45 protein-coding genes and 1 pseudogene (1 of these 46 running past the window's edge) are annotated in these 49,897 nt (G+C 69.4%); 30 read left to right on the top strand and 16 right to left on the bottom strand.

The window, feature by feature from the left end; translation table 11 throughout:
• The first annotated feature begins 122 nt into the window (after positions 1-122).
• The 10 genes from NC7_RS17165 (at position 123) to NC7_RS17120 (ending at position 12,707) form a co-directional block, all read left to right on the top strand.
• Positions 123-2,801, top strand: coding sequence for a valine--tRNA ligase (locus tag NC7_RS17165; protein ID WP_067984271.1), 2,679 nt, complete (start codon positions 123-125; stop codon positions 2,799-2,801).
• A 104-nt stretch (positions 2,802-2,905) separates the two neighbouring features.
• Positions 2,906-4,276, top strand: a complete 1,371-nt coding sequence (gene folC, locus NC7_RS17160; protein WP_157102049.1) for a bifunctional tetrahydrofolate synthase/dihydrofolate synthase — start codon at positions 2,906-2,908, stop codon at positions 4,274-4,276.
• Positions 4,273-4,671: a DUF4233 domain-containing protein gene (locus NC7_RS17155; RefSeq protein ID WP_067984266.1), complete on the top strand. Its 399-nt coding sequence runs from the start codon at positions 4,273-4,275 to the stop codon at positions 4,669-4,671. The genes folC and NC7_RS17155 overlap by 4 nt, the downstream gene beginning before the upstream one ends.
• Positions 4,672-4,717: 46 nt before the next feature.
• On the top strand, positions 4,718-5,134 hold the full coding sequence (gene ndk, locus NC7_RS17150; RefSeq protein WP_067486226.1) for a nucleoside-diphosphate kinase: 417 nt from the start codon (positions 4,718-4,720) through the stop codon (positions 5,132-5,134).
• A 496-nt stretch (positions 5,135-5,630) separates the two neighbouring features.
• Complete coding sequence (locus NC7_RS17145) at positions 5,631-8,744, top strand: translation initiation factor IF-2 N-terminal domain-containing protein (protein ID WP_067984264.1); 3,114 nt, start codon at positions 5,631-5,633, stop codon at positions 8,742-8,744.
• A 231-nt stretch (positions 8,745-8,975) separates the two neighbouring features.
• A complete protein-coding gene (gene rplU / locus NC7_RS17140; RefSeq protein ID WP_067486230.1) occupies positions 8,976-9,287 on the top strand; it encodes a 50S ribosomal protein L21 in 312 nt (103 codons plus the stop codon).
• Positions 9,288-9,308: 21 nt separating this feature from the next.
• Positions 9,309-9,575 (top strand): 50S ribosomal protein L27, encoded by a 267-nt coding sequence (gene rpmA / locus NC7_RS17135; RefSeq protein WP_067486232.1) that lies wholly within the window; start codon positions 9,309-9,311, stop codon positions 9,573-9,575.
• Positions 9,576-9,693: 118 nt separating this feature from the next.
• Positions 9,694-11,157: a GTPase ObgE gene (gene obgE, locus NC7_RS17130; protein WP_067984262.1), complete on the top strand. Its 1,464-nt coding sequence runs from the start codon at positions 9,694-9,696 to the stop codon at positions 11,155-11,157.
• A gap of 111 nt (positions 11,158-11,268) precedes the next feature.
• A complete protein-coding gene (gene proB, locus NC7_RS17125; protein ID WP_157102046.1) occupies positions 11,269-12,384 on the top strand; it encodes a glutamate 5-kinase in 1,116 nt (371 codons plus the stop codon).
• On the top strand, positions 12,381-12,707 hold the full coding sequence (locus NC7_RS17120) for a MafI2 family immunity protein (RefSeq protein WP_157102045.1): 327 nt from the start codon (positions 12,381-12,383) through the stop codon (positions 12,705-12,707). The genes proB and NC7_RS17120 overlap by 4 nt, the downstream gene beginning before the upstream one ends.
• 573 nt (positions 12,708-13,280) lie before the next feature.
• Here the strand turns inward: NC7_RS17120 and NC7_RS17115 are convergent.
• The 10 genes from NC7_RS17115 to NC7_RS17070 all read right to left on the bottom strand — a co-directional run bounded on the left by NC7_RS17115 (position 13,281) and on the right by NC7_RS17070 (position 23,951).
• Entirely contained in the window at positions 13,281-14,507 is a 1,227-nt protein-coding gene (locus NC7_RS17115) for a hypothetical protein (protein ID WP_067984258.1), read from the bottom strand.
• Positions 14,507-14,878: a hypothetical protein gene (locus tag NC7_RS17110; protein ID WP_067984256.1), complete on the bottom strand. Its 372-nt coding sequence runs from the start codon at positions 14,876-14,878 to the stop codon at positions 14,507-14,509. Before NC7_RS17110 ends, NC7_RS17115 begins: the two co-directional genes overlap by 1 nt.
• A 36-nt stretch (positions 14,879-14,914) precedes the next feature.
• Complete coding sequence (locus NC7_RS17105) at positions 14,915-15,649, bottom strand: ESX secretion-associated protein EspG (protein ID WP_067984254.1); 735 nt, start codon at positions 15,647-15,649, stop codon at positions 14,915-14,917.
• A 262-nt stretch (positions 15,650-15,911) separates the two neighbouring features.
• Complete coding sequence (locus NC7_RS17100) at positions 15,912-16,862, bottom strand: D-isomer specific 2-hydroxyacid dehydrogenase family protein (RefSeq protein WP_067984251.1); 951 nt, start codon at positions 16,860-16,862, stop codon at positions 15,912-15,914.
• A gap of 75 nt (positions 16,863-16,937) precedes the next feature.
• Entirely contained in the window at positions 16,938-17,897 is a 960-nt protein-coding gene (gene ligD, locus NC7_RS17095; RefSeq protein ID WP_067984250.1) for a non-homologous end-joining DNA ligase, read from the bottom strand.
• Between the two features lie 63 nt (positions 17,898-17,960).
• Positions 17,961-18,350 (bottom strand): hypothetical protein, encoded by a 390-nt coding sequence (locus tag NC7_RS17090; protein ID WP_236573546.1) that lies wholly within the window; start codon positions 18,348-18,350, stop codon positions 17,961-17,963.
• Positions 18,351-18,412: 62 nt separating this feature from the next.
• A complete protein-coding gene (locus NC7_RS17085; RefSeq protein ID WP_067984246.1) occupies positions 18,413-19,504 on the bottom strand; it encodes a methyltransferase in 1,092 nt (363 codons plus the stop codon).
• A gap of 76 nt (positions 19,505-19,580) precedes the next feature.
• Positions 19,581-21,704 (bottom strand): RecQ family ATP-dependent DNA helicase, encoded by a 2,124-nt coding sequence (locus tag NC7_RS17080; RefSeq protein WP_067984243.1) that lies wholly within the window; start codon positions 21,702-21,704, stop codon positions 19,581-19,583.
• 61 nt (positions 21,705-21,765) lie between these two features.
• Complete coding sequence (locus tag NC7_RS17075; protein WP_067984241.1) at positions 21,766-22,980, bottom strand: RtcB family protein; 1,215 nt, start codon at positions 22,978-22,980, stop codon at positions 21,766-21,768.
• 92 nt (positions 22,981-23,072) lie between these two features.
• A complete protein-coding gene (locus NC7_RS17070) occupies positions 23,073-23,951 on the bottom strand; it encodes a ribokinase (protein WP_067984239.1) in 879 nt (292 codons plus the stop codon).
• A gap of 198 nt (positions 23,952-24,149) precedes the next feature.
• On the opposite strand from NC7_RS17070, the gene NC7_RS17065 reads away from it, so the two are divergent.
• The 12 genes from NC7_RS17065 (at position 24,150) to lexA (ending at position 34,844) form a co-directional block, all read left to right on the top strand.
• A complete protein-coding gene (locus NC7_RS17065) occupies positions 24,150-25,415 on the top strand; it encodes a glutamate-5-semialdehyde dehydrogenase (RefSeq protein ID WP_067984236.1) in 1,266 nt (421 codons plus the stop codon).
• Positions 25,412-26,290 carry an AAA family ATPase gene (locus tag NC7_RS17060; RefSeq protein ID WP_157102044.1) on the top strand — a complete coding sequence of 293 codons (879 nt, stop codon included), beginning with the start codon at positions 25,412-25,414 and terminating at the stop codon, positions 26,288-26,290. The genes NC7_RS17065 and NC7_RS17060 overlap by 4 nt, the downstream gene beginning before the upstream one ends.
• 2 nt (positions 26,291-26,292) lie before the next feature.
• Positions 26,293-27,684, top strand: a complete 1,392-nt coding sequence (locus NC7_RS17055; RefSeq protein WP_067984233.1) for a vWA domain-containing protein — start codon at positions 26,293-26,295, stop codon at positions 27,682-27,684.
• 14 nt (positions 27,685-27,698) lie between these two features.
• Positions 27,699-28,034 (top strand): MmcQ/YjbR family DNA-binding protein, encoded by a 336-nt coding sequence (locus tag NC7_RS17050; protein ID WP_067984231.1) that lies wholly within the window; start codon positions 27,699-27,701, stop codon positions 28,032-28,034.
• A gap of 161 nt (positions 28,035-28,195) precedes the next feature.
• Complete coding sequence (locus NC7_RS17045; protein WP_157102043.1) at positions 28,196-29,329, top strand: hypothetical protein; 1,134 nt, start codon at positions 28,196-28,198, stop codon at positions 29,327-29,329.
• Positions 29,330-29,340: 11 nt separating this feature from the next.
• Complete coding sequence (nadD, locus tag NC7_RS17040; protein ID WP_067984227.1) at positions 29,341-29,985, top strand: nicotinate-nucleotide adenylyltransferase; 645 nt, start codon at positions 29,341-29,343, stop codon at positions 29,983-29,985.
• Positions 29,982-30,398 (top strand): ribosome silencing factor, encoded by a 417-nt coding sequence (rsfS, locus tag NC7_RS17035; RefSeq protein ID WP_067984225.1) that lies wholly within the window; start codon positions 29,982-29,984, stop codon positions 30,396-30,398. Before nadD ends, rsfS begins: the two co-directional genes overlap by 4 nt.
• A complete protein-coding gene (locus NC7_RS17030; protein ID WP_067984223.1) occupies positions 30,395-31,054 on the top strand; it encodes a histidine phosphatase family protein in 660 nt (219 codons plus the stop codon). The genes rsfS and NC7_RS17030 overlap by 4 nt, the downstream gene beginning before the upstream one ends.
• 982 nt (positions 31,055-32,036) lie before the next feature.
• Complete coding sequence (gene octT / locus NC7_RS30545) at positions 32,037-32,759, top strand: diglucosylglycerate octanoyltransferase (RefSeq protein ID WP_067984301.1); 723 nt, start codon at positions 32,037-32,039, stop codon at positions 32,757-32,759.
• Between the two features lie 3 nt (positions 32,760-32,762).
• A complete protein-coding gene (locus NC7_RS17020; RefSeq protein WP_067984221.1) occupies positions 32,763-33,605 on the top strand; it encodes a DegV family protein in 843 nt (280 codons plus the stop codon).
• A 63-nt stretch (positions 33,606-33,668) separates the two neighbouring features.
• Positions 33,669-34,157, top strand: a complete 489-nt coding sequence (locus NC7_RS17015; protein ID WP_067984219.1) for a GNAT family N-acetyltransferase — start codon at positions 33,669-33,671, stop codon at positions 34,155-34,157.
• 78 nt (positions 34,158-34,235) lie between these two features.
• The gene (gene lexA, locus NC7_RS17010) at positions 34,236-34,844 is read left to right on the top strand and encodes a transcriptional repressor LexA (RefSeq protein ID WP_444979999.1); all 609 of its coding nucleotides are present in this window, start codon (positions 34,236-34,238) and stop codon (positions 34,842-34,844) included.
• Between the two features lie 8 nt (positions 34,845-34,852).
• Here lexA and NC7_RS17005 read toward each other — a convergent pair whose 3' ends face one another.
• Positions 34,853-35,815, bottom strand: coding sequence for a DUF2332 domain-containing protein (locus tag NC7_RS17005; RefSeq protein WP_067984217.1), 963 nt, complete (start codon positions 35,813-35,815; stop codon positions 34,853-34,855).
• A gap of 179 nt (positions 35,816-35,994) precedes the next feature.
• Between NC7_RS17005 and NC7_RS17000 the strand changes: the two genes are divergently transcribed.
• From NC7_RS17000 to holA, 3 genes and pseudogenes are all read left to right on the top strand, one after another.
• Positions 35,995-37,011 (top strand): ComEA family DNA-binding protein, encoded by a 1,017-nt coding sequence (locus NC7_RS17000; RefSeq protein WP_067984215.1) that lies wholly within the window; start codon positions 35,995-35,997, stop codon positions 37,009-37,011.
• A 70-nt stretch (positions 37,012-37,081) separates the two neighbouring features.
• Positions 37,082-39,550 (top strand): annotated as a pseudogene (locus tag NC7_RS16995) (DNA internalization-related competence protein ComEC/Rec2); the annotation flags it as partial.
• 115 nt (positions 39,551-39,665) lie between these two features.
• Positions 39,666-40,634 (top strand): DNA polymerase III subunit delta, encoded by a 969-nt coding sequence (gene holA / locus NC7_RS16990; protein WP_067984213.1) that lies wholly within the window; start codon positions 39,666-39,668, stop codon positions 40,632-40,634.
• Positions 40,635-40,637: 3 nt separating this feature from the next.
• Here the strand turns inward: holA and NC7_RS16985 are convergent, their stop codons facing one another.
• Together NC7_RS16985 and rpsT are read right to left on the bottom strand one after the other, a co-directional pair.
• Complete coding sequence (locus tag NC7_RS16985) at positions 40,638-40,883, bottom strand: hypothetical protein (protein WP_067984211.1); 246 nt, start codon at positions 40,881-40,883, stop codon at positions 40,638-40,640.
• Between the two features lie 91 nt (positions 40,884-40,974).
• Positions 40,975-41,235: a 30S ribosomal protein S20 gene (gene rpsT / locus NC7_RS16980; protein ID WP_067984209.1), complete on the bottom strand. Its 261-nt coding sequence runs from the start codon at positions 41,233-41,235 to the stop codon at positions 40,975-40,977.
• A gap of 397 nt (positions 41,236-41,632) precedes the next feature.
• On the opposite strand from rpsT, the gene NC7_RS16975 reads away from it, so the two are divergent.
• The 4 genes from NC7_RS16975 to NC7_RS16960 all read left to right on the top strand — a co-directional run bounded on the left by NC7_RS16975 (position 41,633) and on the right by NC7_RS16960 (position 45,825).
• Complete coding sequence (locus NC7_RS16975; protein WP_236573578.1) at positions 41,633-43,162, top strand: circularly permuted type 2 ATP-grasp protein; 1,530 nt, start codon at positions 41,633-41,635, stop codon at positions 43,160-43,162.
• Positions 43,163-43,166: 4 nt separating this feature from the next.
• On the top strand, positions 43,167-44,144 hold the full coding sequence (locus NC7_RS16970) for an alpha-E domain-containing protein (protein WP_067984206.1): 978 nt from the start codon (positions 43,167-43,169) through the stop codon (positions 44,142-44,144).
• 8 nt (positions 44,145-44,152) lie between these two features.
• Complete coding sequence (locus tag NC7_RS16965; RefSeq protein ID WP_067984295.1) at positions 44,153-44,983, top strand: transglutaminase family protein; 831 nt, start codon at positions 44,153-44,155, stop codon at positions 44,981-44,983.
• A gap of 65 nt (positions 44,984-45,048) precedes the next feature.
• A complete protein-coding gene (locus NC7_RS16960) occupies positions 45,049-45,825 on the top strand; it encodes an aquaporin (protein ID WP_067984292.1) in 777 nt (258 codons plus the stop codon).
• Between the two features lie 51 nt (positions 45,826-45,876).
• Here NC7_RS16960 and NC7_RS16955 read toward each other — a convergent pair whose 3' ends face one another.
• Complete coding sequence (locus NC7_RS16955) at positions 45,877-46,431, bottom strand: type II toxin-antitoxin system PemK/MazF family toxin (protein WP_067984204.1); 555 nt, start codon at positions 46,429-46,431, stop codon at positions 45,877-45,879.
• A 70-nt stretch (positions 46,432-46,501) separates the two neighbouring features.
• On the opposite strand from NC7_RS16955, the gene lepA reads away from it, so the two are divergent.
• Positions 46,502-48,385, top strand: coding sequence for a translation elongation factor 4 (gene lepA / locus NC7_RS16950; RefSeq protein ID WP_067984202.1), 1,884 nt, complete (start codon positions 46,502-46,504; stop codon positions 48,383-48,385).
• A 1-nt stretch (position 48,386) separates the two neighbouring features.
• Here lepA and NC7_RS16945 read toward each other — a convergent pair whose 3' ends face one another.
• Complete coding sequence (locus tag NC7_RS16945; protein ID WP_067984200.1) at positions 48,387-49,676, bottom strand: sensor histidine kinase; 1,290 nt, start codon at positions 49,674-49,676, stop codon at positions 48,387-48,389.
• Positions 49,673-49,897, bottom strand: the end of a protein-coding gene (locus NC7_RS16940) for a response regulator transcription factor (RefSeq protein ID WP_067984198.1). The gene runs 468 nt beyond the window's last position; only the last 225 of its 693 coding nucleotides appear in the window; the start codon falls outside the window, past its right edge — the gene reads right to left on this strand; the stop codon is at positions 49,673-49,675. The genes NC7_RS16945 and NC7_RS16940 overlap by 4 nt, the downstream gene beginning before the upstream one ends.

Here is a 49,897-nt window from a genome sequence, read left to right as displayed (position 1 = left end):
ATGTGGTCATGGCGAACTTTGGTGGTGCCGGGTGGCTGGGAATGCCGTGAAGGTGCGGCTGGGCTGGGTTGCGGTGGTGAGGCGGGGGAAAGGCGGTTGTCTGTTGGCCTTAGGATTGGGGCGTGACCAGCGCAGCCCCAGACAACTCGCGTAATCGTGCCGATGCCCTGCCCAAGAGCTGGAATCCCAGTGAGGTAGAGGCCGAGCTGTACGAGGGCTGGGTAGCCGCCGGGTACTTCACCGCCGATGCCACCTCGGGCAAGCCTTCGTACTCCATCGTGCTGCCGCCGCCGAACGTCACCGGGACCCTGCACATGGGTCACGCGCTCGACCACACCCTCATGGACCTGCTCACCCGCCGCAAGCGGATGCAGGGGTACGAGGTGCTGTGGCTGCCGGGCATGGACCACGCGGGTATCGCGACCCAGACCGTGGTGGAGAAGCAGCTCGCCGTCGACGGCAAGACCAAAGAGGACTTCGGTCGCGAGCTGTTCATCGACAAGGTGTGGGACTGGAAGCGTGAGTCGGGCGGCCAGATCCAGGGGCAGATGCGCCGCCTTGGTGACGGTGTCGACTGGAGTCGCGACCGGTTCACCATGGACGACGGGCTCTCGCGCGCCGTGCAGACCATCTTCAAACGGCTCTACGACGCGGGCCTGATCTACCGCGCCGAGCGCCTGGTGAACTGGTCGCCCGTGCTGCAGACCGGCATCTCCGATCTCGAGGTCGACCACAAGGAGGTCGACGGCGAGCTCGTGAGCATGCGCTTCGGCTCCCTGAACGACGACGAACCGCACGTCGTGGTGGCCACCACCCGCGTGGAGACGATGCTCGGCGACACCGCCGTTGCCGTCCACCCGGACGACGAGCGGTACAAGGCACTGATCGGCACCACGCTGTACCACCCGATCACCGGTCGGCAGATCCCGATCGTGGCCGACGACTACGTCGACCCGGAGTTCGGATCCGGCGCGGTGAAGATCACCCCGGCCCACGACCCCAACGACTTCGAACTCGGCCTGCGCCACGGCCTGCCGATGCCGACGATCATGGACAAGGCGGGCCGGATCGCCGACACCGGAACCGAATTCGACGGGATGGACCGGTTCGAGGCGCGGGTGAAGATCCGTGAACGCCTCGAGGCCGAGGGGCGCATCGTCGGGCGCAAGTTCCCCTACAAGCATCAGGTCGGCCACTCGGAGCGCTCCGGCGAGCCGATCGAGCCGCGCCTGTCGATGCAGTGGTGGGTCAAGGTCGACACCCTCGCCGAGGCCGCCGGTGACGCGGTGCGCGACGGCGACGTGAAGATCCACCCGGCCGGCCAGGAACCGCGCTGGTTCGAGTGGGTCGACAACATGCACGACTGGTGCATCTCGCGTCAGCTGTGGTGGGGCCACCGCATCCCGATCTGGTACGGCCCCGAGGGTGAGGTCGTGTGCCTCGGCCCGGACGAGCAGGCGCCCGAGGGCTGGGTGCAGGACCCCGACGTGCTCGACACCTGGTTCTCCTCGGGCCTGTGGCCGTTCTCCACCATGGGTTGGCCCGACGCGACCCCCGAGCTGGCGAAGTTCTATCCGACCAGCGTGCTCGTCACCGGTTACGACATCCTGTTCTTCTGGGTGGCTCGGATGATGATGTTCGGCATGTACGTCAGCGACGACCCGGTGCTGACGGCGGGCAAGGGCGGACAGAAGCAGGTCCCGTTCGAAGACGTCTTCCTGCACGGCCTCATCCGCGATCAGCACGGCAAGAAGATGTCGAAATCGCGGGGCAACGGCATCGACCCGCTGGACTGGATCAACTCCTACGGCGCCGACGCGCTGCGCTTCACCCTGGCACGAGGCGCCCAGCCCGGCGGCGACCTGTCGGTCGGCGACGCGCACGCGCTCGCCTCGCGCAGTTTCGTCACCAAGCTGTTCAACGCCACCAAGTTCGCCCTGATGAACGGCGCGCGCACCGGCGAACTGCCCCCGCGCGAGACGCTCACCGACGCCGACCGCTGGATCATCGACCGGCTCGACCAGGTCCGCGCCGATGTCGACGCGGCGTTCGACGCCTACGAATTCGGCAAGGCCTGCGAGGCGCTGTACCACTTCGCCTGGGACGAACTGTGCGACTGGTACCTGGAGCTGTCGAAGGTGCAGTTCGCCGAGTCCGACGCGCGCGCCGAGAGCACCTCGGTGGTCCTCGGCACCGTCCTCGACGCGGTGCTGCGCCTGCTGCACCCGGTGATCCCCTTCGTCACCGAGACGCTGTGGAAGGCGCTCACCGGTGGTGCGTCGGTGGTGGTCGCGCCGTGGCCGCAGGCCACCGGAGTCGCCGCCGACGCGCGGGCCGCACAGCGGGTCGCCGACGTGCAGCGACTCATCACCGAGATCCGCCGCTTCCGTGGCGACCAGGGCCTGGCCGACAAGCAGAAGGTGAAGGCCACACTGGTCGGCATCGAGGAGGCCGGACTCGCCGGTTTCGCGTCGTCGGTGGCGAACCTGGCCCGCCTCACCGAACCGGGTGACGATTTCGCGACCACCGCCGAGGTGGAGGTCCGCCTGTCCACCGGCACGGTGACCGTCCAGCTCGACACCTCCGGCGCCATCGACCTCGACGCCGAACGACGCAGGCTGGAAAAGGATCTCGCGGTCGCCCAGAAAGACCTCGACCAGACCACCGCCAAGCTGGCCAACGAGGCGTTCCTGGCCAAGGCGCCGCAGCAGGTGGTCGACAAGATCACCGGTCGCCGCGAGGTGGCCACCGCCGAGGTCGCCCGGATCAGTGCGCGCCTGGCGGAGCTGAGCGCCAAGTGAGCTCCGACGACGGCGATCTCGGCCCCGACGACACCGGCTTCGGCGGCGACGACTACACCCCGGCCCAGCTCGGTACGGGTCCGTCGCCGGTCGAGCTGGCCGAGATGGCGCTGGTGGAAGCCGAACTCGACAAGCGCTGGCCCGAAACCAAGATCGAGCCGTCGCTCACTCGCATCAGCACGCTGATGGATCTGCTGGGCAACCCACAGCACAACTACCCGGCCATCCACATCGCGGGCACCAACGGCAAGACCTCGGTGACCAGGATGATCGACGCCCTGCTCACCGCCCTGCACCGGCGCACCGGCCGGATCACCAGCCCGCACCTGCAGTTGGCGACCGAGCGGATCAGCATCGACAACGCGCCGATCAGCCCCGCCCGCTACGTGGAGACCTACCACGAGCTCGCGCCCTACATCGACATGATCGACCAGCGTTCCGCCGAGGCGGGCGGTCCGGCGATGAGCAAGTTCGAGGTGCTCACCGGCATGGCCTACGCCGCGTTCGCCGAGGCGCCGGTCGACGTGGCCGTCGTCGAGACCGGCATGGGCGGAACCTGGGACGCCACCAACGTGATCGACGGCCAGGTCGCCGTGATCACCCCGATCGGCCTGGATCACACCGAGTACCTCGGCCCCGACCTCGAGTCGATCGCCAAGGAAAAGGCGGGAATCATCAAGCGGGCCAAGGAGTCCCTCGTTCCGGTCGACACCGTCGCGGTGATCGCCGAACAAGCGCCCGAGGTGATGGACGTGCTGCTGCGCCGCGCTGTGGAGGCCGACGCGGCGGTCGCGCGCGAAGGCGCGGAATTCCGGCTGCTGGAACGCGCCGTCGCGATCGGCGGACAACTGCTGACCCTGCAGGGGCTCGGCGGCGTCTACGACGAGATCTTCCTGCCGCTGCACGGCGAGCACCAGGCCCGCAACGCCGCGCTCGCGCTGGCCGCCGTCGAGGCGTTCTTCGGCGCGGGCGCCGAACGGCAGCTCGACATCGAGGCCGTGCGCGCCGGATTCGCGGCCGTCACCAGCCCCGGCCGGATGGAACGGATGCGCAACGCGCCGACCATCTTCATCGACGCGGCCCACAACCCGGCGGGCGCGCGGGCGCTGGCGAACACGCTCACCGGCGAGTTCGACTTCCGCAAGCTGGTCGGCGTCGTGGCGGTACTCGGGGACAAGGACGCGGCGGGCATCCTCGACGCCCTGGAACCGGTATTCGACGAGATCGTCGTCACCAGCAACGGGTCGCCGCGCGCCATGGATGTCGACACCCTCGCCGACCTGGCCGTCCAGCGGTTCGGCGACGAGCGCGTGATCACCGCCGACACCCTGCCCGACGCCCTGGAATCGGCGATCGCCCTGGCCGAACAGGCAGGCGACGACGGCGACGTGATCTCCGGCGCGGGCGTGGTCGTCACCGGCTCGGTGGTCACCGCGGGCGCCGCCCGCGCCCTGTTCGGAAAGGGTCCGGCATGAGTGCGGTACCCCCGCCCGCTACCGACCCCTGGAAAGGGTTTCGCGGGGTGATGGCCGGGACGCTGATCCTCGAGGCGATCGTGGTGTTGCTGGCACTGCCGGTCGTCGGTTCGGTCGGCGGCGGGGTGACCTGGTTCTCGGGTACCTATCTGGTGGTCCTGGCGCTGCTGATGATCCTCGGCGCCGGAGTGCAGCGGAAGCCGTGGGCCATCCCGTTCAACCTCGGGCTGCAGGTCCTGGTGCTGGCGGGCACGTTCATCCACCTGTCGATCGGGATCATCGGGCTGGTGTTCGCGGCGGTGTGGGCGTTCATCCTGCTGCTGCGCGCCGACGTGCAGCGGCGCATGGACGCCGGGTTGTTGCCGAGCCAGCGGATGCGGCGCACCCAGTCCTGAACGGGGTCGTTCGGCGTAGACGCCGACCCGACGCTAGGGTTAGCGCGTGACTGAGCAGACGTTGGTACTCATCAAGCCGGACGGTGTCTCCCGTGGCCTCGTCGGCGAGGTCCTGGCGCGCATCGAGCGCAAGGGCCTCACCATCAAGGCGCTGGAGCTGAAGAACGTGTCCGCCGAACTGGCGGGCGAGCACTACGCCGAACACGCCGAGCGGCCCTTCTTCGGTTCGCTGATCGAATTCATCACCTCCGGCCCGGTCGTCGCGGCCGTGCTCGAGGGCCCGCGCGCGATCGCGGCGTTCCGTCAGCTCGCCGGTGGCACCGACCCGGTCGAGAAGGCCGTTCCCGGCACCATCCGCGGCGACTTCGGTCTCGAGACTCAGTACAACCTCGTTCACGGTTCCGACTCGCCCGAGTCCGCCAAGCGTGAGATCGCGCTCTGGTTCCCCGAATTCCCTGCTTGACAGTGCTGTCCTCGCTCGTCGCGTCCGGTTCGGACGCGACGGGCTCGAGTGACGGTTCCGCGCGCGAGTTGCGCCGATGGCGATCGCCGCGCGAACCATATGGGATACTGAAGACGGATGTGTTCGATACCGATGTCATCGCAGCCCCACCAGGGTGGTCGGTGACAGCCTGACGCGCAGGTACGCGGCAGCGGCGACGGACATGACCGGATGACACCGCGGTTGGATGCCGATCATCGCTGCCATGGACAACCCTGTTGCTGGGGTTGCCGGGCACGCTGGATGAGCGCCTCAGCGCGCGGCGTCACGCCGTACAGCCAGGCGCCGCGTGACCGGTTGGCCCGCCAGATGATCGATTCCAGGCGCGACCGGATACGCGGGGCGAGACCAGATGACCCTCGTACCATCGGGTACGAGGTGCACGGACGATGCCCCCGCGTCGGCCGCGTCACTCCCGTACCGGGGATGGACGCGCCCGGGGGCCCGAGGAGACTTCGTGGCCGAACAAGAGCCGCTGGACACAACACAACAGGATGCCGATCAATTGCCGGAGCGAATTCGAGTTCATGCACTGGCCAAGCGACTGGGAGTGACCAGCAAGCGCATCCTGGCCAAACTGGCCGAACTGGGCGCCGAGGCGCGCAGCGTGCAATCCAATGTCGATCGGGCGGTCGCCGAGACCGTGCGCGACGCGATCGCCGCCGCCGACGCCGAGACCAGCGAACCCCCGGCACCCGCCCGGACCACCAGGGCCAAGAAGAAAACCACCGCACCCGTCGCCGAGCAGCCGGCCGACCCGACCGCCACCCTGTTCTCCGCGCCCCAGGTCGCGCGCACCGACGAGGTGTTCCCCCCGACGGCCGACGACGCGCACACCGGTCTGTTCACCCACCGGGTCGCCGAGGAACCGGCGCCCGAACCGGTCGTCTTCGAGGCGCCCGAGGTCGGGATGCCGCTGTTCCTGCCGCCCGACGCGAGCGCCGCCGAGGAGGCGCGCAAGCGTCGCCGTGCCGAACGCGCACCCAAGAAGGTCGAAGAGCCCGCCGAGGAGGCCGAGGCTCTCGACGACACCGAGACCACCGATCAGACCGGTGACGCCGACACGGACAACGACAACGACAACGACGCCGACGGGCAGCCGCGTCGCCGCCGCCGTGGGCGTCGCGGTCGCGGTCGCGGTCGCGGCGAGCAGTCCGCCGACGGCGAGGACAACGACACCGACGAGCACGACACCGAGGACGAGCCCGCCGCCGAGCAGCCCGCCGAGGCCGAGCAGTCCGACGACAGCGACGAGGACGACGACACGCAGCCCGAGGGCGCGAGCCGTCGGCGTCGGCGGCGCCGTCGTCGCAAGGTCGGCGGGGACTCCGACACCGATGCCGCCGCCGAGGACGACCCGCCGAACACGGTCGTGCACGAGCGCGAACCGCGCAACAAGAGCCGGGCCAGGGCCGGTGCCTCCGACGAGGTGCAGGGCATCTCCGGTTCCACTCGCCTGGAGGCCAAGCGTCAGCGTCGTCGCGACGGCCGCGACGCGGGCCGTCGTCGTCCGCCGATCCTCACCGAATCGGAGTTCCTCGCCCGTCGCGAGGCCGTCGACCGGGTGATGGTCGTGCGCGAGAAGGCCTTCGACCCGGCCGAGCACGCCCCGGGTCACCAGACCACCACGCAGGTCGCGGTGCTCGAGGACAACATCCTCGTCGAGCACTTCGTGACCAGTTCCGGTCAGGCGTCGATGGTCGGCAACGTGTACCTGGGCAAGGTGCAGAACGTGCTGCCGAGCATGGAGGCCGCGTTCATCGACATCGGTCGCGGTCGCAACGGTGTGCTCTACGCCGGTGAGGTGAACTGGGAGGCCGCCGGTCTCGGCGGCAAGGAACGCAAGATCGAGCAGGCGCTCAAGCCGGGCGACACCGTGCTGGTCCAGGTGTCCAAGGACCCGGTCGGCCACAAGGGTGCCCGCCTGACCACCCAGATCTCGCTCGCGGGTCGCTTCCTGGTGTACGTGCCGGGCGGCACCTCCACCGGCATCAGCCGCAAGCTGCCCGACACCGAGCGCAAGCGGCTCAAGGAGATCCTGCGCGAGATCGTCCCCGCCGACGCGGGCGTCATCATCCGCACCGCGTCCGAAGGCGTGAGCGAGCCCGAGCTGGCCCGCGATGTCGAGCGGCTGCAGGCCACCTGGCGCACCATCGAAGAGGCCTCGAAGAACGCAGCCAAGGATGCGCCCAAGGCTCTCTACGAAGAGCCGGACATGCTGGTCAAGGTCATCCGCGACCTGTTCAACGAGGACTTCGCCAAGCTGGTCATCGAGGGTGACCGCGCGTGGAGCACCGTCGAGAACTACGTGCGCACCGTGGCCCCGGACCTGCTCCCGCGGGTGAACCGCCACGAGAACAACGGTGTCGACGTATTCGACGCCTACCGCATCGACGAGCAGCTGGCCAAGGCGCTGGATCGCAAGGTGTGGCTGCCCTCGGGCGGCACCTTGGTGATCGACCGCACCGAGGCGATGACCGTCGTCGACGTCAACACCGGCAAGTTCACCGGTTCCGGTTCCTCGAACCTCGAGGAGACCGTCACCAAGAACAACCTGGAGGCGGCCGAGGAGATCGTGCGCCAGATGCGGCTGCGCGACATCGGCGGCATGATCGTCGTCGACTTCATCGACATGGTGCTCGAGTCCAACCGCGATCTGGTGCTGCGCCGCCTCACCGAGGCGCTCGGCCGCGACCGCACCCGCCACCAGGTGTCGGAAGTCACCTCGCTCGGCCTGGTCCAGATGACACGCAAGAAGCTGGGCACCGGCCTGGTCGAGGCCTTCTCCACCACCTGTGAGCACTGCCACGGCCGCGGCATCCTGGTGCACTCCTACCCGGTCGACTCCGGGTCGGGCATCGAGGAACCGCGCGGCAAGGAGAGCGGCTCGCGGCGTCGGCGCGGCAAGGACAAGGACCGTGAGGCCAAGCCGCAGGCGGCCGCCTCCACCAACGGCACCGCGCCGGTCGCCGAGCACGAGGAGGAGGACATCGCCGTCAAACGCGCCCACCCGGTCGCGCTGGCGATGGCCGCCCACCACGATGACGAGGACGTCGAGGTCGTCGCGACCGAGACCGAGGCCGAGCAGCCCGCTCCGGAACCGGCCAGGTCGCGGTCGCGCTCCCGGTCGCGGCGGTCGAGCCGCGCCGCCGCGCAGACCGAGACCGCCATCGACAGCCCGGCGCTCACCGGCGTGGTCCCGGCCGAGGACGAGGTGATCGAGGAGGTCGTCGTCACCCCGGCCCCGGCCGACGAGGCGCCGACGGTCGAACCCGTCGAATCGTCCTCGCTCGCCGAGGAACCCGTCGAGGAGCCCGTGGTCGCCGAGGAACCGGTGGCACCGGTGGCCGAGGAGCCCGCCGCGCGGGCGCCACGCAGGCGTCGTGTCGCCCGTTCCACGGCGGCGCCCGCCGCCGACAGCGCGGGCGCGGTGTTCGTCGTCTCGCCGAACGAGCAGCCCTCCGCCGCTGTGGTGGACTTCGACGCCGAACCCGTCGTCGTCCCGCAGCGCAAGCCGCGCCGACGTGCGGTGGCGCGTCCGGCGGGCGCGCCTGCCCCGGAATCGAACTGACCCGCTACCCCCGATTCGGCCCTGACCGGCCGAATTGGGGGAGGGCATACCGTTCTGGTAACCTAGGTCGGTCGCTGCCCAGCGATTGGGCATCCGGCCGGACGGCCGGGTGATACCGCAGACAGGCAGCTAACGTTCTTCCCCCGCTCGTGCGGGGATGAGCCCAGGAATACGCGTCGCAGCTGCGGCGTGGACATGTGCAGGACCAACGTGAGTGGAGGAAGCCGACCGATGGCAGCGTACGCAATCGTCAAGACCGGCGGAAAGCAGTACAAGGTCGCGGTCGGTGACCTGGTGAAGGTCGAGAAGATCGAGGGCAAGCCCGGCGACGCCGTGGCCCTGACCCCGGTTCTCGTGGTCGACGGCGCCGACCTGACCACCGACGCCGACAAGCTGGCCAAGATCTCCGTGGCCGCCGAGGTCGTCGATCAGACCAAGGGCCCGAAGATCCGGATCCACAAGTTCAAGAACAAGACCGGCTACCACAAGCGCCAGGGTCACCGTCAGCCGCTGACGGTCATCAAGGTCACCGGCATCAAGTAAGACACCCGAGGAGACGAAGCAATGGCACATAAGAAGGGTGCATCCAGCTCCCGGAACGGTCGTGATTCGAACGCCCAGCGCCTCGGCGTGAAGCGTTTCGGCGGCCAGAAGGTCAGCGCGGGCGAGATCCTCGTCCGTCAGCGCGGAACCCACTTCCACCCCGGCGTGAACGTCGGCCGTGGTGGCGACGACACCCTGTTCGCCCTCGCGGCGGGCGCGGTCGAGTTCGGCACCAAGCGTGGCCGCAAGACCGTCAACATCGTTGTCCCGGAGCCGGTCCAGGCCTGACCGCCTGGAGCATTCGCTCCCCACGGACACCAGAGCGGGTCAGGGTTTTCCTGACCCGCTCTGTCGTGTTCGTCCATCCTTACCGCAAACGACCAGTCAGAAGGAGGAGGATCAACCCATGTCCAAATTCATCGACCGCGTCGTGCTGCATGTTCGTGCCGGTAGAGGTGGACACGGTTGCGCCTCGGTGCATCGTGAGAAGTTCAAGCCGCTCGGCGGTCCCGACGGGGGCAACGGCGGCAACGGTGGCGACGTGATCCTCGAGGTCGACGCCAACGTGCACACCCTGCTCGATTTCCACTTCCACCCCCACGCCAAGGCGGGCAACGGCAAGCCGGGCGAGGGTGGCAACCGCGACGGCAAGCAGGGCGGCGACCTGGTGCTGCAGGTGCCCGACGGCACCGTGGTCGTCGACACCGACGGCAAGGTCGTCGTCGACCTGGTGGGTGTCGGCAACCGGTTCATCATCGCCCGCGGCGGTCGCGGTGGACTCGGTAACGCCTCGCTGGCGTCCAAGGCGCGCAAGGCGCCCGGTTTCGCGCTGCTCGGCGAGGAGGGCGAAGAACTCGATCTCGTTCTCGAGCTGAAGTCGGTCGCCGATGTCGGCCTGGTCGGGTTCCCCTCTGCCGGTAAGTCCTCGCTGGTCTCGGTGCTCTCGGCCGCGAAGCCGAAGATCGCCGACTACCCGTTCACCACGCTCGTGCCGAACCTCGGTGTGGTGCAGTCCGGTGACACCACGTTCACCGTCGCCGACGTCCCCGGGCTGATTCCCGGTGCGAGTCAGGGTCGTGGCCTCGGTCTCGACTTCCTGCGGCATCTGGAGCGATGCGCGGTGCTGGCGCACGTCGTCGACTGCGCGACCCTCGAACCGGGTCGTGACCCGGTCTCGGATGTGGACGCGCTCGAGGCGGAGCTCGCCGCGTACAAGCCCGCGCTCTCCGGTGACGAAGGCCTGGGCGACCTGGCCGATCGCCCGCGCGTGGTCATCCTCAACAAGACCGACGTCCCCGACGGCCAAGAGCTCGCCGAGATGGTGACCCCCGAGTTCACCGCCCGCGGCTGGCCGGTGTTCGAGATCTCGGCCGTGAGCCGCGCGGGTCTGCGTCCGCTGACCTTCGCGCTGGCCGACATGGTCCGCCGATACCGCGAAGACCATCCGAAGGCCGCCGCCAAGCGCCCGGTCATCCGCCCGATCGCGATCGACGAGACCGGGTTCAGCGTCATCGCCGATCCGCAGGAACCCGGTGGTTTCATCGTGCGCGGTACCCGGCCGGAACGCTGGATTCGCCAGACCGACTTCAACAACGACGAGGCCGTCGGCTACCTGGCCGACCGGTTGGCGCGCCTCGGTGTCGAGGCGGAGCTGGTCAAGCAGGGCGCCCAACCGGGCTGCCCGGTGACCATCGGCGACGTGACGTTCGAGTGGGAGCCGCAGATCTCGGCGGGTGTCGACATGCAGCCGACCGGGCGTGGCACCGACGTGCGGCTCGAGACGAACGACCGGGTCAGCGCGGCCGAGCGCAAGCTCGCCTCGCAGGCGCGGCGTGGTCTGCTCGACGAGAACGGTGAACGAAAGAGTTGACGGTGGTGTCGCGCCCGACGAAATTCGCTGTCGGGCGCGACGAGTCGGTCGGCATACTGCGGTAGGGCTCTGCGGAGCCCGTCGACGACGATTCGGGCAGGGAGTTGGGCGATGCAGGTGGGTTCGGAGCTGAGCCAGGGGCGGGCCGCGATCGTGTCGGCACGCACCGTGGTGGTGAAGATCGGTTCGTCGGCCCTGACCAGCCTCGAAGGCGGTCTCGACACCGGTCGGCTGGATCTGCTCGCCGATGCCGTCGAAGCGCGGATGCGCGCGGGGTCCGATGTGGTCGTGGTGTCGTCGGGCGCCATCGGCGCCGGGCTCGCACCGCTCGGCCTGTCGAAGCGGCCCAAAGACCTCGCGACCAAACAGGCCGCGGCCAGTGTCGGGCAGCTCGCCCTGGCGCACGCCTGGGGAACCTCGTTCGCCCGCTACGGCCGCACCGTCGGCCAGGTCCTGCTGTCGGCCGACGACTTCGCCCGCCGCGAGCACCACCGCAACGCCCAGCGCACCCTCGACCGGTTGCGTTCGCTCGGTGCGGTCGCGGTGGTCAACGAGAACGACACCGTCGCCACCGAGGAGATCCGCTTCGGCGACAACGACCGGCTCGCCGCCCTCGTCGCCCACCTCGTCGGCGCCGACGCCCTGATCCTGCTCTCCGATGTGGCCGGACTCTACGACGGCGACCCACGCAAGGGACCCGCGACTTTCATTCCCGAGGTGCGCGGCAGCGCCGACCTCGATGGCGTCATCGCGGGCAGCGGTGGTGCGCTCGGCACCGGCGGCATGGCCTCCAAACTGTCGGCCGCCCGTCTCGCGGCCGACGCGGGCATTCCCGTCCTGCTCGCCTCCGCCGCCGACGCCGCGACCGCCTTGGCCGACGGCACCGTCGGCACCGCCTTCGCGGCCCGGCCCGTCCGCCTCTCCGGCCGCAAGTTCTGGGTCCGCCATGCCGCCGACACCCGCGGCGCGGTCCTGCTCGACGACGGTGCCGTCGCCGCTGTCGCCGAGCGCCGCTCCCTGCTCGCCGCGGGCATCACCGGCATCCGCGGCCGCTTCTTCGGCGGCGATGTGGTGGACCTGGTCAGTCCCGCCGACGAGGTCGTCGCCAGGGGGGTCGTGGAATACGACAGCACCGAACTGTCCACCATGCTCGGCCGTTCCACCACCGACCTCCCCGACACCATGCAGCGCCCGGTCATCCACGCGGACGACCTGGTCAAGGTGTGAGCGTTCCGACCTCGACCTGCAGGCAGGTGGAGCCGAGCCGTGGCGACCTGGTTCTCTCGGTCGGTCGCGCGTTGTGGCACGAGGTTTCGGCCGCTCTCAGGGCGGTGTTCTGCACGGCGGAAGACGGCGTGATCTCCATCAGATTCGTCGTCGAGGGGCCGATCACCGACGACGACCGCGACTCGACCACTTGCGTAGCCGCTGAAGTCGTCGCCGACTTCCCCGATCACCAAGTGGACGAGCGTATCGAACAGGTGGATCCACCGACGAGGGTCACCGTGCCTCCGGGTTGGCACCTCGTTTTCCATCGGCGTGAAAGCTGATCGTCTTCACCTCACGCACCGACACGTGATGCCATCCGGTCGGCCCACGCCGACTGGGTGTGCGGTCGAGTTCCGCTGACCTCCGCTGGTCCCCTTGGGCCTGATCCTCTCGAACGGCAGTCTCTCCTGAGTCTGCTCACCGAATGCGTCGACCTATCGCTGCGGCGGAATGACGCCGGTTGGTCCCGGCCGATGGCGGCTGGGCTCGTGGTACCGGTGGGGGTGTTTCGGTGCCGGGCGCAGAGCCGGTGACGCGGGGCTGGCCGTCGGGTAGAGGGCCGGTGATGCCGGGCTGGCCGTCGGGTAGAGGGCCGGTGATGCCGGGCTGGCCGTCGGGTAGAGGGCCGGTGATGCCGGGCTGGCCGTCGGGTAGAGGGCCGGTGACGCGGGGCTGGCCATCGGGCGGAGGGCCGGTGATGCCGGGGTCGGACATGTCGGGGCCATTCAAGGGTGCTGGTGGTATCGCAGGAATTCGGATGTCCGACCGGGCCCCTTGACCTCCACTGGTCCCCGTGGGGCCTGATCTTCTCGGACGGCAGACTCAGGATGAGACTGCCCACCGACTGCGTCGGCCTATCGCTGTGGCGGGATGACTCCGGGCTGGTCCAGGCCCGACGGTGGTTGGGGTGGTGGTGCCGGTTGGGGTGGTTCGGCGCCGGGCACGGGGCCGGTGACGCCGGGTTGGCCGCCGGGGTCGGACATGTCGGGGGCGCCCTGGGGTGCGGGTGGTGCCGGAGGCACGTTGGTGTCCGGTGCGGTCGGGTTGGAATCCTGCTGGCTGGGGGGTGCGGGTGGCGCGGGCGGTTCGCTCGGTGGTGCCGGGCTTTCCGCCGGAGGCGGTGGAGGATTCGTCGTCGGCGGGGCCGGTGGTTCGCTGGGCGGTATCGGGCTGTCGCTGGGTGGCGGCGCCGGAACTTCGCTCGTGGGCGATGGACTTTCGGTGGGCGGTGCCGGTGGTTCGGGTGTGGGGGAGGGGCTTTCGCTCGGCGGCGCCGGAACTTCGCTTGTAGGCGATGGACTTTCGCTGGGCGGGATCGGGCTATCGCTGGGCGGCGGGGGCTCGGTCGTCGGCGAAGGGCTCTCGCTGGGCGGTGCCGGAAGTTCGGTGCTCGGGGCCGAGCCTTCGCCGGGGGTGGCGGGGGTCGGCGGCGCGGGCTCGCCGGTCGGTGCCGGTGGTTCGGTGGCGGACGGTGGGGGCGCGGGGTTCTGGGGGGAGCCTGCCGCAGGGGGTGCGCCGTTGGTTCGCGGCGGATCCAGGGGCGCAGGGGATTCCCCGGCGGGCACGGGCAGGGCGGGGACGCCGGTTCCGGCCAGGCTGTAGGCGGGCTTGTAGATCATGTTCATGGCCAGGAGCGCTTCCTGGCGCAACGCCTCGGCCGCCATCTGCGCGTCGATGACATCCGCGGCTTCCAGCAGACGGGCGATGGTACCGATCGGTCCGGAGTCGCCGGGCGCGACCACCGCCAGTTTCACCGCTTCGGCGGCCGCCGCGACACCACCGAGGCGGGTACCGACTTCGGCCATCACCGCGGCCAATTCATCGATGGCGGCGGCGAAACTACGGGTGCTCGCGGCAGCGGCTTCAGCTGCCGCGCCCTCCCATCCGGCCTCAGCCATCACCTGGTCGGCGTTGGCCTTGGTGACCGGGAGGGTGGCGAGGGTGGCGGCCGTTTCCAGCCAGGTCATCGAGGCGCCCAGGATCTCACCCGCGTCGATCTGCTGGGTGCGGGCATAGATCTGTTCGTGCGGCATGGACTCGAAATGTTCCATCGCACTGATGTAGGTGGGATCGGTACTCATCAGTGCACCCGCGTATCGATGGCGCGCAGCGCGGCATTCGCGGCGGCATCGGCTTCCTCGTAGAGGCCCGCGCTGAGCAGGAACGCCTCCCGCATCCGGTAGGCCGCTTCGATGTAGCGATCGAGCAGATCGGCCGCATCGCGCGCTTTGTGGGCGAAGCCCGCCTGCAGCTGTTGGGCGGAGACGAAACCACCGAATCCGCCTGCCTCGGCGGCGTTTTCGAGATCGTGGCGTAACTCGGCGAGCCGGTCGGCCTGCTGTGCGTAGAGATCGGCGCACCGGCGCGCGGCCTCGGGATCGAACTTCACCGTCCCCGCCGCGGCGGCGCTGCGGAACCGGGAGATCTCGGCTCGGCTGCTCTCGATCGTCATCGCGTCTCCCCTCCAGATCAAGCGTCGGTGTCCAGGCTAGCCGGACCTACGATTGTGCGAACTGTGTGCCGGTGCCACCCGGCGTTGCAGTTGCGCGGCGAGCTGGCCGGTCGAAGCGGGAACCACATGCACCGTTTCCCCGACACGGAGCAGGTAGCGTCCGTCGCCCGCGACGTCGATCCAGCTGTAATGCACAGGCGGGGAAGGGGTTTCGCGGTCGAGTCCGGTTTCGATGCGGATGTGTCCCTCGGCGGTGTGCTGGCGGCGCAGCAGGCGCTGGATCCGGGGGACCGAGGGATGAGCCGCGATCACCGTCTCCTCGTCGCGCACCGCCTCGGCCGCCGCCTCGCGCGCGGGCTCACGGCCGGGCGGGGTGTCGGGGAGGCAGGCGGTGACGCGCGCGCCGATCCCGGCGCTGTGCCCGATCGAAACCCGCACCTGCCCACCGTAATCGGGCCGGGTACCGGGCTCCTGCACCACGAGAACCGCGTGATCGTAGACCGCGCACGCCAGCAACCGGATTTCGCTGCCCGGCGTGTGGCCACCGCCGACGAGCACGATCCTGGCGTGCGGTTCGGCGACAATCCGCAGGCAGGCAGTGAGATCGGGATCGCTGCCCTGGACGAATCGCTGGTCGAGCGTCGAACGTAATCGGCGCGCCTCGTCCTCGGTGCGCGGTGTTTCGAGCAACCGCAGCGGAAACGGCACCCGGTCGTGACCGGTCTCCCGCCAGACGTGCGCGAACTCGTCCGCGGTGAAGGTCCATCCCATTGCCGATCCCATCCTTACCGAACCAGGACGAGCTCAGCCTAACCGCAGTGTCGGGCAATGGCCTACCGATCAGCCGCCATATCTCCGAACGGAATCTTCGCCGGGATCCATGCCCAGCTCGGCGAGGCTCGACGGTGAGGTGTCGACGACGGTCTCCTCGACAAGTCGTTCCGGCTCCGGCGGAAGGTGGCGCCATCGTGCGCGCGGATCCGCTGATTCGTTGTCGGGCATACGCACAACTCCTTCCCCGACACCAGGGTACTCAGTAGCCGCGTGCCGGATCCACGATCGCGTGCAGCTGTTCGCCCGCGACGAACCGCCCGACGTTCGCGCCGACGTGATCGGCGAACGCCGCCAGCCGCAGCTGCGGCGGGTTCGAATCGTGGGGCGTGATGATCGCGTTCGGCAGTGTCCACAGCGGGTGGCCGTCGGGCAGCGGCTCCGGATCGGTGACGTCGAGTCCCGCACCGCCGATGACGCCTCGGGTGAGGGCGTCGACCAGCGCGTCGGTGTCGATCAGGCTGCCGCGCGCCACATTCACCACCCACGACGCGGGCTTGAGCCGGGCAAGTTCGTCGGCCCCGATCAGGTGCCGGGTCTGCGCGGTGGCCGGGGCCGCGACGACCACATGATCGGTGTGCGACCAGACCCGGCCGAGCTGATCGGCGGGCACCGTCTCCACGTCGGCCCCGATGCCAGGCCCGGTGACGCGGGTACCCGACCGATTCACCGCGATCACGTGCGCACCGTGCGGCGCGAGCATCGGGATGAGCGCACGCCCGATCCCGCCCGCGCCGACGATCGTCACGGTCTTGCCGCGCAACGAGCCGACGTGCGGGAAGAACTCACGCTGACGCCACGAGGTCGCGCGCAGATGTTCGGGCAGGTACCGCACACCCGCGAGCAACAGCATCAGCGCGTGCTCGGCGACGCTGTGGGCGAACGCTCCCGCCGCGGAGGTGAAGGTCGGCTCGGGGTGGGCGGCGAACACCCCGGCGTCGAAGAAGTCCTCGATTCCGGCGGCGGGCAACTGTACCCAGCGCACCGACGGCGGCAGGTCGGACGGGAACTCACCCGGGGTGCCGGTCCAGACCAGACCGTCGGCTTCGGCGAGCGGACCGACCCGGGCACCCGCACCGACGACCGCCTTCTCGAGCAGTCGCGGAGCGTTCGGGTCAGGACCGATCGCGACGGTGATCGCGGATTCCTGCACAGAGTCCTCCTGGTTGGGGCCGGTGGTCGGATCCTCGATTCTCCCGGACCGCCGTGGCCGCGTCGAGGTTTCACCTCACGATTCGTCGATGTCGACGGGTTCGTCGACGCCGTGGCGGTCGGCGAGCTCCAAGAGGGGAGTGATGTCGAAGACGGCGTCGTCCATGTCGGCCTGGATGTCACCGAGTTCGGCGTAGCGCGCCGGGACGGTCCGAATGGTGAAGTCACGCGGATGGATGGCGTCGATCTCGGCCCAGCGCACCGGTGTCGACACGGTGGCCGCCGGGACACCGCGCACCGAGTAGGCGGCGGCGATGGTGTGGTCGCGGGCGTTCTGGTTGTAGTCGACGAACACGGCGGCGGGGTCGCGATCGCGGCGCCACCACGCGGTCGTCACGTCGGCGGGGGCGCGTCGTTCGACTTCCTGCGCGAAGGCAAGCGCCGCGCGACGCACCTGCTGGAAGCCGTGCTCGGGAGCGATCCGCACGTACACGTGCAGGCCGTGACCGCCGGAGGTCTTCGGCCAGCCGACGGCACCGAACTCGTCGAGCACCTCGTGCACGACGCCCGCGACGCGTTGCACGCGCGACCAGGGGCAATCGGGCATGGGGTCGAGGTCGACGCGCCACTCGTCGGGCGACTCGGTGTCGGTGGCGCGGGAATTCCAGGGATGGAACTCCACGGTGGACATCTGCACGGCCCACGCGACGTCGGCGAGCTTCTCCACGCACAGTTCGTCGGCGTGCCTGCCGTAGCGCGGGAAGTACACGCGCACGGTGGGAATCCAGTCGGGCGCCCCGGCGGGCAGCCGCTTCTGATGAACCTTGTCCCCGGCCAGGCCTTTGGGGAAACGGTGCAGCATGCACGGCCGGTCCCGCAGCGCGTCGACGATGCCGTCACCGACGCTGAGGTAGTAGTTCACCAGGTCGAGCTTGGTGACGCCGAGCTCGGGAAAATACACCCGGTCGGGATTGCTGACCCGCACCGTGTGCTCACCTACCGGCAGTTCGACCGCCGGAGCCGCAGACTTGGCCACACGCGCAACGATAGACGAGCGGGTCCGCCTCGTGGCCGGACGCGGACCCGCGTGGCGCCGCGACTACAGCTCGTACACCCCGAACGCGCGGTGTTGGATGCACATCGGCATCACGTGCACCTGCTCGGTCCATTCGAATTTGGCCGCCGCCTCGACGGTTTCGCGTTCGGCGACGCACACGGTGTCGGTGCCCGGCATCGTCAACGGGTTGAGCACCGGGAGCGGGATACCGGCGTGGATGCCGCTGTACAGACCGCCGCTGAAGCACAGCGGGGTGATGGCGATGCCGCGCCGCGCGCTTTCCCGGTCGGCGGCGGCCTGGGCGCCCGGCACACCCGCGCAGTCGAGCGGGTTCTCGTTCGTCGCCTGGGCGGGGGCGGTGAAGATGGTGAAGCCGGCCGCACAGCCCGTGGCGACAGCCATCAGGGTTCGAGCAAATGTGGTCCTGGTCATAGCCGCATTGAAACACTGCGCACCGGCGGGACACACAATCGGTGACGGCGTGTCGGGCCGGATCAGCGTGCGACGGCTTCGAGCACGCTGACCGGCGCCACGGTCGGCACCGTGCGCGTCAGGGTGAAGCCGCCACGCTCGAGCAGCGCGCGGTACTGGGCTTCGGTGCGTTCGTGGCCGCCGTCGGTGTTGACCAGCATCTCCAGATCGACGAATTTTCCCGGGTGTGGTCGATGATGCTCGGGCAGTACCAGCTCGATCACCAGCAGCGTCGCGGTCGGGCTCATGGCGGCGCGGATGGTGCGCAGGATGTGTTCGGCGTGCTCGTCGGACCAGTCGTGCAGGACGTTCTTGAGCAGGTAGGCGTCGGCGCCCGAGGGCACGGCCTCGAAGAACGAACCCGCTTCCACCGTGCAGCGCCACTCGAGCCCCGCTGACGCGAGCTCGGTGCTCAGATCCTCGACCACGCCGGGCAGATCGAACAGCACACCGTTGGTCGTGGGATGTCGGCGAAGAATCTCGAGGAGCAGGCTGCCGTGTCCGCCGCCGACGTCGACGATGGTGGCGAATCGGCCGAAGTCGTAGGCGGCGAGCAGCGGGTCGATCGACAGCGTGCCGACGCTGGTCATCGCCCGATCGAACAGGTCGCCCACCTCGCGGTCGCGCGCGGCGTACTCGAAGAAACTCGCCCCTTCCAGCGCCGTGCCAACGGCCTCGCCGGTGCGCACGGCATCGCCGAGGTGGGTCCAGTGGTTGCGGTGGTAGGGCGAGCCGAAGAAGCGGGACACCTCGCGCATGGTCACCGCCGCGTCGCCGCGCAACGTCGTCCCGATCCTGGTCAGGGCGTACCTGCCGTCGCGGCGTTGGGCGAACACCCCGTAGCTCACGAGCAGCCGCAGGAGTCTGCGCAGTCCGTCCTCGTCCACCTCGAGCGCGTCGGCCAGCTGCGCCGAGGTGCGTGGGCCGTCGGCGAGCTGGTCGGCGATGCCGAGGTCGGCGGCGGTGCTGACGGCTTGGGAGAGGAACCCCGCGAACTGCATTTCCAGCAGCGCGATATGGCCGGGAACCAGTCGCCGATTGAGCTTGGTCAGCGCGTCGCGCACGCGGTCGAGCGCGCGGACCACGGCGATCGGGGGGAGCTTCTTCGACGTCATCGCGACTCCATCGTCGGCCGTTAGACCTGCGCGTACGTGCTGAGACTACGGGACTCCCCGTACCGGGGCGGGTGGATCAGGTCGGCGTGGCCAGTGCGAACGGCAGAACCGCGTCCGCGCCGCCGCCTCGGAGGGCGTGAGCGGCGACGGTCATCGTCCAGCCGGTGTCGGTGAGCGTGTCGACGAGCAGGATCGGGCCGTTCACCGGCGACAGGTCGGGCACCTCCCAGTAGTCGAACAAGCCCGCGACCCGGTGGGCGGAGTTCGCGGCCGAGACCGGCGGACGGTCGGGTCGTGCGCGCAGGGTGCCCAGGTCGGTGAGTCTGCCGATCTGGGCGAGGCGCTGCGCGAGGCTGGTGGTGAGCTGGGGGTACCTCGGCGATTCCAGGGCCAGAACCGAGGTGGGGCGGGCCGACCAGTCCCAGTCGCGCAGCACGGCGACACACGCGTCGAACACCGCGTCGGGCACCGGGGCGTCGGGTCCGTCGAGCAGGGCGCGCAGGCGTTGGCCCCAGCCGAGATCGGTGAGCCTGCCGAGTACCCGTCCCGTCTCGGCGCCGCCGGTGATCTTGCCCGACAACGGGATCCCCAGTTTCGCCATGCCGGTCGGCCATTGTTTGCGGGGTGCGAGGTCGAGGCCCGGGCGATCGAGCCGGGCCCGGGTGGCGGCGATCGCGGCGTCGTCGATACTGGTGTCGGGGCGGGTGCCGGTGCAGTTGTCGCAGCGGCCGCAGTCGAGCTCGGCGGTGGCCAGGCCGTCGAGGCCTGGGTCGTCGAGCTGGCGGCGCAGGAATGTCATGCGGCAGGTCGTGGTCGACTGGTAGTCGATCATCGCCTGTTGCTCGGCGTCGCGGGCGGCGGCGAGCCGTTCGTAGCGTTCGGTGTCGTAGGTCCAGGGCTGTCCGGTGGACAGCCAGCCGCCGCGCACCCGTCGGACCGCGCCGTCCACGTCGAGCACCTTGAGCACCATTTCCAGCCGCGACCGGTTCAGTTCGACGAGCGGTTCGAGCGCGATCGTCGACATCGGCCGCTCGGTGTCGAGGGCGGCGAGCACCGAGCGAACGATGTGTTCGCGCGGGAAGGCCACGGAGGCGAAGTAGCTCCAGATACGCGCGTCCTCCTGGCCGGGCAGCAACACCACCTCGGCGCGATCGGTGCCGCGTCCCGCGCGACCGACCTGCTGGTAGTAGGCGATGGGGGAGGACGGCGCACCGACGTGCACCACGAAGCCCAGATCCGGTTTGTCGAAGCCCATGCCGAGGGCCGAGGTGGCGATCAGGGCTTTGACCTCGTTGTTGAGCAGTGCCGACTCCAGCGCCTCCCGTTCGGCCGGGTCGGTCTGGCCCGTGTAGGCGGCGACGGTGTGGCCGTGGGTGGTGAGCACGTCGGCCAGGTCGTTGGCCGCGGCCACGGTGAGGCAATAGATGATCCCGGAGCCGGGCAGCCGGTCCAGCTGGGCGCCGAGCCAGGCGGTGCGTTGCACGGCGTCGTCGAAGCGGACGACCGACAGGTGCAGCGACTCGCGGTCGAGGGAGCCGCGCAGGACGAGCGTGTCGGTGCCGATCTGACCAGCCACGTCGGTGACGACCCGGTCGTTGGCGGTCGCCGTGGTCGCGAGCACCGGCACGTCGGAGCCGAGGTCGGCGATCAGGGTGCGGATGCGGCGGTAGTCGGGGCGGAAGTCGTGACCCCAGTCCGACACACAGTGCGCCTCGTCGATCACGACCAGCCCGGCGTCGGCCGCGAGTTTCGGCAGGACCTGGTCGCGGAAGTCGGGGTTGTTCAAGCGTTCCGGGCTCACCAACAGCACGTCGACCGTACCGGCCGCGACCCGCTGATGGATCTCGTCCCACTCGGTGACATTGCCCGAGTTGATGGTGGCCGCCACCACGCCCGCCCGTTCGGCGGCGGCCACCTGGTTGCGCATGAGGGCCAGCAACGGCGACACGATCACCGTCGGCCCCCGACCGGCCCAGCGCAGGAGTTTGGCCGCGATGAAGTACACCGCCGACTTGCCCCACCCGGTGCGCTGGACGACCAGTGCCCGGTTCCGCCGCACGACCAGCGCCTCGATCGCCGTCCACTGATCCTCGCGGAGCGCAGCCTGGGGTCCGGCGAGGTCGCGGAGCAACTCCTCGGCGCGTTCGCGCAGGTCGGGAGCCATCAGGTCGAGCACGTCGTTACCTGCCGCTGTGGTCATGGGCCCTATGCTGCCCCACCCCACCGACAGGTTCGAGCGGCGATACAGACCCGTCGCCGTATCAGCCCTTCACACACAGGACCTGACGCAGGGTCGCCACCACGTCGACCAGGTCGGTCTGGGCCGCGATCACCTCGTCGATGTCCTTGTACGCGGCCGGGATCTCGTCGACCACACCCGCGTCCTTGCGCGATTCCACGCCCTCGGTCTGGGCGACCAGGTCCGCCACCGTGTACTGCTTCTTGGCCGCGCTGCGGCTCATCCGCCGCCCCGCCCCGTGTGAGGCCGACTGGAACGACAGCGGATTGCCCTTACCACGCACCACATAGGACCGCGTGCCCATCGACCCCGGGATCAACGCCAGCTCACCGGCACCTGCCCGGACGGCACCCTTGCGGGTCACCAGCATCGGCACGCCGTCGATGCGCTCCTCGGCCACATAGTTGTGGTGACAGCTGATCGGCTCCTCGAAACCGATCGGACGCTCGGCGAATTCGTCGCGCACCGCCCGGCACACCAGCGAGAGCATCACCGCGCGGTTGCGCGCCGCGTATTCCTGTGCCCAGGTCAGGTCCCGTCGGTAGGCCGCCATCTCCGGTGTCCCGGCGAGGAAGACGGCCAGATCGCGATCGGGCAGCGACTGGTTGTGCGCCAGCGTCCGCGCCACCGCCATATGCCGCTCCGCCAGCTCCTTGCCGATATTGCGCGAGCCGGAGTGCAGCAGGATCCACATCGAGTCGTCCTGGTCGAGGCAGATCTCGATGAAGTGGTTGCCGCCGCCGAGCGAGCCGAGCTGCTTGTGCGCCCTGGACTCCAGCGCGGACACACCCGGATGCAACTCGCCGAACGCACGCCAGAACCGGTCCCAGCCACCGGCCCGCAGGGCCGCCTGCCGATGCGAACCGGCTTCCAGCTTGCTGACGTTCACGGCATCCTTGTGCGCCTGGAAACCGACCGGCACCGCCTGCTCGATCCGCGAACGCAGCGAGCGCAGGTCGTCGGGCAGATCCGACGCCGTCAGGTCGGTCTTCACGCTCTCCATGCCGCACCCGATGTCGACACCGACGGCGGCGGGCGCCACCGCGTCACGCATGGCGATGACCGAACCGACCGTCGCGCCTTTGCCCAGGTGCACATCCGGCATCACGCGCAGTCCGTGCGCCCAGGGCAGTTCCGCGATGTTGCGGAGCTGGCGCAGCGCGGCCTGCTCGATCTGGTGCTCGTCTGCCCACATGAGCGTCTGCGCTCGGGTACCGCGCAGCTCGACGGGAAACATGGTCGGTCCTTTCCTCGATGGAGGACCAACGGTAGGGGCCTGGTGATGGGCGGCGCACCTCATTAAACGAGGGTCGTTGTCGCCACGCAGGATCAGCGAACGTCGGCGAGCGAGGCGGCGATCTGCTGCCGCCCGGGGATGGCCGCGGCGGCGCCGAGCCGGGTGGTCGCCAGCGCGCCCGCGGTGTTGGCCCAGTTCAGGGCGGCGGCTGGGCCGTGTGACCACCGTGCGACGAGGGCGCCTGCGAAGGCGTCGCCCGCGCCCGTCGTGTCGACCACGTCGACGGCCAGCCCGTCGACGGACAGTTCCGCGCCGTCGTCGCCACGGTAGAGCGCACCACCGGAACCCAGGGTTCGGACGACGTGCGCGACCTGACCCAGCGGTGACGAGAACTGTTCGTACTCCAACGAATTCACGATCGCCAGCTCGGTGTCGGCCCACAAGTCGGCCGGTAGCGACTGGACGGGGGAGGGGTTCAGGGCCACGAGCGTCCCGGCGGCGCGGGCGCGGTGAGCGGCGGCGGCGACGGTTTCGAGGGGGATCTCGAGCTGGCACAGGAGGATGTCGGCGGCCTCGATCGCCGCGAACTCGTCCTCGGTCAGGTCGGTGACCTGCCCGTTCGCCCCGGCGACGACGATGATGCTGTTCTCACCCGCGCTGTCGACCACGATCGTCGCCACGCCGCTCGGGCCGGAGACCGTGCGCAACAGAGTGGTGTCGACGCCCGCGTCGTCGAGCGTGGTGCGCAAAGTGGTGCCGAAGGCATCGTCACCGACCGCCCCGAGGAAACGCACCCGGGCGCCGGAACGGGCCGCGGCGATCGCCTGGTTCGCGCCCTTGCCGCCGGTGACCGTGGCGAAGCCGGAGCCGAGCACGGTTTCACCGAGAGCGGGCCGACGCGTCGTCGTGGTGACCAGGTCCATGTTGACGCTGCCCAACACCACGACGGTCGGGGTGGCGGAGTGGTCCATGGCCTCGAATCTAGCTGTCACACCGGGTTCCGGGCGGTGACTGTGTGGAACAGCCCCGCTCCCAGAAAACACCGCCTCGCACGCATCGACGACCTGAGCAAGACCCTGTGGACAACTCGGTCCCGCTGCCGGTCGGAGCCACATTCCGGGCGCCGGGCGGCGTCGAGTGGAGCGGGCACACTGCGTACGCTGATACCCATGACGGTAGAAGTGACCCCCGAGCTCGACATCCGCGCAGCGGTGCACGACGCCGCCCGCAGGGCTCGCGTCGCGTCCCGTGTGCTCGCTCAGCTCACCACGGCGCAGAAGAACGACGCATTGCACGCGGCGGCCGACGCGCTGCTCGCCGCCGCCGATCGGGTGCTCGCGGCCAACGCGGCCGATATCGAGACCGCGCGGGCGGCGGGCACCGAGGAGAACCTGCTCGACCGGCTACGGCTCACCCAGGACCGCATCGACGGCATCGCCTCCGGCCTGCGCCAGGTCGCCGGGCTGCCCGACCCGGTGGGTGTCGTCGTGCGCGGCTCCACCCTGCCCAACGGGCTCGAGATCCGGCAGACCAGGGTTCCGCTCGGTGTGGTCGGCATGGTGTACGAGGCACGTCCCAACGTCACCGTCGATGCGTTCGGTCTCGCCCTCAAGTCGGGCAACGCGGCACTGTTGCGTGGCTCGTCCTCGGCCGCCGGATCCAACGCCGCGCTCGTGGAGATCCTGCGCGAGGCTCTGACGGCCAAGGGTATCCCCGCCGACGCGGTGCAGTTGCTGCCGAGCAACGACCGCTCGAGCGTCACCCACCTGATCCAGGCGCGCGGCCTGGTCGACGTGGTCATCCCGCGCGGCGGCGCGGGTCTGATCAACGCCGTCGTCCGCGACGCGCAGGTGCCGACCATCGAGACCGGAACCGGCAACTGCCACGTCTACGTGCACTCCGCCGCCGACCTCGACATGGCCGAGGCCATCCTGCTCAACGCCAAGACCCGTCGGCCCAGTGTCTGCAACGCCGCCGAGACGGTGCTCGTCGACGCCGCCGTGGCCGAGACCGCGCTGCCGAGGCTGACGAAGGCGCTCGAGAACGCGGGCGTCACCATTCACGGTGACCTGCCCGGTCAGGTGCCCGCCACCGAGGCGGACTGGGGTGAGGAGTACCTCACGCTGGACATCGCGCTCAAGGTCGTCGACGATCTCGACGCCGCGGTCGAGCACATCAACACCTGGGGCACCGGTCACACCGAGGCCATCGTCACCGCCGACCTGGCCGCCGCGCGCGAGTTCACCACCCGCGTCGACGCGGCCGCCGTGATGGTGAACGCCTCCACCGCGTTCACCGACGGCGAGCAGTTCGGCTTCGGCGCCGAGATCGGTATCTCCACCCAGAAGCTGCACGCCCGCGGCCCGATGGCACTGCCCGAACTCACCTCGACCAAGTGGATCGTGTGGGGCGACGGCCAGACTCGGCCGGTGTGACCGTGACACTGGTACAGGAACCGATCTTCACCTCGGTCGACGACGTCATCGCCCGCCTGGCCACCACCGGCTACCTGGCCGACAAGGCCACGGCCACCTCGGTGTTCCTCGCCGACCGGTTGGGTAAACCGCTGCTCATCGAGGGCCCGGCCGGTGTCGGCAAGACCGAACTCTCGCGCGCGGTCGCCCAGGTCGCCGACGCCGAACTGGTGCGTCTGCAGTGCTACGAGGGTGTCGACGAGGCCCGCGCCCTCTACGAGTGGAACCACGCCAAACAGATCCTGCGGATCCAGGCCTCGAGCGAGAACGATTGGGCCGAAACCAAAGCCGACGTCTTCACCGAGGAGTTCCTGCTCTCGCGCCCGCTGCTCACCGCGATCCGGCGCACCGAACCGACGGTGTTGCTGATCGACGAGACCGACAAGGCCGACGTCGAGATCGAGGGTCTGCTGCTAGAGGTGCTCAGCGATTTCGCGGTCACCGTTCCGGAACTCGGCACGATCACCGCCACCCGGAAACCGTTCGTGGTGCTCACCTCCAACGCCACCCGCGAACTGTCCGAGGCGCTCAAACGTCGCTGCCTCTACCTGCACCTCGACTTCCCCGACGAAGACCTCGAGCGCCGGATCCTGGCCAGCCGGGTGCCCGAGCTGTCGGCGGTGGTGTCGGAACAGTTGGTGCGCATCGTGCACGTGCTGCGCGGGATGCAGCTCAAGAAGCTGCCGTCGGTGGCCGAGACGATCGACTGGGGCAACACCCTGCTCGCGCTGGGGTCCGAGGACCTCGACGACGCGACGGTGCGGGCCACCCTCGGCGTGGTGCTCAAGCACCGCAGCGATCATCAGCGCGCGCTGGCCGAGCTGAAACTGGCCTGACGATGACAGCGCCCGCGCCCCACGGCCTCAGTGGTCACGTCGCGGGTTTCGTCGCGGCGCTGCGATCGCGCGGTGTGCCGGTCGGCCCGTCGGAAACCGTCGACGCGGGCCAGGTGCTCACCGTGCTCGACCTCCTCGACCGGGAAGCGGTACGGGAGGGGCTGGCCTGCTCGCTCCTGCGCCGCCCCACCCACCGCGCCACCTTCGACAGCCTCTTCGATCTGTGGTTCCCGGTCGCCGTCGGGCAGCGCAGCGCCGAGGCGCCCGAACTGCCGCGCACACCCGACGGGCGCGTCGATGTCCCCGCCCTGCGCGAACAGCTCGCCGAACTGCTCGCCACCCCCGACACCGGCAACCAACTCGAGTCGCTCGCCGCCCAGGTGGTGGAGCAGCTCGGGCGGTACCAGTCGGCGCGCGGGCCGTCGTTCTCCGCCTACCAGGCGCTCAAGGACCTCGCCCCGCAGACCTTGCTGGCGCGGGCGCTGGCCGGGCTCGCCCTGCCCCCCGAGGCGAGCGACCGCGACACCGAGATCGCGCAGCGCCTGCTGCGGATGCGCATCGCCGGGTTCCGGGCCAGCGTGGAGGAGGAGACGAACCGCCGCGTCGCCGAGCAGATCGGGCGGGAACGGGTCGCCGACTACGGCGTGGCCAGGCAGGCCGAGGACGCCGATTTCCTGCGCGCCTCCGAACGCGAACTCGCCGACCTGCGCCGGGGGACCCATCGATTGGCCCGGATTCTGGCCTCGCGCCTGGCCGTGCGGCGCAGGCGTTCCCGTCGCGGCGAGATCGACCTGCGCAAAACGCTGCGGGCGTCGATGTCCACCGGTGGCGTGCCGATCGACCTGGTGCAGCGCAAACCGCGTCCCGGCCGCCCGGATCTCGTTCTGCTGTGCGACATCTCGGGCTCGGTGGCCGGCTTCAGCGGATTCACCCTGCTGTTGGTGAGCGCCCTGCGCGAACAGTTCTCCCGGGTACGGATCTTCGCGTTCGTCGACCGCACCGACGAGGTGACCGACTACTTCGGTCCGCAGGCCGGTCTCGACGACGTGCTCACCCGGATCTTCACCGAGTCAACCGTCATCGATTCCGACGGCCACTCCGACTACGGCCAGGCCTTCACCAGCTTCGCCGACAATTTCGGCGACGCCGTCACCAGCCGCAGCTCGCTGCTGGTGCTCGGCGACGGCCGAACCAACTACCGCAACCCGCAGGTGGACGTCCTGCGCGGCCTGGTGGAGACCGCCAAGCACGCGCACTGGCTCAACCCGGAGCCGCACAAGCTGTGGGGCACAGGGGATTCGGCCGCGCCCGATTACGGTGCGGTGATCGAGATGCACGAGTGCCGCTCGGCGCGACAGCTCACCGAGGTCGTGTCCAAGCTGCTGCCGGTCTGAGGAGGAGCCGCGAGATGGATGTCCTGGCGTACTGCCTGGCCAAACCCGGTGCGTGGGAAGACGAACCGTGGGAGGGCGATACCGTGGCCAAGGTGGGCGACAAGGTGTTCGCGTTCCTCGGTGCGGGTTCCTCGATCGGTCTCAAATGCGGGCGCGACCGCGCCGAGGCCGACGAACTGGTCACCATCTATCCCGACGATGTCACCGCGTCGGCCTACATCGGCCGCTACGGCTGGAACAGCATTCGCGTCGGCGGTACCGTTCCCGACGACGAATTACGCGAACTCATCGACGCGTCCTACGACGCCGTCGTCGCCAAACTCCCGAGGTCCAAACGGCCGGTGCGCTGAGCCGTTGAGCCGACGTTAAGCCACTCGTAGGGGCGAGCCACCAAGATCACCGCCATGCTGGCAGGGGCGTCGCGCGACGACGGGCGAACTGAACATCGGGGATCGGACCAGAGGGCCGGATTCGTCGTCCGCGTCTGTGTCGTGCGGATGTGGTTCGCCCGGTGAGCGACCGGTTCGCCGCCGAGAACGATGACGCTCGAGCCGAATTCGCCGTCCCAGCCGCACTCGTCGGGCCGGTCGAACCCACCGCGCGAGTCGGCGGGTCGATCGACGAGGGTGCTGCCGACGACGCGGAGCCGCGGGTCGGTGCTCCCGCCGGTCAGCCTGGTGCCTCCGGTTCCGCTGCCGCCGAGGCAGCTCGCCTTCTCGAGCCGGGTTCGCTCGCCCGCGCCGCGCGAAAGCTCGCGAGGATCGCGGCGGCCCGTCTGATCGATGCGCCGGACGCGGCCGAGGAGCAGTTGCGGCGGGCACTGGTCGTCGGCGCGGCGGAGCTCGGGTCGCGGGAGCGGGCGGAACTGCGGACACGGCTGGTCACCGCGATCGCCGCCCAACCCGGTCGCGCTCGTGATGTCGCCCGCGCGGCCGCCGCGGCCGCCGCCGATTGGGCGCCGATCTCGGCGGCCGACTCGGCACATCTGTGGATCGTCGCGGGCCGCTCGTGGCATCGGGCGGGCGCGCATACCGAGGCGGCGCGGGCGTTCGACCACGCATTGCTCGGCGAGGCGGTCGGCTACCCGCCCGGCGAGCTGGCGCAGGTCCGTGCGGTCTTCGCCGAATCGCTCAACCATCTCGGCCGCTACCGTCAGGCCGCCTGGCAGTTCACCGAGGCCGCGCGCCTGATCGCCGCCTCACCCACCGAGCGGCACCGGCACGCCGATCTGCTGTGGTCGGCCGCGGTGGCAAGGGAATGTTGCGGGCAGGAATCGGAGGCGCTCGGCGGCTACCTGCGCGCGGCCGGGTTGTGGGGCGAACAGGACAAGATCGTGCCCCGTGCGCGCTGCCTGCGCGCGGCGGCCTGGTTGCAACTGCGCGGCCCCGGCGGGACGCCGCGTGGCCCATGGTGGGTGACCCTGGACGTGCTGCTCACCGAACTCAATCGCCTCGTCGCCGCCGACCCGGCCGTCCCCCACGTCGAGGAGTTGCGTCGCACCCGCAGTCAGTTCGCCCAGATGTGCGCCCAGGTCTCGGGCACGGTCGAGCACCGACCGCCCGAAAGGGGCCCGCGACCACGACGAGCCGATCGGCCCCGATCTCCGGAGCCCTCCGATCCGTACGAATGGTGGCGGTCCTATTAAGCTCGGACCTCATGCACGAGACAGCCCGGCCACGTCGCAAGCTCGGCGTGATGGGCGGCACGTTCGATCCCGTTCATCACGGTCACCTCGTCGCGGCCAGCGAGGTCGCGCACCGGTTCGACCTGGACGAGGTGATCTTCGTCCCGACCGGTCAGCCGTGGCAGAAGGCGGGCAAGGAGGTCAGTCCCGCCGAGGACCGCTACCTGATGACCGTGATCGCCACCGCGTCCAATCCGAGGTTCTCGGTGAGCCGGGCCGACATCGAACGCAACAAGGTCACCTACACCGTCGACACCCTGCGCGAGATGCAGAGCGCCCATCCCGACGCCGAGCTGTACTTCATCACCGGTGCGGACGCGCTGGCCAACATCCTGACATGGCAGGATTGGGCCGAACTGTTCGAACTGGCGAAGTTCGTCGGGGTGAGCCGTCCGGGGTACGAGCTGAACACCGACCATCTCGAGGAACATCTGCGGGACCTGCCCGCCGATGCCGTCACGATGATCGAGATCCCCGCGCTGGCCATCTCGTCGAGCGAATGCCGTCGCCGCGCCGCCCAGGGTCGGCCGGTCTGGTACCTCGTCCCCGACGGCGTGGTGCAGTACATATCGAAGCGGCACCTCTACGTGCCCGCAGGAACGGAAGGTAAGGCATGAGCGCCACCGCCGAAGCGGTCGAGATGGCCAAGGTCGCCGCACTCGCGGCCGACGACAAGCTCGCCACCGATGTCGTTGTCCTCGACGTCTCCGAACAGCTGGTGATCACCGACTGCTTCGTGATCGCGTCGGCGCCCAACGAGCGCCAGGTCAACGCGATCGTCGACAACGTCGAGGAGAAGCTGCGCGAGGCCGGGCACAAGCCCGTTCGCCGCGAGGGCACCCGCGAGGGGCGCTGGGCGCTGCTCGACTACGTCGACGTGGTCGTGCACATCCAGCACAACGACGAGCGCAACTTCTACGCGCTCGAACGCCTGTGGCGTGACTGCCCGACGGTGCCCGTCGAGGGCATCGCCACACCCGAGGCCCCGGCCGCCGACGACGACGCGCAGGCAGAGGTAGACAGCGAGTGAGCAAGTACGCCCATGTGCGCACGCTGATCCTGCTGCGGCACGGGCAGACCGAATGGAACGCCGCCGACCGGATGCAGGGCCAGATCGACACCGATCTCACCGAGCTCGGTCGTCAGCAGGCCAAAGAGGCTGCCCGCGAACTGGTTTCACGGAACGCCATCGCCATCCACGCCTCCGATCTGCGTCGTGCCAAGGAAACCGCCCAGGCCCTCGGTGACCTCAGCGAGCTTCCGGTGATCACCGATACCCGGCTGCGCGAGACCAACCTGGGTGACTGGGAGGGGCTGACCCACATCGAGGTGGACGCCGACTACCCCGGTGCGCGGGTGCAGTGGCGGCTCGATGCCACCTACCGTCCGCCCGGTGGGGAGAGCAAACTCGAGGTCGGCGCCCGGTCGCTGCCCGTGGTTCGCGAACTGTACAACGAGCGGCAGGATTGGCCCGGTCGGACTATCATCCTGGTGGCGCACGGCGGGCTGATCGCTGCCCTGACGGCCGCGTTGCTGGATCTGCCACCCCAGAACTGGCCCATCCTCGGCGGGTTGGCCAATACGAGCTGGGTGCAGCTGTCCAGCCACGGCCCGGATATCGACCGACCCGGCTGGCGCCTCGATGTTTGGAACGCAGCGGCGAAGGTAGCTCCCGATGTCCTCTGAAGAGCCCGTCCGATCGGTACCGGACGAATTGTTCCAGCAGGTGACGGCCAAGCCCGGACGGCAACTGCCGGACGCGCTGTTCGGTCCGCCACCGGCGCGGCCCGCACGCCCCGAGCGTGAGGAGCCGATCCGTTCGGTACCCGACGAACTCTTCAAGCAGGTCACCGCGCGTAGCACCCGGTCGCTGCCGGACGCGCTGTTCGGCCCCCCGCCCTCCCCGGTGGTCGCCGAGCCCGAGGCCGACGCATCGGCCGAGGGCGAGTCCCGTTCCGGTGCACAGGATTCCGCTGAGGACGCGTCGTCCGATGACGAGGGTTCCGTAAAGACATCGGTTGTCGACGACGTCGGGCACGCCGCCGAGGTGCCGACCGGCAGTACGGATTCGGCTGCCGCGCAGACCGACACCACCGATGGGGTGCTGGTGCCCCCCGTTGCGGCCGACGATGTCGAGTCGGCACAGGTGCCGGTCGCTTCGGACAGCGCGGTGGCTCGGGCTGCCGCAGTGGCCGAGGTCCGGTCGGCATCGGAGACGGCGCCCGACGGCGAGGGTTCGGCATCGGCCGTCGCCACGGGCGCAGACGGTTCGGCTACGGCGTCCGCCGGTACATCGGCCGCGGTGCGGGCGGAACATGCTCGAGCACAGTCTGATGCCGAGGTCGCTCTGACGGAATCTGATCCAGCGCAGGTCGGTTCCTCGGGTACCGCGAGTGCCGAATCGGGTGCGACACAGGCTGGTTCGGTTTCGGAGCAGGCGGCAGTGGACGCCGCTCAGGTTGGCATTCCGGCCCCCGAGGGTGTTGCTGCGGAGGCCGCCGCCGCTGCGGAGGAAACCGGATCCGGTGCGGATTCGCGCGCCTTGCTCGTGCCCGCGCCGCCGTCCGACGATCCGAAAGTGATCGCGGAACCGTCTGTCCCGCAGGGTGAGTCGATCAGCCCCGTCGCCGCCGAGGCGCCCGAGGTTCAGCAGGAGTCCTCGACCGAGGTGGTGGAGCAGGCGTCCCCGCGGCCGGTGCTGTTGGTGATCGCCGACTCGCTCGCCTACTTCGGGCCCAAAGGTGGCCTGCCCGCCGACGATCCGAGGATCTGGCCGAATCTCGTCGCGGCCGAGCTGGATTGGGATGTGGAGCTGGTCGCCCGGATCGGGTGGACCTGCCGTGACGCCTACTGGGCACTGATCGGTGATCCCCGGGTGTGGGCCGCCGTGCCGCGGGCGGGCGCTGTGGTGTTCGCCGTGGGCGGCATGGACACGCTGCCCTCGCCGCTGCCCACCGCCCTGCGGGAGATGATCCGCTACATCCGTCCGCCCCGGCTGCGCCGTGGGGTGCGTGCCTCGTACAACTGGCTGCAACCGAAACTGTCGAAACTCGGTCGCCCTGTCGCCCTTCCGCCGAGGGTGAGCGTGGACTACCTGGAGCAGTCGCGCGAGGCGCTGACCCACTTGCGTCCGGAGCTGCCGGTGGTCGGGGTGCTGCCGTCGGTGCATCGCTGCGACGCCTACGGCCGGGTGCACCGGGGTCGGCCACGCGCGGTGAAGGCGTTGCGGGCATGGTCGGCGCGCACCTCGGTGCCGCTGGTCGACCTCGGCGAAGCCGTGCGCGACGACATCGAATCCGGCGCCGCCAACCCCGACGGAATCCACTGGGGCTGGGCCGGGCATCAGGCCGTCGCCACCGCCATGACCAAGGCGCTGCAGGAGGTCAGGTAGTTCGTGGCCGTTGTGGTGGTCACCGATTCGGCGGCCGGGTTGTCCGCCGACCTCGTCGCCGATCTCGGTATCGAAGTGGTGCCGCTGCATGTGCTCGTCGGTGACCGGCAGCTGCGCGAAGGTGTCGAGCCGGTCGAGATCGACTACGGCGCGGACTCGGTGACCACGTCGGCGGCCTCGCCGGGTGAGCTGCGCGAAGCGTACGAACGCGCCATGTCGCACAGCGGCGGCGACGGCGTGGTCGCCGTGCATCTGTCGCGCAGGTTGTCGGCCACCTGGGAAGCTGGACGGCAGGCGGTGCGGGAGATGGGTGCCGAAGGCCGGGTGCGTCTGGTGGATTCGCTGGGCGCCGGTCTGGCCACCGGGTTGCCCGTACTCGCCGCCGCCCGCCGCGCCCGCGCCGGTGACACTCTCGACGCGGTCTACGAACGCGCGGTCGCCGCCGCCACCCGCGCCCGCACCTTCATTCTGGTGAACCGCACCGAACAGTTGCGCAAGGGCGGCAGGCTCAGCAGTGCCGCCGCGTTCTTCGGCAGCGAGCTGGTCACCAAACCACTGTTGCAGTTGGTCGAGGGCAAACTGGAGTTGCGCGAGAAGGTGCGTACCCGATCGCGCGCCTATACCAAGCTCGTGGCGGCCGCGACCGCCGCCGCGGGTACCGACGGTGTAGCGCTCGGTATCCAGCATCTCGGTGCGCCCGAGGCCGCGGAGTCGCTCGCCATTCAACTGCGCGAACAGAATCCCACCATCACCGAACTGCACATCGCGGAATTCGGTCCGACTCTCGGTGTGCATCTGGGCGTGGGCGCACTCGGGGTCGCGGTTCTGCCCGGTGGTTGCGGATAGGTCGAGAATCTCGGTGAGGGCAACCGGTGCGACCGTACCGGTTTCCTGCCTACGGTAGGGAACATGACCGTCTCCACCACGCGACCGACCCCGCCTGCTGTCGAAGTGCTGACCGTCGATTGGGCACATCCGGACGCGGACGTGCTGCGTGCGGAGATGTCGGCGGAAGTCGGCCCGCGCTACGCCCATATCGAATTCGTCGGCCCGCCGCCGACACTCGTTGATCCGCGCACCGTCCACAAGACCTTCGTGGCCTACGCGGACAGCACGCCCGCCGGGCATGCCGCGGTGCGCTGGAATGCTGGCGATCTCGAGCTCAAACGGATGTTCGTCCGCCCTGATTTTCGCGGCACGGGCACCGCGACGGCGTTGCTCGCCGCCGCTGAGGCGGCGGCGTGTGACGCCGGGCAACCGCGCCTCATCCTGCAGACCGGGCACCTGCAACCCGACGCGGTGCGGTTCTACGAACGCAGCGGATACCACCGGATCCCGTTGTTCGCGCCGTATCACGAGCTGCCGCTGTCGAACTGCTTCGCCAAGCACCTGGCCTGACAGGGGGCGGCGGTGGCCTGGCTCTACGATGCCAGCGTGACCGCATTCGACGAGTTCGACTTTCCCGATACCTCGAACATGCCGCCGCGTAGGCAACACATTCTCGCGGTGATCCGGGACTCGGTGCTCGCGCACGGCTATCCGCCTAGTGCGCGCGAGATCGCGGACGCGGTGGGGTTGCGTTCCACGTCGACGGTCTCCAAACATCTGAAGGCCTTGGAGGAGGACGGATTCCTGCGTCGCGGCTCCTCGATGACCCGACCCATCGACGTGCGCCTGTTCCTGCGCGGCGCACCCGGCGCCGGTTCCGGTGCGGCCGTCGCCGTGCCGGTCGTCGGTGACATCGCGGCAGGTACGCCCATCACCGCGCAACAGCATGCCGACGATGTCTTGACGCTGCCTCGTGAGCTGGTCGGCCGCGGTGAGGTGTTCGGGCTGCGGGTGCGCGGCGACTCGATGATCGACGCCGCCATCTGCGACGGTGATCTCGTCGTCGTCCGCAGCCAGCGCGAGGCGAACTCCGGCGACATCGTCGCCGCCATGATCGGCGAGGAGGCCACCGTGAAGGTGTACCGCCGCCGCGACGGGCACATTCACCTCGAGCCGTGCAACCCCGCCTATTCGACGATCGACGGAGACGAGGCCGTCATCCTCGGCAAAGTGGTCTCGGTGATGCGCCGGATCTGAACCCGCCGCTACACCGAAGCGAACCAGCCCAGCGATCGGCCGTGCGGGTCCGCGAAGGCCACCGCGACCTCGTCCAACGCAACCACCATGCGCGCTCTTTCGGTGTCGCGGGCCGGGAGTTGTCCTGACAGCCACGGCAACACGTTGCTGCCCTCCTGGGAAATCCAGTGGCAGGGCAGCGATCGCACGGTCGTGCGGAACTGTTGTCTGGCTTCCGGCGACAGGTAGGTGAGTACGGCGCTGTGGAACACCACCACGGTGCTGTCGGCGGGCGCGGCTCGCACGAGTTCGGCGACCCGTTCGTTCAGATCGCCGCTGACCAGGATCGGTGGGTCGGCCGCGACGATCTCGCAGGCGGCGCGCAACCGGGTCACTCGCTCCTCTTGGCCGGGCCAGACGAGTGCCTCCAGCCAGTCGCGGCTGTGCTGGTCGGTGACGTCGAGCGGGTTCAGGTCGACGCCCGCGCGGTAGATCACCTCCGGCAAGGCCGCCGGTAGCGGAACGGCTCCGGTCACGGCGCAGGGCAACAACACTCGGGACTCGCCGTCGCTCGGATCGAGCATCGTCGTGCCGTAGCGGTAGCTGAAACGGTCGGGGTACAGGCACAAACCCGCCGAGGCGCCGACCTCGATGAGGGCGAGGGGCCCCCGCAGCCCGGCCAGCACCGGAAGCAGCGTCGCCGCGCGGCCGACCTCGTTGGTCTGCGTGCGGTGCGACCGTGCCGTCGCCTCGATCACGCTCCACCGCTCGATCAGCTGGGTGCGGAACTCGCGGTAGGACGTCGCGTTCGCTCCGTTCAGCCGAGCGGCGGCCAGGACGAGATTGGGTTGTTGCCTGTCGACGGGCAGCCGCGAGAGCAAAGCCAGAACGCTCGAATCCTCCGCGATGGCAAGGGCGCGGCGATAGTACAGCGGGGAATTGTCGTCGACTTCCCGCACCGCGAAGTCGCGAAACCGTTGTGCCAGGTCCATGGGTACCTGCGTACTGCGAATCGGCCATGAGCGCACGGTAATCGGGCAGCGCCGCCGGACTTCGGTGTGGAAGCACCGCTGACCGAGAGTTGTCCACAGGGTCCGAGTTATCCACAGGTGCGTTGAAAGCCCAGGTCGGCAGCACGTTTCGAGACGCGACGAGGGCTAGCGTCGCTCGCATGCCACGACACGAAGAGCACGAGCGAGTTCGGCAGCGGCTTGGCGGACTCGCGGTGCACGACAAACCACGACCGAACACGATGACTCGGTGGGAAGCGGACGACGAGCCCGCCGGGTACCGGCGAGACGGTGTCGATCCACGGGCCGCCGATCCGCCGCGAACGGGCCATTGGGACGACGACGAACTGACCCCGACGGACGGGTCACCGGGTGTGGTGGGGACGCCCGGATGGCTGGACGACGGTGACGGACGCGGACGGAACAGGCTGCTGCCGGACCGTTTTCGACACACCCGCCTCGATCCGGGGCGGCGTGGGGCCCTGGCACTCGGAGTGATCGGTCTGGTCGCCGTCGTGTTGACCGGAGTGATGGTGATGCGGGATCGGCCCGTCTCTCAGGCGGTGCCACCGGTACCGGCACTGCGCGCGGAGCACCTCGGTTCGCGCGCCGAACAGACCGCTGTCGTCGCGGCGACGAGCGTTGGCGACGATGAGGCAGGAGCCGGATCAGGGAGCGGGAGTGGGGAACTCGTCGTCAGCGTGGTGGGTTTGGTGCATCGGGCCGGGTTGCATCGTCTGCCCGGTGGGGCACGGGTCGCCGACGCGATCGAGATGGCGGGCGGCGTTCGTGAAGGTGCCGATCTCGCGGGGCTGAATCTCGCACAACGCCTGACCGACGGTGATCAGGTGCTGGTGGGAGCCGCTGGTCCGCAGGCAGGTCAACCGGTACAGGGCAGTGCCATGATCAGCGCGGCCGGTGGGCCTCCCGGTGCGAATCCGAGCTCCGCCGGGGGAGGGTCGGGACCCGGTGCGGCCGGGGGCACTGCGCGCATCGACCTCAACTCGGCGACCGAGGCCGAACTCGACGCGCTGCCTGGCGTCGGTCCGGTCACGGCGAAAGCGATCATCACGTGGCGAACGACCAACGGCCCGTTCACCGACGTGGCACAACTCGGCGAGGTGAACGGTATCGGCCCCGCACGATTGGCTCGACTGCGCGATCTGGTCACGACGTGACGTCCGCGCGGGAGGCGATCGCCCGTGGCCGACGCGGTCGGGGAGCTCGAGCCACCGGCGCGGCCCGACGATGAGGGCCACGGCGACCGGTGCGAGGAGACCGTCGGTCACGCCACCAGGGTGGAGCCCTCGCCTCTCGGACCGATCGGAGAACCCGACGGGCGGAGCGGAGCACGACGAGCCGCAGACCCTCGACATGCGGCTCGTACCCGCGGCGCTCGGCTGCTGGGCGGCCACGCTCGTCGCCCTGACCCTCGGATGGCGAGCCGGGTTGGTGCTGGCGATCCTGGCGGTGGTGGGCGCGCTCGGCTCATGGGTCGGGTTGTTGTGGGCGATGGCGCATCGGCGGGAACGATGGCGGGTCGTCGCTGTGGCGGGGACAGCGACGATGCTGCTCGCCGCCGGATTCGGTGCGGCGGCCGCCTGGCGGGAACATCACGTGCAGGCACATCCGCTGCGAGAGTCGTTCGGACGCACCGTGACCGTGGTCGCGGAGATCTCCGACGACGCCAAGCAGATTCGGGCGGGCTCGTTCGGCGGTGAGCGACGGTGGATCCTGCGGGCGGGCCTGCGCGAATTCGGCAGTGGTGTGCACCGGACCCACGGCGGTGGCTCGCTGGTGGTACTCGCTGCCGGGGAGCAGTGGGCGAAAGTGGTCCCGGGGCAGGTGATCCGGTTCCGGGGCACGGTGAGCGAACCGCTGCGGGCCGATCTGACCGTCGCGACGCTGCGGGCGATCACCGAACCGGAACGCATCGGGGATCCACCGTGGTGGCAACGACTCGCGTCGGGTGTCCGCGCCGACCTCGCCGAGGCGGCGGCGCGGGCGCTACCGCCCGACGCGGCGGGCCTGCTACCCGCGCTGGTGGTAGGCGACACCGCCGCGTTGTCGAGCGAGGTCAGGGACGCTTTCGAAACAGCTGGCCTGCAACATCTCTGCGTGGTCAGCGGGGCCAATTTCACGATCCTGCTGACCGCACTGCTCGGGTTGACCCGCGTCCTCACCGCCGGACCACGAACGAGGGCAGCGACCGCGGCGGGAGCAGTCGTGGTGTTCGTGATCCTCGCCCGGCCCGACCCCAGTGTGCTCCGCGCGGCCGCAATGGGTTCGGTGACCGTCCTGGCACTACTGACGGGCCGCCGCAAACAGGCGCTGCCCGCCCTGTGCGGCGCGGTGATCGGATTGCTCGCCGTCGCACCGGAACTGGCGGTGAGCGCGGGATTCGCGCTGTCGGTGATCGCCACGGGCGGGTTGATCCTGCTGGCGCCGAGCTGGGCGGACTGGTTGCGGGAGCGCCGATGCCCGCGCGTGCCCGCGGAGATCCTCGCGGTGTCGGCGGCGGCGTTCGTGGTGACACTGCCACTGATGGTCGCCCTGTCCGGACGGGTGAGTCTGGTGGCTGTCGCTGCCAATGCTCTCGTCGCACCCGTGGTAGGGGTGATCACGGTGATCGGAGCGGTGGGTGCCGTCGTCGCGTGTCTGTGGGTCGACGCGGCCGTGTGGGTGCTGTGGTGTGCGCGTCCGCCGCTGTGGTGGTTGCTCGGCGTCGCCGAGCACGCCGCGGCCTTGCCCGGGGCCGCCGTCGCCGTGCCTTCGGGTACCACGGCGGGCCTGGTCGCGGCCGCTCTCGTGGTCGTTCTGGTGGCGGCACTGCGCTGGTCGCAGGCCCGTCGGTTCCTTGCCGTCGTGTGTCTTGGCATCGCCGTTGTCCTGGTTCCCGTCCGGCTCTGGCACCCCGGGTGGCCACCTGCGGGTTGGGTCCTCGCCATGTGTGACGTGGGCCAGGGAGACGCGCTCGCCCTCGCCGTCGGACCGGGGTCGGCCGTCGTGATCGACACCGGCCCTGACCCCCGCTCGGTTCGACGGTGCCTCGACCGTCTCCGCGTCACCCGTGTTCCCCTCCTGATCCTCACCCACCCCCACGCCGACCACATCGGCGGTCTCGCGGGCGTCCTCCACAGCCGCACCGTCGACGCGATAGCCACCGCCCCCGGGGAGGTCACAGCCGCCGAGTCGCGTTCGACTCCGGCGACGACATTCGCGCAAGGGGCGCATACCGTCAGGGAAGTCGAAGGCGCACACACTCATTCACAAGAGAGCGGGGGAGTGGGAGAGGTACTCGAGCTCGCGGAGAACGCACGGATTCCGCTCCTCACGCTGCACGAGGGGCATGTATTGCGCTTCGGGACAACAGAACTCGTCGTCCTGGCACCGGGCTTTCGGGCACCGAGTTCGGCCGGGCCGGACGACGCCAACGATCGATCGGTGGTCGTGCGGGCGCGGACACCGGTGGGAACAGTGCTGCTGACGGGTGACATCGAAACGGCCGCCCAGGGAAAAGTGATGCGGGGCGGCGACATCAGGGCCGATGTGCTCAAAGTGCCGCATCACGGTTCACGGACGACGACACCGGAATTCCTGCGTGCCGTCCGTCCACGCCTGGCCTTGATCAGCTCCGGTGCCGACAACACCTTCGGCCACCCACACCCGGACGTCGTCGCCACACTGACAGCGCTCGGCACAACGGTCGCCCGCACAGACCTCGACGGCGACGTCCTCGTCCTCGGTACGGCCGCCGAACCACGAACGGTCACCACTCGCCGCCGACGCGGCCCCCGCCGTTCCCGTCGGTGCCGCTACGTAGGATCGCCTCGTGAGCGAACTGCCTGCGGTGCATCTGGTCCTCGGCGACGAGGAACTGCTGGTCGAGCGCGCTGTGGCGCGGGTGATGAGCGAGGTCAGGGCGGGGGTGCCCGACCCCGACTCGGTGCCGGTCGACAGAATGCGCGCCGGAGACGCCAGTACCGCCGAACTGGCCGAACTGCTCAGCCCCTCACTGTTCGCCGAAGACCGGGTGATCGTGCTCGAGTCGGCGGCCGAGGCGGGCAAGGACGCGGTCGCGGTGATCACCGACGCGGCCGCCGATCCACCGGCCGGGGTGGTGCTGATGGTGCTGCACTCCGGCGGCGGTCGCGCCAAGGCACTGGTCCCGGCGTTGCAGAAACAGGGCGCCGTGGTGCACGAGTGCGCCAAGTTGACCAAACCGGGCGAGCGGGTCGAGTTCGTGCGCGGTGAGTTCCGGGCCGCGGGTGTGAAGGTGGGCGCCGAAGCGGTGCAGGTACTGATCGAGTGTGTCGGTTTCGACCTGCGTGAATTGGCCGCGGCCTGTTCACAGTTGGTGTCCGACACCGGCGGCAGAATCGATGTGAACGCGGTGCGCCGCTACTACTCCGGGCGCGCCGAGGTGACCGGTTTCGATGTGGCCGAACTCGCCGTCGCGGGTGACCGGTCCGCCGCGATGGAGGCGTTGCGCTGGGCAACCGACCGGGGCGTGCCGCACGTGCTGCTGGCCGACGCGCTCGCCGACTCGGTGCACACCATCGCCAAAGTGGGATCGGCGGGCCGGGGCGACCCGTTCAAACTGGCTCAGCAACTCGGTATGCCGCCGTGGAAGGTGAAGAAGGCCCAAGCCCAGGCGCGCGGCTGGAACCCGGCCTCGATCGGTACCGCCCTGCAGGTGGTCGCCGCCCTCAACGCCGACGTCAAGGGCGGCGCCGCTGATGCCACGTTCGCCGTGGAGCGCGCGCTCGCGCACATCCTCGACCTGCGTGGCACCGGCTGAGGATCAGTCGCCGACAGCGGCGAGGGCCTCCTCGTCGTCCTCGAGGTCCTCGTAGCGGCCCTCCCACTCCTCGTAGAGCGGGATCTCGTCCTCACGGGTGACGACCCAGGCCACGCTGTAGCCGCCGTCCTCGTCCGGCACCATCACGTTCTCGATCTTGAGACCGAGCCCGAGGATCTCCGCCGCGCGGATCACCTCGGCCAGGTCGTCGCCTCGTACCACCGTCTGATTCGCGTACACCGTCAGCATGCGCGGAATGGTAGCCGACGACAAAAGCCGCCGTGGTCATCGAGGCCACGGCGGCTGCGTCTTGCGAACCGGGTACAGCGACCCGGGCGGATCAGATCTTGTTCAGAGCCAGCGCGAGCGCGGACTTCTTGTTGGCGGCCTGGTTGGCGTGGATGACGCCCTTGGAGGCAGCCTTGTCGAGCTTGCGGCTCGCGAACTGCAGCTGCGCGGCAGCCTTTTCCTTGTCGCCGCTGGCAGCAGCTTCACGGAAATTGCGGATCGCGGTGCGCAGCGCGGACTTGACCGACTGGTTGCGCTTGCGCGCTTCCTCGTTGGTACGGATCCGCTTCATCTGGGACTTGATGTTGGCCACGCCTGTATCCTCTGGTTTCCTGTCGCTGGGTGGTATGTCTTGAAAGCTCGTCGGGCGCGCGCCCACGATGCAGCAGATGGTGCTGAACTACGGGTAACACCGCGCCGAAGATCGAGGTTACCAGCTCGGCACCGCCCGGCGAAATCGACCCCACCCCCGCGCACCCACGCGGACGTCGAGTTCACCCGTTTCAGGTGATGCGAGAAATTTACGTGTGGCTCACATGAGGCAGTCATCGGGTAGTGGACAGTTTTGTCCCATGACCTCCACCACAACGCCGGGTACGGCACGATCCGCCTCACCGGCGTTGGTGAGCACGAACGGTCACCCGGCGGCCGCACACACCGGTTTGTTCCACGGCTACGGCCCCGGCCGCTTCGCCGAAGCCTTCGACGAGATGTTCGACTCGCACGGCACGGTCCGCGAGCCCTACCGGGGCATCCACGCCGCGATGGGCGCCAACGACGTTCACGATCTGGCGAAACGCTCCGACGCTCTGGACCGGGCGTTCATCGATCAGGGCATCACCTTCTCGCTCTCGGGCCAGGAGCGGCCCTTCCCGCTGGACCTGGTGCCGCGAGTGATCGCCGCCGCCGAATGGGCGCATCTGGAGCGGGGCATCACCCAGCGGGTCCGCGCGCTCGAGCTGTTCCTCGCCGACGTCTACGGCGAACAGAACATCCTGCGTGACGGGGTGATCCCGAAACGGCTGGTCACCTCCTGCGCGCACTTCCACCGCGAGGCCACGGGCATCGTCCCGCCCAACGGCGTGCGCATCCACGTGTCGGGCATCGATCTGGTGCGCGACGAACACGGCGCCTTCCGGGTACTCGAGGACAATCTGCGTTCTCCGTCGGGGGTCTCCTATGTGATGGAGAACCGGCGGACGATGGCGCGCGTCTTTCCCGACCTGTTCTCCTCGCACCGGGTGCGCGCGGTCGGTGACTATCCCGCGCATCTGTTGCGCGCGCTGCGGGCCTCGGCGGCGCCCAACGAGGCCGACCCGACGGTGGTCGTGCTCACCCCGGGCGTGCACAACGCCGCGTACTTCGAGCATTCGCTGCTGGCCAGGCAGATGGGGGTGGAGCTGGTCGAGGGCCGCGACCTGTTCTGCCGCGACAATGTCGTCTACCTGCGGACCACCGAGGGGGAACGCCAGGTCGACGTGATCTATCGCCGGATCGACGACACCTTCCTCGATCCGATGCACTTCCGCCCGGATTCGGTGCTCGGTGTCGCCGGAGTGCTCAACGCCGCCCGCGCGGGCAATGTGGTGATCTCGAGTGCCGTCGGCAACGGGGTGGGCGACGACAAACTCATCTACACCTATGTCCCGGCGATCATCGAGTACTACCTGGGCGAGAAGCCGGTGCTGCCCAATGTCGACACCTTCCGCTGCTGGCTCGACGACGAACGCGCCGAAGTGCTCGACCGTCTCGACGAGCTGGTGGTGAAACCGGTGGAGGGGTCGGGCGGCTACGGCATCGTGATCGGCCCCGACGCCGACCGTGCCGAAATCGACGCGGTCCGGCGCAAGGTGTGCGCCGACCCGAGGGGCTGGATCGCGCAACCGGTGGTGCAGTTGTCGACGGTGCCGACCAAGATCGGCGACGAACTGGTGCCCCGCCATGTGGATCTGCGCCCGTTCGCGGTGAACGACGGCGACCACATCTGGGTGCTGCCCGGCGGACTCACCCGTGTCGCGCTGCCCGAGGGCTCGCTGGTGGTCAATTCCAGTCAGGGCGGCGGCAGCAAGGACACCTGGGTGCTGGCCGGTCGGTCCGACGACAGCGAGCTGGCGGGCCCACAGTTGGTGAGCGATCCGCTCCGGGCCGACCCGTTCGAGCAGGGCCGCGACCTGACCACCTCGCAGGCCCATCAGCAACAGCAACAGCAACAACAGACCCAGCGTCGGATCGGAGGTTGAGCACATGCTGGCCCGCAATGCCGAATCCCTGTACTGGATAGGCCGTTACGTCGAGCGCGCCGACGACACCGCCCGCATTCTCGACGTCGCCGTCCATCAGCTGCTCGAGGACGCCACCGTCGACGCCGACCGCACCTCACGGGTCCTGCTCGAGGTGCTCGGCATCGAACCGCCCGACGGGTTGCGCCTGGACGTCTGGTCGGTCACCGACCTGGTCGCGTTCAGTCACGACCACGGTGTGTCGATCAGCGAATCCATCGGCAAGGCACGTGAGAACGCCCGTGGGGCACGGGAAGTCACCTCCAGCGAGATGTGGGAGTGCCTCAACACCACCTACAACGGGCTGGCCGCGGCCGAGCGGGCGGCCCGCGGGCTCGGCCCGCACGAGTTCTTCGCCTACGTCAAGGACCGGGCGGCGATGTTCACCGGCCTGGCCGACTCGACGCTGAGCCGCGACGACGGGTACCGATTCCTGCTGCTCGGCCGTTCCGTCGAGCGCATCGACATGATGGTCCGGCTGCTGCTCTCGCGCGCCGGTGACCGCACGTCCTCACCCGCCTGGGTGACCGTGTTGCGTTCCGCGGGCGCCCACGACACCTACCTGCGCACGCACCGCGGCGCCCTCGACGCGGCGAGGGTGGCCGAATTCATCCTGCTCGACCGGCTTTTCCCGCGCTCGGTGTTCCACGCCTTACGTGTCGCCGAGACCTGCCTGACCGAACTCGATCAGCGGCCGGGCAGCCGGGTCGGAGCCCGCCACGAAGCGCAACGCGTGCTCGGTCGGGCCCGCAGCGAACTGGAGTTCCTGCCGCCGGGGGTGCTGCTGGAGAACCTGCAGACCCGGTTGCTCGCCTTGCAGAAGGCATGCCGTGAGGTCGGTGAGGCCGTGGCACGGCAGTACTTCCACGCCGCCCCGTGGGTGGCCTGGACCGATGTGCGGCGCGGTGCCGACGCCCACGTGACCGTGGAGGGTGAGCTGTGAGCTGGCGGATGCGGGTGGTGCACACCACCGGATACCTCTACGACGAACCGGTGACGCGCTCGTTCAACGAGGCCAGGCTCACGCCGCGGGCCGACAACAGGCAGAACGTGATCCTCAACCGGGTCGAAACCTTCCCCGCGACCAGGTCCTACCGGTACACCGACTACTGGGGTACCGCCGTGACCGCCTTCGACCTGCACGCTCCGCACACCGAACTGGAGGTGAGCGGGTCGTCGGTGGTGGAAACCGAACCGTTCGCCGAACCGTCGACGGAACTGTCCTGGGACGACCTGCGCGCCGATCGGATCGCCGACCGCTTCGATGAGATCCTCGGTCCCACCGACTACGTGCCCCGCGACGACACCCTCGACGCCGTGGCCAGGCAGCTCGCGCGCGGTGCCACACCCTCCGAAGCGGTGGTACGCGCGGCCGAATGGGTGCACCGGGAGATGGACTACAGCGCGGGCACCACCTCGGTGCACACCTCGGCGCCGCAGGCCTTCGCCGAACGGCGGGGGGTGTGCCAGGACTACGCGCACCTGACGCTGGTGTTGTTGCGCGCCATGGGGATTCCCAGCCGCTACGTGTCGGGGTATCTGCATCCGAACCCGGCGGCGCCGATCGGGGAGGTGGTGGCGGGGGAGTCGCACGCCTGGGTGGAGGCGTGGACCGGGCAGTGGTGGGGATACGACCCGACCAACAATCTGGCGGTCAACGAGCAGCACGTCTCGGTGGGCGTCGGACGCGACTACGCGGATGTACCGCCGCTGAAAGGGGTGTTCTCCGGCGGCGGCTCGACAGACCTCGCGGTCGTTGTAGAGGTCACCCGCCTGGCGTAATGTCCGAAACGCTCGTGCGGACCCCGCTCGCCGCGGGGATCATTCTCCCGGAGAGGTGGTCGCTCATGTCGCTCACTGCACAGGAACTCACTGAGCCCGAAATCATCCCCGAGCCCAAGAAGTGGGTCGCCGAAGGACTCGGCACTTTCCTGCTCGTCATGGGCGGCGTCGGCACCGCGGTCATCGCCGGTGACCGGGTGGGCGCGTTGGGTGTCGCGCTGGCCTTCGGTCTGACGCTGCTCTTCCTGGTGTACTCCATCGGTCCGATCTCCGGCTGCCACGTCAACCCCGCGGTCACGCTCGGGCAGTTGTTGCTCGGCCGCGTCACGGCGGTCTCGGCGGTGGGTTACTGGGTCGCCCAGATCGTCGGTGGCCTGCTGGCGGGTCTGGTGCTGTTCGCCGTGGCCAAGAATCTGCCGAGTTACGACCGGCCGGTCGACGGACTCGGCGCCAACGGCTGGGGCAAGCACAGCCCGTCGGCGGCCACCGGCCCGCTGGGCGAGGTCGTGGTGCAGAACGGGTACGGGATGGCGGCCATGATCATCATCGAGGTGATGCTCACCGCGGTACTGGTTTTCGTCGTGCTCGCCTCGACCGACCGGCTCTCCGACGTTCCGCTGGCCGGTATGTCGATCGGATTCACGCTCGCCGTGATCCACCTGATCTCGATCCCGGTCGACAACACCTCGGTCAATCCCGCGCGCAGCCTGGCCGTCGCCCCGTATCAGGACGGCGCGATGGGGCAGGTGTGGGCCTTCTTCGTGTTCCCGCTGCTCGGCGGCGTGCTCGGGGCGTTGGTCTACGGCATGATCTTCGGCCGTTCCCGCGACGTCCTGAGCTGAGCCGGGTTCCTCGACCCCCGATCCGGTGCGGCCGGGTCGGGGGTCGTCGCGTCAGCTCCAGCTGTATTCGGCGACCAGCCGGTGTGCGACCAGGTCGAAGGTCTTGCGTTCGACGATCGCGCCTTCGCGCCGGATGCCGTCCTCGGGGACGTCGAGCACCCGGTCCAGCCGTACCCAGCTCGCCCTGCCCGCGTGGTCCCACGGGCCCGAGCCGATGCCGACCCAGTTGCGGTCGTGCGCGCGTTCGGGTTTCGACGACAGCATCAGCCCGAGCAGGGTTCTGCGGTCGCGGCCGACCACCAGCACCGGCCGGTCCTTGCCGTTGGTCGGGTCCTCCTCGAACGGCACCCAGGTCCACACGACCTCGCCGGGGTCGGCGCGCCCGTCCAGTTGCGGGCAGTACACGATCTGGCGGGCCCGGTGCGCGGTCGGTACCGGGGTCGACGCGGTCGGGCGGACCGGCACGGCGGGACCGGGCTTGCTCGCACCGAGCGCCCCCGCCAGCTTCTCGAGCAGCCGAGGTCCCTGCTTGCGCACGATCTTCGGCCCCTGCTCCTTGGCGATCACGCCGAGCTGCTTGCCGAGAGTGTTCCAACTGCTGGCCATGCTTGGAAATATAACGGTGACCCGGCTCCGGGTGCACCGGTGACAGAGCCGCGCGTGTGGTCGTGGGACGATGGACCCAGTTCGCCGATACCCCTCGAGGAGTGGAGTGGCTTCCAGCTTTGCCGATACGACGTTCACCGATCCGTCCCGGATCAGGAACTTCTGCATCATCGCCCACATCGACCACGGCAAGTCGACCCTGGCCGATCGGATGTTGCAGCTGACCGGTGTGGTCGAGGAGCGGGCGATGCGCGCCCAGTACCTGGACCGGATGGACATCGAGCGTGAGCGCGGCATCACGATCAAGGCGCAGAACGTGCGGTTGCCGTGGAGCGTCGACGGCGAGGACTACGTCCTGCACATGATCGACACCCCGGGCCACGTCGACTTCACCTACGAGGTGTCGCGGGCGCTCGAGGCGTGTGAGGGCGCGATCCTGCTGGTCGACGCCGCGCAGGGCATCGAGGCGCAGACGCTGGCGAATCTGTACCTGGCGATGGAACGCGACCTGGCGATCATCCCGGTCCTGAACAAGATCGACCTGCCCGCCGCCGACCCCGACCGCTACGCCGCCGAGATCGCCCACATCGTCGGCTGCGAACCCGACGACGTGCTCCGGGTATCGGGCAAGACCGGTGTCGGCGTCGACGCGCTGCTGAACAAGGTGATCGCCGAGGTGCCCGCGCCGGTCGGCGACGCCGACGCACCCGCCCGCGCGCTGATCTTCGACTCGGTCTACGACACCTACCGCGGCGTGGTCACCTACGTGCGCGTGGTCGACGGCAAGCTCACTCCGCGCCAGAAGATCAAGATGATGTCCACCGGCGCGCAGCACGAGCTGCTCGAGATCGGCATCGTCTCGCCCGAACCCAAGCCCACCCAGGGCTTGGGCGTCGGCGAGGTGGGCTACCTCATCACCGGCGTGAAGGACGTGCGCCAGTCCAAGGTCGGTGACACCGTCACCTCCGCCCGCGACGGCGCCGCCTCGGCTCTGGCGGGCTATCAGGAGCCCCGCCCGATGGTCTACTCGGGCCTGTACCCGGTGGACGGCTCGGACTACCCGGACCTGCGCGACGCGCTGGACAAGCTGCAGCTCAACGACGCGGCCCTGACCTATGTGCCGGAGACCTCGGTGGCGCTCGGCTTCGGTTTCCGCTGCGGCTTCCTCGGTCTGCTGCACATGGAGATCACCCGCGAACGGTTGCAGCGCGAGTTCGGCCTCGACCTCATCTCCACCGCCCCCAACGTGATCTACCGCGTGGTGATGGAGGACGGCACCGAGCACATCGTCACCAACCCGTCGTACTGGCCCGAGGGCAAGGTGCGCCAGACCTTCGAACCGGTCACCAAGTGCACCGTGATCGCGCCGAGCGAGTTCGTCGGCACCATCATGGAGCTGTGCCAGAGCCGCCGCGGCGAGCTGCTCGGCATGGACTACCTGTCGGAGACGCGCGTGGAGATGCGCTACACGCTGCCGATGGCCGAGATCATCTTCGACTTCTTCGACTCGCTCAAGTCGCGCACCCGCGGCTACGCCTCGCTCGATTACGAGGAGGCGGGCGAGCAGTCGTCGGCGCTGGTGAAGGTCGACATCCTGCTCCAGGGCGAGGCTGTCGACGCGTTCAGTGCCATCGTGCACAAGGACGCCGCCCAGGCCTACGGCAACAAGATGACCACCAAGCTGCGCGAACTCATCCCGCGCCAGCAGTTCGAGGTGCCCATCCAGGCGGCGATCGGGTCGAAGATCATCGCCCGCGAGAACATCCGCGCCATCCGCAAGGACGTGCTCGCCAAGTGCTACGGCGGTGACATCAGCCGCAAGCGCAAGCTGCTCGAGAAGCAGAAGGAAGGCAAGAAGCGCATGAAGACCATCGGTCGGGTCGACGTGCCGCAGGAGGCCTTCGTCGCCGCGCTGTCCTCCGACGCCGCCTCGGACAAGCCGAAGGGCAAGTAACTCAGCCGGATTCGGTGGGCACACGCACAGTGAGGCGTGTGCCGCCGAGCGGGCTGTGGCCCAATTCCGCTGTGCCACCGTGTAATTCGGCCTGCTGACGGACCAGCGCCAGGCCGAGTCCCGATCCCGGCGACCCGGGTCGTTTGACGAAACGGTGGAACGGGTCGGCGCCGAGGTGGTCCGGGATGCCGGTGCCGTCGTCGTCGACGGTGATCGCGCCCTGCTCGGCGCCGACCCGCACCGTGCTCGCCTGCCCGTGGTGCACCGCGTTGGCGACCGCGTTCGACACGATCAGCATGATCCCGCCGGGCAGCCCGGTCATCGGGACCGGATCGCAGGCGGTGAGCGTGATCTCGGTGCCGGGATGGGCGCGCCGCGCGTTCTGCACCGCGCGGTCGAGGACCTCGCACAGTTCGAACGGTTCGAACGCGGCGTGGTCGGTGAGCTCGCCGACGGCGAGCCGCTCGAGGTCGGTGAGGGTGCGCTCGATCTGGCGTTCGGCCGCGAGCACGTCGGCCAGGACGGTGCCGCGCTGCTCGGCGGGCAGTTCGGTACCGGCGAGCACCTGCAGATCGGTGCGCATGGCGGTGAGCGGGGTGCGCAGTTCGTGGGCGCAGACGGCGGCGAAATCGCGGGCGCTCGCCAGGGCCTGATTGGTTTGTCCGTGGGCGGTTTCCAGGCGCGCGAGCATACGGTTGATGGCGTCGGACAGTTCCTCGGCCTCCCTGACCCCGCGCCCCGGCAACGGCGGTAATCGGTCGAGCGCATCGATCTCGTGTGTGGCCGAGGCGAGCCTGCGCAGCGGCCTGGCCGCGAATCCCGCGAGCACCCAACCCAATCCGGCCGCGACGAGCACTCCGCCCACGCCGATGCCGAGCCCGATCAGCTGGCTGCGGGTGATGGCGGCATCGATCAGCTCGCGGTCGGGGTTGAGCCGGACGACCATGCCGGGCGCGCCCTGCACGAGCGCCAGCCCCACATCCGGCGGCGCCGGGCGGGTGAGCGGTCGACCGTCGGGCGGCGAAGGGTTCGGCGGCGCCGGGTTGACCTGGGAGCCCTCGGTCGGCGCGGCCTGGAAGGGTGTCGCGGGAAGCGGTGGTACCGAAGGGATCTCACGGGCGGGATGGGCGACGATCACCCGCATCGTCGACACGGTCTCGTCGAGTTGACGGGCGCCCGCCGCCTTCAACAGTGCCGCGTAGGTGAGCCCGAGCGTCACCGCGACGACCGCGGCGACCACCGCCGACACCACCGCGACCCGGGTACGCAACGACCACGAGCGCGTTCTCACGGCTGCTCCCGCATGACGAAGCCGACCCCGCGCACGGTGTGCACCACCCGCTCCACCCCGTCGGTCTCCAACTTCCGGCGCAGATACGACACGAACACATCCACCACGTTCGTGTCGGTGCTGAAGTCGTACCCCCACACGGTGGACAGGATCTGTTCGCGACCCAGCACGATGCCCACATTGCGGGCCAGCATCGCCAGCAGTTCGAACTCGCGTTTGGT

The organism is Nocardia caishijiensis NBRC 108228, from assembly GCF_001612825.1.
In the GTDB taxonomy this organism is placed as follows: Bacteria; Actinomycetota; Actinomycetes; order Mycobacteriales; family Mycobacteriaceae; genus Nocardia; species Nocardia caishijiensis.
The sequence above is the reverse complement of the archived record's forward strand: the minus strand, read 5'-3'. Positions and strand labels throughout refer to the sequence as shown.

What these genes read in the sequence shown, in the direction of transcription:
- NC7_RS16975 (WP_236573578.1), top strand. Translation starts at nt 41,633, where the DNA reads ATGTTCGACTCGCACGGCACGGTCCGCGAGCCCTACCGGGGCATCCAC.
- NC7_RS17085 (WP_067984246.1), bottom strand. Translation starts at nt 19,504, where the DNA reads ATGACGTCGAAGAAGCTCCCCCCGATCGCCGTGGTCCGCGCGCTCGAC.
- lexA (WP_444979999.1), top strand. Translation starts at nt 34,236, where the DNA reads ATGCCGCCGCGTAGGCAACACATTCTCGCGGTGATCCGGGACTCGGTG.
- NC7_RS17075 (WP_067984241.1), bottom strand. Translation starts at nt 22,980, where the DNA reads ATGTTTCCCGTCGAGCTGCGCGGTACCCGAGCGCAGACGCTCATGTGG.
- NC7_RS16955 (WP_067984204.1), bottom strand. Translation starts at nt 46,431, where the DNA reads ATGGCCAGCAGTTGGAACACTCTCGGCAAGCAGCTCGGCGTGATCGCC.
- NC7_RS17105 (WP_067984254.1), bottom strand. Translation starts at nt 15,649, where the DNA reads ATGGGATGGACCTTCACCGCGGACGAGTTCGCGCACGTCTGGCGGGAG.
- rsfS (WP_067984225.1), top strand. Translation starts at nt 29,982, where the DNA reads ATGAGCGCCACCGCCGAAGCGGTCGAGATGGCCAAGGTCGCCGCACTC.
- NC7_RS17015 (WP_067984219.1), top strand. Translation starts at nt 33,669, where the DNA reads ATGACCGTCTCCACCACGCGACCGACCCCGCCTGCTGTCGAAGTGCTG.
- NC7_RS17050 (WP_067984231.1), top strand. Translation starts at nt 27,699, where the DNA reads ATGGATGTCCTGGCGTACTGCCTGGCCAAACCCGGTGCGTGGGAAGAC.
- NC7_RS17110 (WP_067984256.1), bottom strand. Translation starts at nt 14,878, where the DNA reads ATGACGATCGAGAGCAGCCGAGCCGAGATCTCCCGGTTCCGCAGCGCC.
- NC7_RS16985 (WP_067984211.1), bottom strand. Translation starts at nt 40,883, where the DNA reads ATGCTGACGGTGTACGCGAATCAGACGGTGGTACGAGGCGACGACCTG.
- rplU (WP_067486230.1), top strand. Translation starts at nt 8,976, where the DNA reads ATGGCAGCGTACGCAATCGTCAAGACCGGCGGAAAGCAGTACAAGGTC.
- proB (WP_157102046.1), top strand. Translation starts at nt 11,269, where the DNA reads ATGCAGGTGGGTTCGGAGCTGAGCCAGGGGCGGGCCGCGATCGTGTCG.
- lepA (WP_067984202.1), top strand. Translation starts at nt 46,502, where the DNA reads ATGGACCCAGTTCGCCGATACCCCTCGAGGAGTGGAGTGGCTTCCAGC.
- NC7_RS16960 (WP_067984292.1), top strand. Translation starts at nt 45,049, where the DNA reads ATGTCGCTCACTGCACAGGAACTCACTGAGCCCGAAATCATCCCCGAG.
- NC7_RS17055 (WP_067984233.1), top strand. Translation starts at nt 26,293, where the DNA reads ATGACAGCGCCCGCGCCCCACGGCCTCAGTGGTCACGTCGCGGGTTTC.
- folC (WP_157102049.1), top strand. Translation starts at nt 2,906, where the DNA reads ATGGCGCTGGTGGAAGCCGAACTCGACAAGCGCTGGCCCGAAACCAAG.
- NC7_RS17065 (WP_067984236.1), top strand. Translation starts at nt 24,150, where the DNA reads ATGACGGTAGAAGTGACCCCCGAGCTCGACATCCGCGCAGCGGTGCAC.
- NC7_RS17090 (WP_236573546.1), bottom strand. Translation starts at nt 18,350, where the DNA reads ATGACCAGGACCACATTTGCTCGAACCCTGATGGCTGTCGCCACGGGC.
- NC7_RS17000 (WP_067984215.1), top strand. Translation starts at nt 35,995, where the DNA reads ATGCCACGACACGAAGAGCACGAGCGAGTTCGGCAGCGGCTTGGCGGA.
- NC7_RS17155 (WP_067984266.1), top strand. Translation starts at nt 4,273, where the DNA reads ATGAGTGCGGTACCCCCGCCCGCTACCGACCCCTGGAAAGGGTTTCGC.
- rpmA (WP_067486232.1), top strand. Translation starts at nt 9,309, where the DNA reads ATGGCACATAAGAAGGGTGCATCCAGCTCCCGGAACGGTCGTGATTCG.
- NC7_RS16970 (WP_067984206.1), top strand. Translation starts at nt 43,167, where the DNA reads ATGCTGGCCCGCAATGCCGAATCCCTGTACTGGATAGGCCGTTACGTC.
- NC7_RS17115 (WP_067984258.1), bottom strand. Translation starts at nt 14,507, where the DNA reads ATGAGTACCGATCCCACCTACATCAGTGCGATGGAACATTTCGAGTCC.
- NC7_RS17070 (WP_067984239.1), bottom strand. Translation starts at nt 23,951, where the DNA reads ATGGACCACTCCGCCACCCCGACCGTCGTGGTGTTGGGCAGCGTCAAC.
- NC7_RS17005 (WP_067984217.1), bottom strand. Translation starts at nt 35,815, where the DNA reads ATGGACCTGGCACAACGGTTTCGCGACTTCGCGGTGCGGGAAGTCGAC.
- NC7_RS16965 (WP_067984295.1), top strand. Translation starts at nt 44,153, where the DNA reads ATGCGGGTGGTGCACACCACCGGATACCTCTACGACGAACCGGTGACG.
- obgE (WP_067984262.1), top strand. Translation starts at nt 9,694, where the DNA reads ATGTCCAAATTCATCGACCGCGTCGTGCTGCATGTTCGTGCCGGTAGA.
- NC7_RS17080 (WP_067984243.1), bottom strand. Translation starts at nt 21,704, where the DNA reads ATGACCACAGCGGCAGGTAACGACGTGCTCGACCTGATGGCTCCCGAC.
- nadD (WP_067984227.1), top strand. Translation starts at nt 29,341, where the DNA reads ATGCACGAGACAGCCCGGCCACGTCGCAAGCTCGGCGTGATGGGCGGC.